The organism is Methanocella sp. (assembly GCF_035506375.1).
In the GTDB taxonomy this organism is placed as follows: Archaea; Halobacteriota; Methanocellia; order Methanocellales; family Methanocellaceae; genus Methanocella.
The window spans coordinates 1-45,497 of the sequence record NZ_DATJPM010000060.1; the positions used below are offsets into that span (position 1 = coordinate 1).

The window sequence follows — 45,497 nt, forward strand, 5'->3', positions numbered from 1 at the left end:
GATGGGTACGGAGGCACCACAGAGGACACCGGTTTAATATTAACCACGGAGGACACAGAGGGCACGGAGGACTTTTAATTCCTAAAGGGGGCTGACGCCGCGCGGAGCGCTCTTGCTTACCCCTCGGAGACCCCCTGCTTAATAATATTATCAGGAAACCGTGTCGCCGTGCATCCGCCATGCCGATCATAAAAAAGCGCCGTGTTCGCCGTGTCGCCGTGGTGAATAATAAGCCGTGTCCTCCGTGATGCCTCCGTGTCGCCGTGGTCAGTATCCCAGCTCATCCAGAATGGCATCCACGTTAAGTAAAAAGTCGTTGAGCCTGTCGATGGAGACGAAGATGCAACCGTTCTCGACCATGAGGCTGTCGTCCAGCCAGGATACTATGAGCGGTATGGACTTGATGCCGATCTTTTCCTCGTAGGCTAGCGTGCGCTCATAGTGGAGCTTGGCCTGCTCCTTTAAAGAGGAAGACCTGGGCCGGCTGCGGCCGTATTTCTTGCCGTCGATGCACAGGCACAGGTCTTTACGTATCGCTACTGCGTCGATCTGGTAGCCCCTTTCGGGAGTCCTGAAGACCTTACGGAACTGCACCTCGAAGTCGTGATGCTCCAGCAAGTCCCGTATGTATTCCTCGAACTCCTGCCAGGTCAGCTCTTCCAGGTCTTCGGTGCTTCGTACCATCAGCCGTAGAATCGCATTCAGAATATATCTAGTTTATCGGCGAAGGCCGCGTCCGGATAGCGGCGCTCCTCGCGCATCTCCTTATCGTTGAGCACCTGACGCTCCAGGGTCGACATGGCCAGGTGGAATGCGCCGTCGGCGCCCCAGCCTTCGCCCTTGGCGTTGTAATAGTGGCGGTCGGTCTTGAGGCGCACGCGGCAAAGCACTAAAGGCGTACCCCGGAACGTCTCCTTGTGCTGCTTGAAATAGACGTTAATGGTGCCCCGGCCCAGGAATTTCTCCGACTTCTTGATGAAGCCCTTGATGGACGTCGTCACGTAGTCCTGGTCGAAATCGACGAGACTGCCATTGGTCAGCTGCAGCGTGAAGTTCGGGTTGCTCACCTTCTTCTTTTCCAGGGCCGCCAGGGCGAGCAGCACGTCCGTGCGGGTAAGGACACCTTTTACCGCCCTGCCGTCCACCACGACCAGGCCCTGGATATCCCGGTCTAGCATGAGGTCGACGGCCTCTCGTATGGTCGAGTCCGGCTCCACGGTAACGACGCTCTCCGTCATGATGTCCTTGACCTTGATGTTCCTCATGGGGGAGTTGTTGGCGCCCCTGCTGTCCTTGCCTGCGCCGATCTTCTTCGGCAGGATGAGCTCGAGCAGATCATGCATGGTCACGATGCCCACCAGCTTGCCGTTCTTCAGGACGGGCGTCCGAGAGATGCCCTCTTCCCGGAAAATGTTGATAAGCTTTCCCACGTGGTCGTCGGCGTCCAGCCAGATGGTGTCCTCGCTCATGATGCTGGCGACGGACATCTCGCCGAAGTCCATATTCATGGCCTCCTTCATGAGGTTCTCGTTGGTGACTACGCCGATGATCTTCTTGTCGAATACGGGAAGCTGCTTCAGCTGGTTCTCCACCATGAGCCTGGCAGCCTCACAAATAGTAGTATTCGGGGTAATCTTCGGCGTCTTTTTAACCAGCCCGCCGATTCCCGTCTTGAGGTCATGGATGGACCGTACGATGGACTTCTCGGTCACCATGCCCGCGTACTGCTTTCCGTCGAAAACGAGCACTGCCGGGTTGTTGGTGTTCTTGAATAAAGGCAGCACTTCCTGAAGCTTCGCCTTTATGTCTACACTTTCGAAGTTGTCCGTTGTTATCTCAGAGACGTACATGTGTTTTACCCCTGTATTTTTCATACATCCCGGGTATGAATTTACATATCCAGAAAGGTATAATAAACAATATGACCCTAAGGGTGATAATCATTTCGGAATCGGCAGATAGCGGAAAGCTTTTTAACATGCAGGCTATATATATTAATTTCAGATAATCGATTCATCATTTTAAAGAAAATATATACGCTATTAGCGTACACTAGATATCTGGTGGCTCAACTATGGCTAACGACAACCTCCCGGCGGTCCCGGCAGGGGATAAGCCCGCGCCGTCGGGCGAGCTTGAAATGAACGACTGGCTGAAAAAACTGAGAGATAACCAGGACCGTCAAAAAGAGGAAAAGCTGCGCAGGTACAACGACATCGTCTCCAAGCTGATCATCGTCCTGGTCGGCGTATGCATCATCTGCTTCGTGGCGATCACGGCGCTGGCCGTCGAGAATAACAACCTCTACCGGCAGAACGACCAGCTCAAGGTGCAGTACGCCCAGAACCTGACGGAGCTTAATGGCACGATCACGAAGCTGACGGCCGATAACAACGACCTGCGGCAGTTCATCTTCAGCAACCGCACGTTCAATAACGCCGACTACACGGTCAATTTGGACCCTGCCCTGCCCAAGGTCAGCCAGATCACGTTCAACAATAACAAGGTACACCTGCTGTTCGTCGACGGGACGAACAAGGACGTCTACTTCATCGATAATAACCTGTACGTGACGAGCTAAAGAGAAAATGCCAGCGAGCCCTGGCATTTTATATTTCTTTCATCTTTTGGAGGTGCTCGACCGCTGCCTTCGTGGCGACTCTTCCCCGGGGCGTGCGGTTGATGAACCCGATCTGGATCAGGTAGGGCTCATAAACGTCCTCGATGGTCTCCACCTCTTCGCTCACCGTAACGGCGAGCGTTTCCGCGCCCACGGGGCCGCCGTCGAAGTCCTTCACGATCTTCTTAAGGATCCGCCGGTCCATGCCATCCAGCCCTAAATAATCCACGTCAAGGCGGTTCAGCGAGTCGTTGACGATATCCAGGTCGATGAGATCCCGGTTTCCGACGGCCGCGAAGTCGCGGACCCGTCTTAATAATCGGTTCGCGATACGTGGGGTGCCCCGGGAGCGCTTCGCGATCTCCATGGCGCCCTCATCGCTGATATCGATATCCAGGATCTTTGCCGAGCGGTCAATGATGGTCTTCAGGTCCCTCGGCTCGTAAAAGTCGAACCGCATGGACATGCCAAACCGGTCTCGAAGCGGGGACGTCAGAAGGCCCGCCCGGGTCGTCGCGCCTACCAGGGTGAACTTCGGTAGCTCAAGGCGTATGGAACGTGCGCTGGGGCCCTTGCCGATTATGATGTCGATCTCGAAGTCCTCCATGGCCGGGTACATGACCTCCTCGACCACGTGGCTCAGGCGGTGGATCTCGTCGATGAATATGACGTCGCCTTCCTTGATGTTCGTCAGGATGGCCGCCAGGTCGCCGGGCCTCTCGATGGCGGGGCCCGACGTGACGCGGATGTTGGCGCTCATCTCCTTTGCGATAATATGCGCCAGCGTAGTCTTTCCCAGGCCCGGAGGGCCGTATAACAATACGTGGTCCAGAGGCTCGTGCCGCTGGCGGGCGGCCTCGATGAATACTTTCAGGTTTTCCTTAATCTTACGCTGCCCGATGAACTCGTCCAGTGACTTTGGCCTCAGGCCTTCGAAGGCAGACGCCATCCGCTCTTCCTCGGTCTCCTCGGGAGTCACGATCCTCTCTTTGTTTTCCTCTTTTTCGTTTTCAGATACGTTTATCATAGATACCTGAGCGATGTCTTGATCAGTTCTTCAACTCTCGACGGGCCGGGCGCGGCCTCCCGCGCCTTCGTCACGGCGGCGGTCGCCGCCTGCCGGCTGTAGCCCAGCGCCACCAGGGCTGACGCCGCGTCCTCCGAGACCGTGTCAGCAGGGGGTTTCTTAGCATGGCTCTCGATGGCCATTTCCGCCACCTTGTCCTTAAGCTCCAGGATAAGGCGCTGCGCCATCTTCTTGCCCACCCCGTTGACCTGCGTTAACGCCTTCGCGTCCTCGGCCACGATGGCCTCAGCCAAATCCGAGGCCGTTATGCTCGACATGATGCCCAGCGCCACTTTCGGCCCTATGCCCGAGACGGTCATCAGCAGCTTAAAGAACTCCCGGTCCTGCCAGGTCGTGAAGCCGTACAGCGACGTGCCGTCCTCCTCCCTGAAATAGGTGTGGATGAACACCTTGCATCGCTCCCCCTCGCCGGGGAGCAGGTCATAGAGGTGCGTAGGCACCCGAACGTCATAGCCCACGCCGCCGACGTCGATGACGATCCTGTCCTGTCCCTTATACTCGAGACTTCCTTCCAGATGTGCGATCATTACGATTTCCTGTCCAGTTGTTTCATGATATCCACTGAGTTGGCGTGGCATATTGCGATGGCCAGCGCGTCCGCCGTGTCGTCCGGCTTCGGTATCTCCTTCAGGCACAGCAATTCCTTGACCATGAACTGCACCTGCTGCTTGCTCGCCCTCCCGTAGCCGATGACGGCCTGCTTAACCTGCAGAGGCGTGTACTCGACGACCTTGACATCGTTGTTCACCGCCGAGAGGATGATGACCCCCCTTGCCTGGGCGGCGATGATGGCAGTCTTGGCGTTCTTGTTGAAGAACAGCTCCTCGACTGCCATGACGTCGGGCCTGTATTCCTGTACGATATTGGCCATATCGTCATATAAGATCTTTAGCCGGTCCGGGACTGGCGTATGGCTCTCAGTTGAAATGTGGCCGTAGCTGCCCGCTTTGATGCGTACGCCCTCCTTGTCGATGACCCCGAAACCGGTGAGCGCGATGCCCGGGTCGATGCCGAGTATCCTCATCTACTCTTCTCCAGACGATAAGTAAGCTTTATCATTATTCAGCCATATAAATTAGTCATTAGGTGGGCAGGCCCGCATATAAAAGCTTTCGTAGCGGGCATTGAAAGTAAAGCCAGGAGAGATATAATATGCCATTATTCGGGTCCAGGCCGCAGACGAACAATGTCGAGGGCATTCTTCAGATCATCAGCATCGGCGAATGCGACGACCATACGCTCGACCAGCTCTATAGCATTGTCGAGAAGATGAGCGACGACGACGTGAAGAGCCTGGCCGACGCTCTGATGACCAACCTGGTCAAGTACCCTGATAATATCAGCGTCCTCACCGGCTCGGTTAAGGCGCTCGAGCTCCTGCCTTTCCTGCCCCAGGCCAAGAACGAGTTCATCATCACCCTGCTCCTGTCGCTCCTCAAGGCTCCCGTCAATAAAAAAGACGCCCTTCAGCGTAAGGAACTGAAGATCGAGATCGTGCGGTTCCTGGTCTACTTCGTCAAGGCGGACGACTACTACGCGACGCTCATGATGCCGGAACTGATCGCCGCCATGGACGATACGCATGCCGGTATCTCCACGACCATTTTTCATACTCTCCAGATGCTCGCGGCCCAAAAGCCCGAGTACTTCGAGTACCACTCGGCCGCCCTCATCAAGCAGCTTGGCAGCATCAACAAATTGACCAGGGCCCAGTCGGCGAAGCTAATAGGGATCATCGCGCGCACGCACCCGGAATACGTGAGCAAAGCCTTGCCATTTCTCCAGTCGCTGGCGTCGTTTTACCCGGACGCCCAGGTGAAGCGGAACGCGAACGAGGCGTACCAGATCATCTGGCGGAGCGTGAAGAAGGAGGAGGAGAAAGCGCCGGCGAGCGTCCGGGATTCGGAGAATGGGCATAAGAGCTTCGTGGACCTGGTGAAGCTGCAGGCCGGCCCCTCGGGCAGCGAGACCCAGTTCACGGACGAGGAATTAAAGGAGATCATCGAGCTCACACGTAAAGAGTTCAAGAGCGACGCCGAGGCCATCCTCGACTCGCTGGGCGTCGGCCACCTGGCGGTAAAAGCCAAGCCTAAAGCAAAGGCGGCGCCGCCCGCTCCAGAGCCTCCAAAGATAAGGAAGCCGGAAACATCATTGGTCACGGCCCGGCCAGGCATGGACACACGCCGCGATGCAAAGGAGCCGACCAGGCTCCAGCAGTCCCGCCAGGCGGGCCCGAGATGCCCGAAATGCGGGGGCATCACCTGGGCGACGGGGCAGCTTTGCGACGACTGCGCGGGCGCCGAGTTCGACCGCAAGGCCGCAAAGAGCGCGGGAAAATAACCTTTTACGGGCTTTTAGTTTTCCCCGCATAACTCAAATAATTGAAAAAGATAATGAATGGAAAAAGGAATTATTTTTGTATAACGTACATGCCCGAAGGCAGGCCCTGCGCCTCTTCCTCGGTGAGCTTCGTGACTTCCACGCCATCGCCGATGACAGCGCTGTTGCCCTGAGGGTCCTCGATGACTATGGTGAAGTCCGGCTTGCCATCCCGGGCTTCCTGCATGGTGCACAGGAGGGCGTCCGCCTTTTCACGTTCCTCATCGGTCTCCGACCACCGTCTGGCCATGCCCACGACTCCCTGGATGCGCTCGATGACGCCCTCGACATTGGTTATATAGGCTTCGGAGGCCGGGCCGGGCTCGATCTCGACGCCCCACTCGGGAATGCGAATGGTGCCCGACGTGGACCGTATGACCCGGGTCCAGAGGTCGCCCTCGCTGCAGACCCGCTTCATATGGCGCAGCGGCTCTTTCTGGCTCAGGATGATGGTATCGACGAACTTGAATCCGCAATGGCAGAAGATACTGACTTCCAGGATGTCGCCAAAATAAGGAATGTTGTCCTGGTTGCTGTACATATGGACTGAGCTACCGCAGACAGGACACTTATTTTCCGAGCTGACTAACGTAGATGAGAAGTTTTCCTGACCCGAATCTATCATCGAACCTATGAGGAGCGTTACTTGCTTGAAAACTTTGTCCTGTCGATCTTGATAGACATCGGAGTAACGACTATCTGGCTGTCGTTGATCATGGCAATGTCGCCGCTAACGTCCAGGGCGACCTGCTTGAGGTCCTTCAGGGCCCGGTCCCTGGTCAGGCTGTCGCCCTTGATCGGCGTGATGTCCGCGATGACGATGTTTCCGTTATAGATCTCCCTCTTCAGCTCGGGTATCTGGCCGAGGCCGGAGAGCTCTCCGACGCGCACGTACGTCTCCGCGGGGCCGCTGCCCTTGGCTTCTTCGATCTCCTCGAGGTTGATCTCCGTGTAATCATCCAATCCGTCTGCCGGCTTTGAGCCGAATAATTTTCCCATAATGCCTTTATTGGCCATTTTATCCCCGTAAAATGTAATGCAGCCACCAGTATAATTACTTTATCGTTTAGGGCCCGATGACTAGACTTCCATCTTCCAGATGCGGTCGCCTATGTAGTGGAGCGATTTGACCGCTTTTCCGCGGTTGCCCATCATGGCGTCTGCGTTCACCAGCGCCCGGCCGATAGCCAGCGGCTTGCCGTGCACCTCGTCGCAGATGATGACCAGGTCGTTCCGGCGTATATCCGTGTCGACGTCCACGATCCCCGGGCTCATGATGTCCGCGCCCTTGGCCACGAACTTTACCGCGCCCATATCGACCACCACGCGCTTCTTCTTAGGCTTCATCTTAAGGGCACCGCGTATCGTCGGGAAGTACGTGTCGTCCACCGCAAAAAGCAGCGGCTCCCCGTTGACCAGGACGAAGTCCTGCTCCTCGTCGGACTCGGCGATCTCGAGCTTTTTCCCGATAAGATCTGCCTCGGCCGATTCCCCAAAATTCGCCTTCAGGTTTTCAAGGATATTTTTTACGGCATCCTCTCTTAAATGATGTCTGGCCTTGATTCTCAAAGGTCCTTCCTCGCTTGGTATTTCAAAAAGTTTGAGCTAAAAACTCTATATCATTTTAATCTATAATACTTTTGCTGATTACCCGAATGCACGAGAGCCATCCGTTCCAGCCTTCGGCCGTTCCCGCCTTTTCCTGCGCTACTGGCTGCGCATCCATGCGATAGGTTTAAATAGACTATACGAGATTAACACAATGCCAGCATTATATTTTAGCTGGGGGAATTTTATGAGCCAGAGACCATTGGACGTCTTGAACGATGCCCTGAACTCTCCCGTGATCGTACGCCTTAAGGGCGGCCGGGAGTTCAGAGGCGAATTACAGGGTTACGACATGCACATGAACCTCGTCCTCGATAACGCGGAAGAGCTCAAGGAGAACGAGGAATCGAAGAAGCTCGGAACGATCATCGTCCGTGGGGACACAGTCGTATACGTGTCGCCCTGACGTATCATCAACCATAACGCATTTAAACAATAAGTGACATTTCGAGGGTGAATCATTATGACCAAGGGAACTCCATCACAGGGTAAGCGCCAGAAGAGGGTGCACGTTGTCTGCAGAAGGTGCGGCAAGGTGTCCTTCAACTACGCCAAGAAAGTCTGCGCCTCGTGCGGTTTCGGCCGCTCGTCCAAGATGAACAAGTGGAGCTGGCACAGCCATATGGCCAGACACACGTGGTAATACTGTTAACAAGCGCTTTTGTATGAAAGACAAGTGCGGCGTCGTCGGAGTAAGGTTCGATGGGGAAAAGAACAGTGATGCCGCCGCGCTGTACATTTATTACGCTCTTCAGGCCCTCCAGCACCGCGGCCAGGAGTCGTCAGGCATATCGATAACGAACGGCACTTCCGTTATTTCTGATAAGGGCATGGGCCTGGTCACCGACTATTTTACCCGGGAGCGGCTGCAGAAGCTTGCCGGCTATGCCGGTATTGGCCATGTCCGCTATTCGACGACGGGCGGCTCGCGCCTGGAGAATAGCCAGCCGTTCACAGTCACCTACAAGAACGGCACAATTGCCATAGCCCATAACGGCAATCTGGTGAACTATCGCGAATTAAAAAAGGAGCTGGAAGCGCAGGGGCGCATCTTCACTTCGGATTCGGATACCGAGGTAATCGCCCAGATGCTGGCCCGCGAGCTCATCCGGAACGACATAGTGGAGGCCGTAAGGGAGACAATGAAGCGGCTGGTAGGCTCCTATTCTTTAGTCATTCTCATCGGCGACCGGGTCATCGGCGTCCGGGACCCTCTGGGCTTTAAGCCCTTATGCATCGGCCGCGTAGATAGCGGATTCGTCCTGGCGTCCGAAAGCGCCGCTATCGACACGCTCAACGGCGAGCTCGTCAGAGACGTGGCACCCGGCGAGATGGTCGTACTGGGCGAAAAGATCGAGAGCCATAAGCTGATCAGGTGCCGAAATCACGCGCACTGCATGTTCGAGTACGTCTACTTCGCCAGGCCGGACTCCATAATCGACGGCAAGCTAGTCTACAAGGTCCGGCACACGATCGGCCAGACGCTGGCCGCCGAGTGCCCGACGAAGGCGGATATCGTGTCGCCAGTCCCCGACTCCGGGATCACGTCGGCCATCGGGTACTCTACCGGTTCACAGATACCATACGCCGAGGCGCTCATTAAGAACCGTTATGTGAACCGCACGTTCATCATGCCGGGCCAGCAGATGCGGGAGACCGCGGTCCGGCTGAAGCTCAACACGGTGCGGTCGAACATCGACGGCAAGAACATCATTCTCATCGACGACAGCATCGTGCGGGGCACGACCTCCCGCCGCATCATCGATCTTCTGCGCAGGGGCGGTGCCCGGGAGATCCACGCCAGGATCGGCAGCCCGCCCATCATTTCTCCCTGTTATCTGGGCATCGACATGGCCACCCGGGACGAGCTCATCGCCGCCCACAAGACGGTCAAAGGCGTGGAATTCCTGATCGGCGCCAACTCGCTTTACTACATTTCGCTGGATGGCCTCGTGAACTCCATCGGCATCCCGCAGGAAGACCTCTGCACCGGCTGCCTGACAGGCGTCTATCCTATCGAGATACCCGGCGAAAAGTGCGAGGACAAGCAGCTAAAGCTCAACCAGTTCGTCCCCGAATAAATTTTAGGCCGCTATTCTCCGTTTAGGCCATCAAGTTTTTCCCTCTTATTATCGGTCGCCTTTATCCGCCAGCGAAAAAATATCCTTTAAGGTGGGAAAGGATGGAGATGGCAGGAGAGAGTACGGGCCAGGAAGTCTACCGGCTGCCGGCCATGTCGAAACAGGAGATGGAAAGGCTCCTGCAACGATGCCGCATATGCCGGATGGCGTTCAACGACCGGCCCCAGCCTTACATCATACCGCTCGACTATGTATGCTTGCGGGGAAAGATGTATTTTCATTTTGCGAACTATGGAATAAAAGTGGAACTATTTAAAAAGGACCCTCATGTCAGCGTCGAGGTAGACCGGTTCAACGACGACATCACCGAGTACGAAAGCGCCACGCTCCTGGGCATTCTCGTCGAGGTGTCCGACTCGGCGGAGAAGAAAATGGTCTCTGAAGCCCTTCTAGAGTCGATCGGCTCGCGGGGCGGGAAGCGCAACGTGGCCGCCAGGCACGGCTACAAAGACCTGGACATCGATACACTCTCGTCAAAGGGCTCGCTGGTACTAAGGCTTGATATCACTGACTATGTCGCACTGAGATCGCCATGAGATGTTTTAACGAAAATCATATTATGATGCCCGACCTATTAGTGATGTCTTAATCATGAAAAGCCAGAGGTATTCAACGTGAAAGCCGATACGAGCAAATACAATAACAGCCACCTCGACACGGCCATTTATGAACATATAGCAGATTACATAATCCATGTGCTCATCAAGGAGGACGTGAACGCTTTCAACGAGTCGAAGCTGCTCAGCGAGCTCCTCGTTTACAAGCTGCCCTCCGTCGTGCACGAGCTCATGTACCGGACGATATGCGCCGAGGCGGGTAAGCTGAAGGGCGGCGAGGACATCAACCTTATAAAGGAGATCGGGGGCATCAACACGCAGAAGCGCCTGCACTTCAGGTCCCAGGACCAGTATAACTCGTTCGTCGCCCTGTTCTTCGACGCCCTCGAGCAGCACCCAGGCCTGCTGGAGAAAGTGGACGACGAGGAGAAGTTCGAGAAGTTCATGATCTACTGTATCCACGAGTTCCGGCAAAAGCTCGAGGGCTTCGCTATCGAGATCGTCAAGGAGCACTCGAAGCTCGAGCAGGAGAACCGGCTGTATATCCACCGAAGGAATTCGCCTGAAAATGTTGATATACCTACGTATGCCGATTTTATTGCCGGGCGCATCGATGGGCTGGTGGAATAAATTTTTTTATAATGATTATTTTCACCATGGGGTAACTAAGCAAATATATACTACTATGTGCCTACGATACTTTATCTGCCAGGCAGCACAAAAAACTGGCATGATAGAGGCCCTAAAATGAACAAAATGCTCCCGGGGAGCGACACGCTCCCTGTCGCGGACATCATCGACGAACGGTTCCGGGAGATGTTCCCCTACGGAAACTTCAACCGCATGCAGTCGAAGGCAGTGCCCACCATCCTCGCATCGGACGATAACGCGGTGGTCTCGGCCCCCACGGCCAGCGGCAAGACCGTGCTGGCGGAAGCGGCCATGGTGCGGGAACTGGGCAAGGCGGAGCGGGGCAAGATTCTCTTCATCGCCCCGCTGAGGGCCCTGACGAACGAAAAAGAAGCGGAGTGGAAACGGGTACTTTCCAAGCTAGGGTTCAAGGTCTACGTGGTCACGGGCGAGAGGGAGCTCTACCCGTCCGAGGCCCGGTCGGCCAACGTGATCATCACGACGCCCGAGAAGTGGGATTCGGCGACCCGAAAGTACCAGCAGGAGCGCTACGCCTTCGTCCAGGACGTAGCCCTGGTAATCGTGGACGAAGTCCACCTGCTCGACTCCGATAGCAGGGGCGGCACCCTGGAGGCAGTGATCAGCCGCATGCGGCGTATCAGCGCCCAGAACCATAAAATGCTGAGGACCGTCGCATTGAGCGCCACGATGCCCAACATCGGCGACGTGGCCCGCTGGATCGGCGCGCCACCGGGGAACGTCCTCGAGTTCGACGGGTCCTACCGGCCGGTGGACCTGGAAACGAGCGTCCTGCCCTACTATCCCAAGCCTAACGACTTCCTGAACAAGTATGTCCGGCTCTACAAGGCCTTCGACCTGGTGAAAGACGAGCTCGGCGACGGCCACCAGGCCCTGATCTTCGTCTCGACCCGACAGGATACCCAGCAGGCCGCCGAGAAATTATGCGAGATCGTGCGGAAAAACTACCCGTACATGCTCCCGCCGTTCGAGGCCATCAGGCTTCAGGAGATAAGAAATAAGGCATCGAACGCAAAGCTTAAGGCATGCCTGCCCTGCGCCATCGCCTTCCACCACGCGGGCCTTTCCGCGGAGGATAAGGCCCTCATCGAGGGGGCATTCCGGGAAGGCCTCATCCGCATCCTGGTGTCCACGTCGACGCTGGCCTGGGGAGTGAACCTGCCCGCCCGGGTCGTCGTGATCCGGGACGTCGAGATGTACGACCCCATTCAGGGGAACAAGGATATAAGCCCCATCGACCTGCTCCAGATGCTGGGCCGGGCAGGGAGGCCTGGATACGATACTCTCGGCAAGGGCTACGTAATAGTGCCATCAGGCCGCGCTGAAGAATACCGGGCTCTGCTGAGGGATGGCAAGCCCATCGAGTCCGTACTGGAACACAGCCTGGCCGAGCACCTGAACGCCGAAATAGCCGTGGGCATGGTGAAGAGCGCCGGGGACGCTGCCGACTGGATAAGGACCACTTTCTACTACGTCCGGTCGCAGGGCCGCATCGACGTGGAACCCCTCGCGGGCACGAAGGTCAAATATCTGATAAGGAACGGCTTTGTCAGGGAGGATACCGGCGTGCTTTCGCCTACGCCCCTGGGCACGATCACCTCGGACTTCTACCTGAGGCTGGAGACGGCCTTACTATTCCGGGAACAGGCCATGAGGGGCGCCTTAAGCACGAACGACGTGCTGGACATCGTGGCGAGAGCGGCCGAGTTCAGCGACGTGGCCGCCCGGCCGGGAGAGATGGCCTCGCTTAAATCGCTGGGTATCGATGCGGGCCCGGGCGGCATGGCAAAAGTCCGGGCCATCCTTGCCGGCCTCATCGGGCGCACCCTTCCCGACGAGCTCAAGTCGGACGCGTGGGCCATCAAGCAGAACGCCTCCCGGCTTTTAAGCGCGTTCTCCAGGTTCTGCGAGGAGTTCTCGGGCGAGGCGCTCTCGAAAAAAGTGAGAATGGTCTCCCTTCAGATCGACAAGGGCATCCCGGAAGAGGCCGTAGAGCTCGCGTCCATCGAGGGCGTGGGCGAAAGGAGCATGGAACTACTCGTCAACGGGGGCATTCGTTCCCTCCGGGACGCGGCCGATAAGAAGCCCGAAGACTTGATCCGGATGGGCATACGGGGGCCGGTAGCCATAGATATCGTCGAGGCTGCCAGGAAAATGCCGAAAGCCGAAGTGGACCTTACAGGAGTCCCCGGTAAAGCTCCATCTGGCGCCCTCAACACTTCGATAACCCTGCGTAATGTCGGCGCCGACGGCAAGCTCGCCGTTAAGATAAAGGCGAGCGGCATGGTCGTTAAAAGCGACCGGCTATACCTGGGAAGGGATAGCTCCCGCACGATACCCGTGGAGCTTCAAATATCGGGCGAAACGCCAGTCGAGATCACAATAGATTACGTGGATACGATGCTGCCTGCGGATACGTGGAAAACGACCATAAAGCTTGAAAGGCCCGCCATCGACAACGGGCCGGTAAAAACGGCCAAAAACGTCACCAGGGAGGTAATCGAATTGACACCAGGAAAATACTATGTCATTGCAGGCGAGGCCGGAGTTGAGTACGAGGGAAAGACAAAGGACTCCTACGACGGCAGCGTCGTCTTGTTGATCAAGCCCGACTCCTCGGTGGTAGTACACGCCGATAAAGGCGTCTACCCGAGGAATTACATGGGCAGGGCGCACATCATCCAGGTCAACGAAGAGAACGGCATGAAGATAAGCGCTGAAAGCAACGGAGAACGGCTCTCTGTATCCTTCAGAAATATCGAGATGTGCCAGGCGCCGTTCGATAAGGGCACACCGGCATCGCCGGTGAAGAACGCTCCGACGGCGGCAGGGCCTGCGGTCTCGGATGAGGACCGGGCGCTGGAAAAAGCGCTGAGGGACGCCAGAAGGGCTAAGGCCTCGGAGCTGAAGGTCCCGCCCTACACGATATTTCAGGATAAGACCATATACGACCTCATAGCGAAGAAGCCAAAAACAAAGGGGGAGCTGCAGGGCGTCTACGGCATAGGCCAGGCCAAGGCCGATAAGTACGGCGACCTCATACTAAAAGTGCTATCCGGCCAAACATGATCCAGACTGACTTTTCTATTTTTACCGGATGTGATAGAAACCCTATATACAAGCGTTTATTAATTTGCATGATTAAATAGGATTATTAAAGTCGACCATCGATGTGAGGGCAGTCGATGAGTATACGGGGTTATGTATATGAGCGGAATCATGAGAACGACGATTATAACGTGTACGGTCATCCTGATCCTGACCGCGGGCCTTTGTGCCATGGCCTCTAAGCCGGCATATACGGGCATGAAAATGCCTCCAGCGCTGGATGGTAAGACGGGCGCAGTCACGGGGCGCGTGACGGCTTCGACAAATACGACCGGCCTGGCGGGCGCCTATATCGCGGTCGTTAACGCCTCGAACGCCAGCGAGGAGTACTTCAACACGACGTCCGGCGCCGACGGGTATTATCAGATCCTCGGCGTTAATGCGAGCTATAACGCGACGAATGCCTCTGACGTCGGGCCCAATGGCCCCACGCCATATCGTATCTATGCCTATGACCCCATTCTCGGCGAAGGCTATTCCTCTGCATTCGGCATTGACTCTTCCAGCCCCGGAACGGGCGGGGGCGGCATACCTCCTGTAGCCGTATCCGCGCCTACGGCGGTGCCGACTATAACGCCGACCTCTGCGCCTACCGCTACTCCGACGGCTGCTCCTGCGACCGCGACGCCGGTCGTTACGGCAACTGTGCCGGCATCAACGGCGACGCCGCAGCCGACGCCTTACCTGATCCCGCCGGTATTATCGCTACTAATTGCGGGATGCCTGGCGACGTTGATTGTCTTAAAGTGCAGGAAAAATTAACTTTAACTTTTACCTCCTGCTATTATAAGCAGGAGATATGATTCATTTTTACCTTCCTATGTTATGATTAAAATTATTGGTCCTGGCTTACACGTTATGCTGTCGGAGAATGTCCGAGAATCAGTTACAGCTCAAGCAATTTGCCAATATTCTCCGAACATATGATTTAAATGATAGACGGCAGCGGCAGCGAGGGCAGGAAGCCCATGAAAGACAGGTAATAAACCCCTACAAAAAGCAGGATGACGCCCGCGACCTTGCGGATGCCCATAGAATATTTTGAGATATCCCGGAGCTTATCGGAAACCAGATTGGACGAGTATGCGACGATGAGCATGGGTATCGCCAGGCCCAGCGAGTACGTGAGCAATAGAGCGCCACCGTAGATGATAGTGCCATGCTGGGCGACTATAGTGAGGATCGATGCAAGCATCGGGCCGATGCAGGGCATCCACACGATGCCGAGGCTCACCCCGAGAAGCGCGCCGCCTAAAAAGCCTTCACTATCCACGTCAGGCCTCGCGATCCGCGAGAATGGCAGGCGCTGCCAGATCACCAGCAAAAAGTCTTCGACAGTCTGGGAAAGGATATACAAGCCCATGAAAATGATAAGAACGCCGGAGGCTATCTTGAGGTAGTCCATATAGTCCATGAGGAACGCACCGAACACGGAGGAGATGACGCCCATGGCCGTGAAGGACGCCGCGAGCCCGAAAACGATGGCCAGCGGTGTAAGTTTGCTCTTCTCCGTTGAATAGGCCATGACGCCCGGCAATAGCGGCAACACACAGGGCGATGCGATGCTCACGACGCCGGCAAGCAGTGCCCCCGCAAAGGTTACGATCTCCAAATTCCATCCTCGCTATACTATGTTTATCAGGTCACCAATCACTCTACCATTTTTAATTTAAATGCTTTCTGTAAATTAATATATATAGTTTCATGCTATAGGTAAAAAGTTTTTAAATTTTACCCTGATCTTAAAATTATATATGCCATGCAGATAGCCCAGTCAGCAGCTATATATTACAAAATATAGCTCTGACTGCAGGTATTAATAACTGCCTTTAGGAAATATCGCAAAACAAATCCCCGGATAAAAAGAAGAGAGGATATCGGATCAGAAAAAATGATAAATGGCATGCTAAAGAAGCATTTCTGGCCTGCAGGCCCGGCATAGCGTCTGTGTTTAAGTACGCTTCTGCAGTGCCGCATCCAGTGCGGGCTTCAGGCGGTCCTTCTCCGTATACCCGACGAACCTGGACGCCGTTATGCTGTCCGATGTCCCGCCGTTCTGGTCGATATAGGTATACTTACTATCCGATTTCGATACGACGATGTCCATCTGCGGGACGCCGTTCACCTGGAACGTCCTCGCAAGGTCGTGGTTCTCCATTGCGTCCACGAAGAAGAACGTGATCTTCCCGGCATAGTCTCTCGCCAGCCCCTGCGATACGGGCTTCTGCTGCTGGCAGTAGTGGCAGGATGCCGTCTCGAACTCGATGAATACGGGCCCTCTGGCAAGCGCACTGTCGATGTCGCTCATGGATACTTTCGCCTGCGTCACGGGCTGCTGCATCTGCTGCGCGATGCAGTGCGTGCCGCCCAGCGCGGCCGCACAGGCTATGAAAGCCACGATGGCCATTATTAATATTCTATTCGCTGTCATCATGCGGATTTTGGCTGTCGGTTTAAAATCTCTTTGTACAAGAAAATAAGGTAATTGGTCGTTATAACGGCTGATTTTTGTTTTAAAGCCATGTATTGAAGCTGTTATTTAAATTAAGCTTTAAATAATCCGGCATATGCCATTTAAGCCTCTGAAATACCTCTATAATGGCCTGGTCGTCACCACATGTTTAAAATATCGCGAAAATCCCTGAGAGGCGGGAACTCGAGCACTTCGTCGCCGGCCGTGATGATGGGCTTGAAACTGCCGATATCACTTTCCCGGATGAATGGCGACATGAAGTCCCACGAGTCCATGCCGTTGATCGTAGTGCCGGCGCACAGCGGGTTGAATGCGGGAAGCACCAGGACGTCCTTGCCGTTCCAGACCTTTTCGCCGTACAGGAAGCACGGCTCTTTCTTTAGCTCGATGTCCAGGGTAGGGTGGTCATGGCCGATTACGATGAGCTTTACGTCGTTTTCTTTAGCCTTTTTCGGAATGCCGTCGCCGTGCGTGAACAGGACGCCCTCTTTAAAGTAAAAGTCCGAGGAGGCGACGTCCGTGCCTTCGAGCGCCGTATCCACCATCTTATCGTGGGAGCCGGTGAGGACGACGACCTCGTCGACTGATGAGAAAAGTTCGAGGGTGATACGGTCGAAGGATTTTTTCGTGTTGCGCCGGAGGCGCCCGAACTCGTGGAGCACGTCGCCGTCCAGCACGAGCGTCTTCGGCTCGAACTTTTTGATAACGTCCCTGAAGCGCTCCAGCAGCTCGCGCTCCTCTTCCAGGGGCATGGCAAAGCCCTCCGCCTGAATGGCATCCTCAATGCCGATATGAACGTCGGCACAGGCGCAGGTGCCGATATCGGGGAAATAGGCGGCATTACGGTAATAGTCGACTTTCATTTTGTTTTCCCTATTTTCGCGAGCACACGCTTGTGGAACTCCTTGAGGAGCGAGTTCTTATCCTCTGCCAGCACCACGTCCGAAGCCGACAGCGAGGCGATGCCGAATGCCAGAGGGCTCGGCGATTCCACGCCGATGAGGTCGACCTCGATCTCGCCGCTCTTGATCCCCCGCACGATCTCCTGGATGTGGTCGATCTCCAGCTTATCCTCGATTATTTCCCGGTACGACTCTTCCAGTACCGAGAAGTTTTCCAGCTTGTGGGCGTACGAGAGCATCATGTCGGCCGATACCTGCTGGCGCCTTGCGCTCTTCTGGTGGCCCTTATAGTTCCTCAGTATCATCAGCGAGCGTGTGGCATTGATACGGAACATCCGCTTGAGAAGCTGACTTTCCTCCAGCGAATAGCGGAGGATCTCCTTCGCGCTGCTCTCGTCCAGGGACTTGAGATATTCTTCGATGTCCAGCTTCTTCGAGAGCGGTACCGAGAGGAAGAACCCGTGGTCGCTCACCGAGAGCGTCACGTTGCTGGTACGCTCACGGGACACTATGTATGCCATGATGCGGCTGAGGCCGTCGTTGAACGGCCTGCCGTAGAGCGAGTGGAAATAGTAGTAGCGCCGGTAGTGCTCCTTGTCCAGGTGCTCCTCGATGACGAGCCTGTGCCTTGTCGAGATCGATTCTGCCTTAGAGTAGCGCACCTGCTCGTCGAAGATCTGGTAGATGCTCGCCGCCGAGTTCTCGTCGATGGGATAATTTTCTAAAAGCCACTTGTATGTACTCCGGTCGCCGGTACGCTTCGCCATGTTCTCCTTGAAGTCCAGGATGTGGAGCGCCAGGTCGAAGGAAAGAGGCAGCCTTTCGGAGAACCATGATGGAACTGTGGGGCGGCTACTGGACGGGTCAACGTAGACCTTGCTGCCACGGCGGTATAAGAATTCATAAAATTTGCCGCCCAGGACAAACACGTCGCCCTTCTGTAATTTTTCTAAATATTGCTCGTCCAGGCTGCCCACCCAGCCGTGGTCGGCGCGGGTGATGACGTCGCACTTGAACTCGTCCGGTATGACGCCGATATTCGTGTAATATATCATCCTGGCCAGCTTGCCGCGGCGGCCGATCTTGTTCGTTTCCGGGTCATACCATATCTTGCCGTAGATGTTCTTCTCTTCCATGCCCGGGAGGGCTCCGGCGAGATAGCTTATGACACTCATGAAGTCCGAGTCGGTTAAATTACGATAGCAGTAGCAGCGCTTGATGATCTTTTTTACCCTTTCGATGTCCATGGGCTCGTTGATGGCCATGCCGAAGATATGCTGTGTCAGAACGTCCAGGCAGTTCTCGGGAACGTGGACGCCGTCGATGAACCCCTCCTGCGCCTTCTTCAGCATCACGGCGCACTCGATGAGCTCGTCGCGGTCGAGGGCTATAACCCGGCCTTTCACTGTCTGGCCCAGCCGGTGGCCGGCACGGCCGATGCGCTGCAGGAGCGCCGACACTGACTTGGGGGAGCCCACCTGGATGACCATGTCCAGATACGGCATGTCGATGCCTAATTCTAACGACGTCGATGATGTAACGACCTTTACTTTGCCCGTTTTCAGCTTTTCTTCGATGTCCAGGCGGCCGTCCTTGCCCAGCGAGCCGTGGTGGCAGCCGGAATTTTCCTCGGTATAGCACTCGGGGTACGTTTTGCGTAGATGGTAGAGTATTCGCTCTGCGCCGCTTCTCGTGTTGGTGAATATGAGGGTATTCTGGTGTTCCTGCACCAGCCCATGGATCATCGAATACAGTTCGCGATTAACGGTCTGCGAGGGCGCGTTGATGAGGTCTGGTACGGGGCAGAGTAATTTGAGCTCGTAGTCACGGACGAACCTCGTGTCAACGATGCTGACCTCGCGGTCGACGCCGTCCACGTTGCCGGCCAGGAACCGGGCTATGGTATCGAGCGGCTCCACGGTGGCGCTGCAGCCGATGCGGACGAACGGCGCCTTAACGATCTCTTCCAGCCTTTCCAGGCTTAGTGAAAGGAAAACGCCCCTCTTGGTGTCGGCCATGGAGTGGATCTCGTCCACGATGACCCAGCGCACCGTGCGCAGCTTTTCCGCGAACTTGGGCGAGTTCAGCAGGATGGCCAGCGTCTCCGGGGTCGTGTTCAGGATGTGCGGTGTCTTCCTGAGCATTGAAGCGCGCTCGTCCGTAGCCGTGTCGCCGTGCCGGATGGCGTGGCGAATGAGGATCTCTTCGCCGTATTCCTTGCTGATGGCCGTAAGCGGCTCCTCTAAGTTCTTATGGATATCGTTCGCCAGCGACTTCAGCGGCGAGATGTAAATGCAATAAACGCTATTCTCCAGGCCCTCTTCCGTCTTGGCCAGTAAGAACAGCTCGTTGATGATGGCTGTAAAGGCCGATAAAGTCTTGCCCGAGCCCGTCGGGCTGCAGATGAGGACGTTCCTGCCCTCGTGGATGAGCGGTATGGCCAGCCGCTGCGGCGGCGTAAAATAGCCTCCGTTGACGTCCTTGAGGCCGCCGAACTTGTCCTTCCACCACTTCCGGACGGAGGGCTTAAAAAGACTGAGGATCTCTTCGTCCGTGTGCCTCAGGGTGGCATAGCTGATGGAGGATGGCGGAGCGTAAGAGGGTTTGTTTTTCCTTTTCGCTGTCATTCAAAAATTCCCGTTTCTAATCGGCTGTCTAATTCGGATGTACGTTTAAAAGCTTTCTCTATGCGGCCCGAATGTAATAATTAATTTCACGCTGCTCAATCGATAGGCATTTGTTATTATAAAATAATCCATTACTCATTATGCCCACGTATTCGCATTCCCGCCTGTCGGCCTATGAGAACTGCCCTTTAAAGTACAGGTTTGCCTATGTCGACCGGGTAAAGCTTGAGCGGATGCCCGAGTCTATCGAGGCGTTCATGGGGAAGCGGGTGCACGAGACGCTGGAAAAGCTCTACTCCGACCGCATGCTGTCCAAAGATAATACGCTGGACGAGCTTCTTGATTTCTATGACGGGTTATGGGGCAAGAACTGGAGCGATGACGTACAGATCGTCCGTAAGGACCTGACGGCGGATAATTATCACGAGACAGGCCGGCGATGCATCGCCGACTATTTTAAGCGCTATACTCCTTTTAGCCAGGGCCGGACGCTCAAGCTGGAGGCGCCCGTCTACATCGACATAGACGGCTACCGGCTGATGGGCTATATCGACCGTCTCGACTTTTTAGGCGCCGGCCGCTACGAGATCCATGACTATAAGACGTCGAGGAGCCTGCCGGCGCAGAGCTATTTCGATGACGACAGGCAGCTCGCGCTGTACCAGATCGGCGTCCATAAGATGTGGAAGGATGCCGAGAATGTGGACCTGGTTTGGCATTACCTGGTCTACGACCGGGAGATGCGGTCGTGCCGGTCGCCGGAGTGCCTGGAAAGGCTGAAGGAGAGCGTCGTCGGCGTGATACTGCAGATCGAGGCTGCGGAGAAGGAGTACGATTTCCCGGCCAACGAGAGCGGTTTATGTGATTGGTGCGAGTACCGGTCGCTCTGCCCGACATGCAAGCACGAGGCTGCTGTCGAGAATCTACCTGCGAATGAGTTCCTGAATGATGATGGAGTGAAGCTGGTCAACCATTATGCGAAGCTCTTTGAGGAGAAAAAGGAACTAAACGAGCGCATGGATGCCCGGCTGGAGCTGCTGCGGGACGCGATCATCGAATATGCGAAGCGCGAGGGCGTCGACGTTATCAGGGGAAGCGACCGCAAGCTGAAGGTCAAGTTCGAGACGAAGCCAAAATTCCCGGCGAAGGGGGACGACGAGCGGGAAGCGCTGGAGCTATTGCTTAAAAGTGCCGGCGCATGGGATGAGCTGAGCACGCTGGATACTTTCGCCCTTGCCAGGGCCCTAAAAAATGAAAAGCTCGATCCGGCTTTGATAAGCAATCTGCGGCAATTCATGATGACCGAGGAGTCTTATCGGATTACGCTGTCATATTTGAAGGGCGATGAAGAATAACAATACCTTGCATTATTTTACCTTTCATGCTTTCGTGTTGAAAAAACCAAACAATCCGGCCTGAGTCAAAAACCCGGCGCGCATCCAAATTATCGAAAATCATTAGATACAATAGAGCATAAAAGAAGGTGTCATGATAGAGCCGGCTCTGGAACGTAAGCTGTTCGACCTCAGGCGCATTCTCAAGGACATGGGCAGCATGCTCGTTGCTTTCAGCGGCGGCGTGGACTCGACCTTCCTGCTCAAGTGCGCCGTCGATACTCTCGGCACAGAAAAAGTGGCGGCAGCCACGGCCATCTCCGAAATACTTTCGCCGGAAGACCTGGGCCAGGCAACATCTATCGCAAAAGACCTCGGCGTCAGGCACATCACCCTGATGTCCTCCGAAATGGAGAACTCCGAGTTCATCGCCAACACGCCCGAGCGCTGTTACGTATGCAAAAAGGGCCGATTCTCAAGGCTAATCGTAGAAAAAGAAAAGCTCGGCCTGGCATATATCGCAGACGGCTCAAACAAGGACGACGAGGCTGACTACCGCCCCGGCGAGCGGGCAATGAAAGAGCTTAACATCCACAGCCCGCTGAGGGAAGCCGGCCTATACAAGTCGGAGATCAGGGAGCTGTCCAGAGAAATGGGACTGCCCACGTGGGATAAGCCCTCCATAGCGTGCCTCGCCACGCGCATACCATATGGCCAGGCAATTACGAAGGATAAGATACATATGGTCAGGGATGCCGAGCAGGCACTGCACTGCTTCGGCTTTACCCAGCTCAGGGTAAGGTACCATGGAGACCTGGCCAGGATCGAGGTACCCGAAAAGGAGCTTGCAGACGCTATAAAATACAGGGCAGAGATCGTGGAGAAGGTAAAAAAGGCCGGATTCACGTATGTAGCCCTCGACCTGCAGGGTTTCAGAAGCGGCAGCATGAACGAAGTACTGAAGGGGCGCTAACATGAAGATCATCTACTTAGACTGCTTTTCGGGCATCAGCGGCGACATGTTCCTGGGCGCCATGGTCGACATGGGGATCCCGATCGGCACGCTAGCATCCGGGCTTTACGGGCTGGGACTGGACATAAGGCTCGACGTGAAAAAGGTACGAAAGCACGGCATCGCGGGCACGAAGCTCGACGTCATCGCCCCCGATACCGCGCATGAAAGGCATCTCTCCGACATCCTCGAGATCATCGACGCCAGCGCTCTTGAAAGCGATATCAAAGCCGCCTCAGGCAATATATTCCGGCGGCTCGCGGAGGCGGAGGCAAAGGTGCACGGCATTTCCGCCGAAGAGGTCCACTTCCACGAGGTCGGCGCGCTCGATACTATCGCGGACGTCGTCGGGGCGGCCATCTGCTACAAAGCGTCGGGCGCCGAAGCCCTGTTCTCATCGCCCGTGAACGTCGGCAGCGGCTTCGTGAAAACGTCCCACGGGCTCCTGCCGGTCCCGGCGCCGGCGACGCTGGAACTATTAAAAGGCGCATCCATCTATTCGACCGGCATCCAGTCCGAGCTCGTAACGCCGACGGGCGCCGCCATCCTTGCCGGCCTCTGCGGAGGCTATGGGCCCATGCCCTACATGACAGCAGAAAAAACGGGCTACGGCGCGGGAACAAAGGACCTCGAGGCGCCCAACCTGCTGAGAGCCGTCCTCGGGGAAAAGATACAAAAAAAGGCCTGATCCTAAGATTCCTTTTCTTGTTCCGGCTCAGACTGTTTAGACCGGATACGGGCCAACTCGTTTTCCATATAGCTCGTGATATAGGGGGTGGCCAGTGCTACGGCCTCCGAAAGTAGCTTCGAGCTAAAAGACTTGACTTCCCGCTCCTTTACTTCAACCTGGGGCTGCACGATGACTTCCCGCTTAATGACCTTCGTCTTAGGGATAAGCAGGCTCAGCAGGCTGTAGAGCGCGAACCCCGCGCCGGCGGCCGTTCCAACGGTAGCGTACGGGTGAGCCTTAACGGTATCCGTGACCGGCTTCGTGGCCTCCTCCGGTATCGCCGTGATCGACTTTTTCAGGCTCTCGAACGATTCGGCCAGCCGGGCCTCCGTTGCCTTGACATCCTCCTCGGTCACGGCCTTCCGCGGCATCGGCAGCATCAGGGCGCCTCCTCGGCCTTAGGCGTCTTCAATATCAGCTTGCGGGCGAACATAAAATAGGTGAGCACGATAGCCAGCAGCATCGCAACAACGCCGCAGATGAGCAGCGCGGCCCAGAGGGGTATCAGCGACGAGATGAAGAGTATGGCGCCGACGCTCAAGGCGACCGTTCCCACGACCAGGAGCGACGCGACCACTGCGATATAGACGATCTGCTCCAGGACGAACTCTAGCGGGTCGAGCAGGTAGTGCTGTATATAGAGGTCCGTCTTCTGCCGCAGGTACAGGTCCAGGTTCCTGGCCAGGGCGGCGAACTCGGCCTCCAGGGAGGGCTTTGCCGGCCCTGCAGCGGCCTCATCGGGCAATTTTACACCTCTAGTCGCGCCGTATGAGCAGCGCGCCGATCAGTATGCCTGCGCCGGCCGCAATGGCGATCGACATGAACGGGTGCTCGGTAATAAAGTCCTCGACGGGCTCGACCTTCCGGCCCATGTCTCCCTTGAGCGTATCGATCCTGGCCCCGGTTTCATTGAGAACGGCCTTGATATCTTCCCCCGTCGCCGTAATGCTCATTTCCCTGAGCTTTCTCGCAGCCTCTTCAAGGGTGTCGGCAGCCTGGACTTTTAACTTTTCCGCCCCTCCGAACGTCTTATCGACGGCGTGTTCCACATATTGCTCCATATTTAATCACCTTAAAATAATATACACTATAATGTAATAATATTTCGCAATTGCTTATATGGAGATGACCGGTTAATAAAAGGAATTATACGATACTCTTACCTGTCCAGCGCTTTTACGTTATCCATCATCTCCTCGAGCGCCCACTCCAGCGCTTCCTCGTTATGGTACTCTTCCAGGTATTTTTCCAGCGTCGAAGGCTGCATACTTTTCATTTCCCGCGCCAGCGCGGCCATGCCTGGCACTGCCCGGACAATGTTATCGACGATGGTGACCGTCGCCTTCCTGGCCGACCTCGACATCGGGTTGAGGTCTACGACGATGACCTTCTTGCCCATCTTTACAAGGGCTTCGCACCTGTCCCCGTCCTCCAGCGGCACTAGCACTACGTCCGCCGCATAAATGCCTTCGGAGGCGGCCTTCGCCCTTTCATGGGAAAGCCCCGGTATGAGCCTGTCCGGCTTATCGCCATAAACCCTGGCGGCTCCTTTCGACTTCAATAAAGAGATGATCTTCGCCGCCCTTTCCTCGGTGCGGTGGAACAGGTTGACTTCCAGCGGGGCATCCAGAGCTTTCGAGAGTTCCACGAGCTCTCCGGATACGAGAGCGGCCGCATTGCCGTTGACCGAAATGACGGGCCTCTTCGCCAGCAGCATCATGGCGACCGCCGCTTTTTCAGCCCGTTCTGCCGACGCGGTCGTGCGCTCCCCGAGAAGATAGTCGAACGCTTCGCCGCGGCCCTGCGCGATGAGGCCCTGCATGCTCGCGATGCCATCCTTCACGCCCTTAACCAGCAGCTCCCTCGTCAATAGCGACTTATAACGGGGGTGATCTTCGGGAATGTCGGTCATGGTATCAAAATACCGGGGATATATACTTAAGAGTTTCGAAATATGACGGCTATTGCCGCTCCTTTAATTTGTGTTTCACGAGCTCGGCGGCCATCGTCCCGGATATCAGCATGCCGCCGAAGACCGGCCCCATGCGGTGCCCCCCGGAAACGGCGTTCGCCGCCATGCCCGTGACGACGAGCCCCGGGTATACTTCCCGCGTGGTGGCGGCGAGCATTTTTTCACCGGCCTCCGCCCACATGGATTTTTCGCCGACGACGCCTTTTCCCTCGTTGAATCCGGCACCCGCCACCTTCCTCTCGACGATACGGCAGACGCTGGCATCATGGCCCGTGGCGTCGACGACCATTTTTGCCTTTATGGATAGCGGGTCGACGTGCAGCCCCGCCATCTCCACCGCCGTCCAGTTGACGACGAGGCCGGCCACCGCGTCGTCCTCGCGTATCATCACGTCCTCGACGCTCATGAGATTAAAGATCTCCGCTCCGCTCGATACGGCCCCGGCCGCGAGCTTCGCCACGGCCTCCACGGAGTTCGCCAGGTAGTAGCCGGGCGCGTACGCCTTATACCGTATGCCAAAATCGTCCAATATATCCAGGGCGCTCTCCTGGACGACGATGCGGGGGAACATCATGCCTCCGCCCCACATGCCTCCGCCGACGGAAAGCTTTCTCTCGAAGACGGCGATCCTAAAGCCGGCCTGCGCCAGGTATGCGGCGCAGACGAGCCCCGATGGCCCGGCCCCGACGATCCCGGCGTCAATATCCGTATATTCGAGGAACGCCCGGTAAAAATCTTCGATAATAGCCTTTGAGATCGTTACTTCATCCAGGCCCATACAGCTGCCTCACGTACATGTACGTTACTCTTCCCGATGCCGTGATCTAATCTGTTCATCTCCCGTATATACCCATTAGCACGCCCTGCGCCAGTACGTGGCCGTCCATGGCCTTCAGCAGCCCCTCCTTTGTGGCACCTGGCCCCAGGCTGAGCCGGTTATCTAGCGCGTAGACGTTAAACCGGTAATGATGGGGCTTCCCCGGAGGAGGGCACGGCCCGCCGTAGCCTATCCGGCCGAAATGGTTCTTGCCCTGTGTCGTGCCGTCGTCGAGCCGGTCCAGGGCTGTCACGTATTGCTCAAAACGGGTGACGTTGTATGGAATGTTGTAGATGACCCAGTGTGTGAATACGCCGCCGGGCGCATCCGGGTCGTCCATGATGAGAGCATATGACTCCGTTGCCGTCGGCCCTCTGGACCATTCTATAGGCGGCGATACGTCCTCGCCGTCGCACGTATATTTCGCCGGTATCCGGTCCCCGCTCGCGAATACCGGGCTTCTGACGTCTAGCTTTACCTCCTGTGCAGTCCCGCTAAAACGAACGAGCATAACCATGAAAAGTAACGCCGCGGCCGCTTCCAGTAACTTTCTATCCATCGCCATACCTTCACGGGAAATAACACTGGTTAAAAATAGAAGATTTTGCATTTGAAATAGCGGGGGCAAAGGCCCCCATAACGCTTTTAGAAGAACTGGAGCGTGAACTCCTGCGGCGCATTGCCGGAGATGCACGCGTTACACAGACCACCAAAAGGGCTCGTTCCGGCAGTGTAGAAGCTGGTAGCGAACGTGTTGTCCTCCAGCGCCTGGTTACCCCACTCCTGGTTCACGGCCTGGTCGGCGGATGCCGGATAGGCGCTAAAGACCGACGGCAGCCAGGAGCCAATGCCATACGGAAGCCCGTTATCGCATCCTGGTATAGGCGGACAGGCCGGCCCCACGGGCGGGACCCATCCGGCGCCATATCCATAGGACGGTGCTGAGTATGCGTTGGCGGCCGCGCTCGCGGCGGCGCCCGAGCCGAGCGTGGTCAGGTCGTGCGAATACGTGTTGAACACGGTCGGCCCGGACCCCAGGCCAGGGCCGGCGGTTATGCTGATTCCCGGATTACTGAACGAGAATGCGGCGTTCGTTGTACATGCAAGGATGGGCAGCATGAGAGCCACAAAGATCAGAAAGTATGCCTTACTAAGCTTTATAATACAACTCCCCCTCAATCACATGAGTTACTAAAACAATTAATTTTAAATATATTAGTAATTGTTCGAGCGAAAAGAGGGAAAATCCATAAACAATAGCGCAGTAGGCTTGTTTTCTAAACTATGGGGCAATTACTGCTAGTTATAAGCCTCATTCGTCCGCCCTCTTTTTGTATCGTTCGAAGACGGTCTTACCCCGGTAGGTTATTTTGTAAACTCTGTGGTAGGGAATGCACGCGCCCGTGCCGAGCTCGAAGCAGAACCCTTCGAGGGCGGCGATATCGGCTCCCGATACGGCTTTCGAGTCTCCTGGCGCTCCCCGGTGTATGTAAAAGATAAGGGCTTCGTCGATGCTCTCGCCCTCTTTCCACTTTAGACGATTGAGGACGTCCCGGGGAGTGACCATGATAATAAGAAAAACGGGTATGATAAAAATATTATCGTTATTAAAAAAATGAATGTTTTACTCGCCCGCGAACTCCATCGGGTCCATTTCGCCCTTCAGGAAGGCGATGGTCCTTCTGGCCGCCGACAGGCACGGGGCCCCGCCCACGAGCATGGCGACGAAGAGGGCTTCCATGACCTCGTACTTGGACGCGCCGTGGAACATAGCGGCCTTCGCGTGGACGTCGACGCACTTTTCACACTGCATCTGGGCGGACATGCACATCGCTATCAGGCGCTTATTCTTCTCCGACACTGCGCCATCCTTGAGGATGACCTCGTCGAGCTTGGAGATCGTCTCGAACATCTCCGGGTCCGTATCCTTGATAAGCTCCAGAAGCTGTGGTACGTATCCTGTCCTCTTTGTAAATACTTCAAACTCCTTGTATGGCATGTTCTCTCCTCTTACCGCATGAGCTCCACTTGCACAGTGAGCTACTCGCTTAATTCAAAAATATGTAATAAACGTTTAAATGCTTACTGGTTGAAGCGGAAAACAGGCTTAATCGACACCCCTCATTCGGAACGGCTCGTCGAGCTCCTCGCTGTGGTATTTATAGTCGTCCGGCGATGGCCTGATCTCGACTACTTCGCCGCCGGGCGTTTTCTCGATGTAACGCCGTTTTTTTCGCGGAGGAAATGTCATGATAAGGACATTTCTGCGTACGGTAAAATCGTTTTGCGATAACTTTAACGAAATTTGCTGTGTTGAATAATAGCTGTTGTCTATTTGGATGACCCCTTTTAAGCCCGCAAAGCTTGCTAAGCCCGCGAAGACTATTCGAGCGCGAAGACCGCAAAGCTAACGCGAAGGCCACGAAGACTCTATTAAAGAAATTAATTATGCCCGCTGTGTTGAATTACTCTCGTCTTTTAAGCTTTTTAAGGGCACTGAGGGCCTTCATACACTCTGAGACTTAAAAGGGCATATTCGACACAGCAATTTCTTTAATAAGGTCTTCGCGGTCTTAAGCCGGAGAAGTGCACGACAAACAAGACTTATTCAATACAGCAACGAAATTTAAAGTAATTCTAAAGGGGAGGTATCTTAGAGAGGTTAGTATCCTTACATAGGATAAAAATCTTTCATGGTTTCGTGATACCAACCGGATAGATCCAGTGGCTACGGGGGATACGGCAAAGGACAAGGAGAGTATTGCTAAAAGAAAATCGATATCATCGTAGAGCCGCTACCATGTTCGTATTAGCTTTTTTCGGCCGCTCGTGGAGCCCGAGCCAGTACATGATCTCTTCCTTCTCGAGCGGGCCCACCCGGAAGTTCAGCTCCAGCTGTCGTATAAGCAGCCCGAGCTCCTCCGGCTCCCCTATCTCGATGCCATGAGCCACCTTCGAAGCGTCGAACCGGAAGCCCAGCACTTTGAGGGGCGCTAAGAATTTTTCATGGAAATCCCGGTTATCCATGCGGTCGTTCAGCTTGACATAGAGCTTGAACCCATCGCTGTCAAGCCATATGGATATGCTTGCCGTGGCGCTCATGATCAATAGTCTGCCCGGCCAGTATAAATGGCTAAAGCTAAAGTGCCGTGAAAGTAAAGCTGATTTTAAAATGAAATGCGAGGGGGCAGCCGGAGGATACTTCCACACCCTTAGAGGCTCATTGCATCACACCATGGGGGACATAGTTGACGGAATGCTAGCGCCCGGAGGTTATCATGAATATTTAACTCCGGCTACCACCTGATTAAATCGTTTTGATGGCGGTCAATTGTTGCCAATCGATAGTTTATCAAAGGGTAATATAAATTTTTCGATGACCCATAAAAAATTGGCGATTTGCCTTCCAAATTTATGATATATTTACATGGTTCAGCCTAAAACTGGAACATAATTTTTCAATTTATTCTACTCGCGTGCGACTTTCGATTGATTCTCCGGCCCGGGAAAGATATTAGCGGACATTAAGATGGCCCAGGCCCACCAGGACCCGATTGAGAATTCCCCGGACAGTCAGGTCGAATGGTATATCGACTGATCCGAGAAGTGCGAATAGCACTGCAAAATGCAATAGCGGTATGATGAACAGGATGTGCTACGCCGCCACTAAGCACCGGACATTGTGAGGTCTTCCTTTCCAGGCATTATATGTGTCCCAGGGCTTATACCCTGAATGGACGCGATCAATTATCAGCGCAAAATAGATCGCGAAGAATAGTGCCAAGAGTTTTTGTCTTGTTAAGGTCCATGTCCTGGCGAATTTTTATTCTTTATGAACTTAGAGCTTATTTACAAAAATAGCGTCTGTCATCACCGCTTTCGGTTAGTACCGTTGTTTTATTCTTAATGTCGGCCGGTCGCATCGTCAGGCCTTCCAGGGTGAAATGAATCGTAAGTTATAAATACGATTATTGTATAGATACTAAACAATAATGTATATCTACTAAACAATAACATGGTGAGCCAATGGCGAAAGAGGAATTCTTAAAGCTCATGGAGATCTGGGTCAGGATCCTCAACAAGATGGACGAGGCCGATACGCGAAAAAGAGATTACGGTACTGGCGGCGTCCTTTCTCCCGCGGAGATACATCTGGTCCAGGCCATTGGCATGAATCCGGGGATGAATGTCACCGATATGGCGAAAAATATGGGCGTGACAAAAGGAGCCGTCTCGCAGATGGTGAAAAAGCTGGAATCAAAAGGCCTGGCCGTTAAATATAGCAGCGCCGGTAACGAAAAAGAAGTCCTGTTAAAGCTAACCGCATCCGGCAAGGTCGCTCAAAACGGGCATGACCGATACCATGCGATGCTCGTTAATAGCGTGGAAAATTCGCTCGGCAACCTGGCCGAAGACGAGTTCCTGCTCCTCGAAAAGTTCCTCCTGGCCATGGAGAAATGCGCCGATGAATTTGATTGCGCAAGGTAATTTTTTTGAAATTATTGTTTAGCCGGTATACGAAATACATCAAAATAAGATGATAAGGTGATGAAACAATGGAACGATACGAACATGTATGCCCCGTCGAACACGCTGGGGGCCTCGATAGCCGTGCCCGAAAATGGCTTCAAAACCCGGAAAAGATATTAAAAGGCCGCATCAAGGAAGGCATGGTTGTCCTGGACCTGGGCTGCGGCTCGGGATATTTCACGACGGAGATCGCCCGCCAGGTAGGAAGATCCGGTAAGGTAATTGCCGCAGACCTGCAGCAGGGAATGCTTGACATTTTAAGGGACAAGGTCAAGGGAACGGACATCGAAGACCGGATCGTGCTTCGCAAATGCGAAGCGGATAAAATCGGTGTCACGGAAAAAGTCGACCTGGTAGTCGCTTTCTTCATGGTCCACGAAGTGCCGGATAAAAGGAAACTGCTGCAAGAGCTCAAGTCGATACTAAAGCCGAACGGAAGTATCTACATCGTCGAATTCAGAATGCATCCGCCGATGAAAGCCTTCAATGAGATGGTCAGCACCGCCAGCGAAGTCGGGCTCGTCGAAAAGGAAAGGAGCAGCTCGCTGATTAGCAGGGCTATAGTCTTTCAATAATTATCAGGGCATATTAACAGAGCAGGGGCAATACTCTAACTTTTTTGAAAATTCTCACGTTCAGCGGAGGATTTTTTAAAATCGACCATCTTTAAAGTTAATTTTATTACTCGGGGAACATTACTTGTTAAATTATGTTCAGCCGTGTCGTCGGGCAAGGGCTTGAGCTCAGGCTTCTCGAGGATCGATATGCAGAGGAATTATTCGGGCTGTCAGACCGCAGCAGGGAACACCTGAGGCCCTGGATGCCGTGGATAGATCGGACAAGATGCGTGGAGGATACGAGAGCGTTCATCCGGGGCTCGCTCGAAGAGTATTCCCGGGGAGAAGCTCTCGTTACGGGCATTTTTTATAACGGTAACGTCGCCGGCGTTCTCAGCTTCCATAACATCGACCGCGTGAACCGCTCGGCCACGATCGACTACTGGATCGGCGTGGAATACCAGCGAAAAGGGCTATCGCGTTCGGCGGAGGCTTTTCGGGCATCAGTCGGCCATCAGGCCGTCGTCGAACCGCGAAGATTAAGATTTAAAAATAGCAGGTGCGGGGGAAGGGATTCGAACCCTTGAACTCCTTCGAGATAGGATCTTAAGTCCTACGCCTTTGGCCTGGCTTGACTACCCCCGCATACGCTGATAGTAACACGTAAGGCGGTTTTATAATGAAGTTCAAGCTTTATAAAGTTAATCGTCTTTAAAATAGAAAAGGTGCCTCGCGCCTATTACACGAGGCCGATTTTTTAATTAGAAACTCTCGAGGACTTCGTTGAGCCCGGCGGCCTTCGCCCGGACGGAGTCGGCGGCCCGGGTGATGATCTCCTGGGCGCTGAACGAGCCGTCCGTCTCGACGGTGAAAATAAAAGCCGAGTTGTCGGTCGACAGTTTGATGGCGCCCAGGTCGCATGCTTCCAGGCACAGCTCGCACATGGAGCAGTTCAGGGGGTTATCCACGACGACCTTGCCCTTGTCCACGGCGAAGACGCCGCGGGGGCACTGTTCGACGCACTGCTTGCACGAGTCGCACTTATCGTTGATCTCCACGACGGGCACGTACTTATAGCCGGGCGGGCACACGGGCTGGAACTTGGCGTGCTCCTTGCCCCTTCCGAGCCGCGCCACGGCCGTGAGCACGAGCTTCTGGCCGTCCTTAAGCTCGATGATGGGTATGTTGTCGTCGGCCGGAACGGTCTCCGGGTCCGAGGACTTCATGTCCCGGGAGTGGACCATGCAGGGGCCTTCCGCGGACAGCGTGTAGGTCACCTGGCACAGGGCACAGCCTTCGCCTTTACAATCGCACTCCTCGCGGAGCCTGTACATTTCCAGGTTTGTCCGGATCGGTATGAGCCCCATGCGGTGGGCGAGCATCTCGTCGAACATGACGGACGTGTTATCGTAGATATCGACGTAGTCGATGGCCATCTTGGGCACGTCCGCGAGCATCGAGCGCCGGATGGCGTTCGCGAACGCGGGGGTGGTCTCGGAAATGATGAACTTTGCCTTGCGGTTGCCGAGCTCCAGTATTTCCAGCTTCATACTTATACGCGCCTACCTCTCTTTCCGCCCGGGGCTCTCGTGCCGTCGTGTGGAATGGGGGTAACGTCCTCGATCCTTCCGATCCTCAGGCCTGCCCGGGCGAGCGACCTTATGGCCGCCTGGGCGCCGGGGCCAGGGCTCCTCTGGCGGTTTCCGCCGGGTGCACGCACCTTGATGTGTACTCCCTGGATGCCCTTCGCCTTGATCTGCTCGGCGACGTTAGCGGCCATCTGCATGGCTGCATATGGCGAGCTCTCGTTGCGGGCCTGCTTGACCACCATGCCGCCCGACGTCTTGGCGAGCGTCTCGGCGCCCGTCAGGTCGGTGACGGTGATGATGGTGTTGTTGAACGATGAGAATATGTGAGCGACTGCCCACTTCATCTGGTCTGCCATTCTCTTAAGCCTCCTTTGGCGGCTGCGGGGTCTCGGCTACGACCTCGGACGTGGGCACTGCTGCCGGGGCTGCCGCCGGTGCCGGCGCCCTGGGGGCGGAGGCCTTCACGACGGGCTTCGCGGTCAGCGCGTCCTTGGTGATGGGCGAGCCGACGTAGTACGCTATGGTGTCTTCCTCGGCCTTGAGCACCATGTAGCTGGGCACGGTGATCTTTCTGCCGTTCAGGGAGATGTGACCGTGGACGATGAACTGCCGGGCCTGCTTCATGGAGTTCGCATAGCCCTTCCGGAAGACGATGGTCTGAAGCTGCCTTTCCAGCAGGTCCTCGATCTTGAGGGCGAGGATGTCTTCGAGCTTCGAGTCTTCCTTGAGCACGCCGAGCTTCTGTAGCTTGGCCTGGACCTGGCCGGCTTCCCGCGCATAGTGCGAGTCCTCGGCCGCGAGACCGGTGCCCAGAACGCCTAAGAGCGTCCTGGCCTGGCCCCTGTACTTGCGGAGCATCGAGGCGAACTTCCACACGCTCTTTTTATTTCGCAGGCCGTATTTCTTGACCAGCGCGGTCTCCTCGTCGATCCTGGTCTTCTGCCACGGGTGGTGAGGAGTGTTGTAGAGCTTCTTTGCCTTACCTGGGTATCCCATCTAAATCACCTCACTTCTTCTCCGGCGCTGCCGGTGCGGCTGCCGCTCCGCCGGCTGCGGCGACTTCCTTCTTCCTGACGACGCCTACGGTGGCCCCGGTCCTGCCGGTCGACCTGGTCCTCTGGCCGCGGACCTTCTGGCCGCGCTCGTGCCGGATGCCCTTATAGGACCGGATCTTCTTCATCAGGTTGATGTCTTCCTTGTTGCTGAGAATGAGGTCGGTACCCGTAAGGTGCCGGTTCTCGCCGGTGTAAGTGTCATTGCGCCTGTTCAGCATCCAGACAGGCATTATGGTGTCGATGTTATCGAGGGCGTTCCTGAGCCTGTCGACCTGCTCCGGGGATAAGTATCCCATGGTCGCGTTCGGGTCGACTTCCGCCTTCCGGGCGAGGATCTTGGACACGCGGATGCCGATGCCGTCGATGCCCGTGAGGGCGTACAGCACTTTAGCGGTGCCGTCCAGGTCGGTGTTCGCGATGCGCACGAGGTACTTGATCTCGTCCTTGGGCTTTTCCTCGGCTTTCTTCGCCTTCGGCTGCTTCTTGCCGTGGGCTTCGGCGCCTTCGGCGGGCTTTGCGGCCTTCTCCTTCTTTCCGCCCTTCTTAGGGGCGGCGGGAGCGGCTGCAGAAGCGGATTCTGCCGCGGGGGCCTCCTGCTTCTGGTCTTTCTTTGCCTTTTCAGGCTTATCGGATTTCTCTGCCATTATGTTGTCTCCTTTTTCATCCGTTGTGCCTCTTGCAGATACCATGTGAAGGTAGTTCCTGCCGATAGCGGGAACAGCACACACTGTCTCGAAAACACAGATGAACGAAATAAACGAGTGTATTCCACTGCTTGATGGTATATAAGCTTTTTCTCCGGCCCGCACGGGCCCGGCACGGGCATGAAAGAAGCAGGGGCCAGCTGGATACCGCCCTCATGCGGCGAATCGCCGGAGACTGCCGCGAAGCGCGTCGGTTGACTGATCGTTAGAGAAAGTTAATATATGGCCGGTAAAAATTATATAAATTGGGGAACGGGGGTTATGTAGCTTATCTTCTGCTATATCGCCCTTACGGGAACCTATTCTCCAATAGAATCTACACCGCAACATCCCGCCTTACGGCAATAAGTAAGGCGGGATGACATCGATGCTTATACAATTATCTTTTGTGCCACCATGTCGTAAGTGCCGTCCATAACGGCCGACGTGACCTTTCCTTCCTGGACGATGATCCGGCAATCGTGGGGCGTCAGCGCTTCAGTCACCATCATGCCGTTTCTGTCACCATAGCCGCCGTGCGCGCAGGTGAAGTCTCCCGTCACCTCGTACATGCCAGGATCGGGGTAAGTGCCGGTGACGTTGACCCTGAGCGTATCCATCATGCCGTCGAACTTGAAGGTCGGCTCGTTCAGTATGAAGCTCTTTGCCACGTAGGCGGCCCCATCTGGCCCCGTAGTCGCCTGCTGGCCCGCCGTCGATGTGAGCATAGCCGCCGTGGCGACCACAAGGACGAGCGCGGATAAGCTGAAGATCCCTAGTGTCCTGTCCATGGTCTCAAGGATAATCTAAACGTTTAATATGTTGTCGATAGCGGGTAACGGCTCTTTATTATACGGCGACCGGTTCTGTAAAATTACGTGTTAATCATTTATCCATGCGGGCTTCCCTGCTATTTTCCATGACGACAACATTTATGGCCGCCGGCGCTCACATAATATCATGCCTGCAGCCATACAAACGGACGCGAAAAGCCCGCTAAGCCAGTGCGTCGAGCTTCTCTTAGACGTCGTCGGGGGCTCGTCGCAGCCCTTCGTCATCGCGGATTCTTCGGGCCTTATCATCGGGTGTAATGGAGCTTTTTGCCGGCTCGTGGGCTACTCGAAGGACGAGCTTCGCTCTAAGCGTGTGGTGGAACTAACGCCGCCCGAGTGGCGCAAGCAGGAGTCGGGCATCATCGCCGGCCAGGTCAGGTCAAAAATGCCGGCCATCTATCGTAAGGAATATATGCGAAGGGACGGCTCCCGGGTGCCCGTCGAGCTCTACGACCACGTCATCTTCGATAAGGCCGGCCATCCGCTTTACTTTTATGCCTTTGTTACAGATGTGACCGAGCGCAAGGATAGATAAAAATTTTAGCTCTTCTCCGATTTTTATATACTTAGACTAAAATTAATAATCCTGAAAAGGCGCAGGTCATGGATTATAGCTGACCTGCGTTTCGTACATGAACCAGATGACGATGATGAGCCCTACGCCGATGGCCAGGATGCCATAGATGAGGGGGTCCGTATTTATGAGCGACAGGGGCCCGTTAGTCTGTTCGTTCAATACGGTCAGGCCCATGATCAGGATCAATATTGACATCGACCTGAAAGGCCAGTAGGACAATTCTACGTGCTTCATCCGGTTAACCTCCTTACAATATTCTATTTAGGAGTATTATGATAAATAGTTGTTGTAATTTTTAAATGAATAATCGTTATAATTATTTTCTAAGGCTTACTATTTTATGAGATAATATCTCTAATATCGGGTAATATTAAGGTTGGATCCGCTTGAGGCCCGCCGACAGGGACATACTAAAAAATTATTATGGCGAGAAGCTGAAGTCTTATGGCCACGACACCCGGAGCCTGGGCTGGATCCCCGGGGCCAGGAAAGTACGCTTCGATGCGCTTACGTCCATCGGCGATCTTCAGGGCAGTTCCGTCCTGGACGTCGGATGTGGGTTCGGCGACCTTTACGGCTACCTCGCAGGCCGGGGAATAAAAGTCGATTATACGGGAGTCGATATTAATCCGGACTTTATCAGTATCGCCCGGGAAGCTTATCCAGACGCCCGGTTCGTGGTAGCGGATTTTGAGGATGACGATGCCGGCAGCGAATTCAACTGGGCCTTTGCCGCAGGCATTTTTACTCTTAAGATATCCGATAACCGCCGATTCATCCGGGATACGCTGAAAAAGATGTTCGATGTCTGCAATAAAGGGGTGGCCGCCGATTTCCTGGGCCCGACCTCCGCCGGCAATGACGCATACTGGCAGTGCCCGCCCGAAGAGGTGCTGAAGTTCTGTAGAGGCCTGACGAAAAGAGTCGTGGTCCGGGCGGATTACATGTCCACCGAGTACTGCGTCTATCTATATAAAGACGAGATGGCAGACGAGAGGAATGTCTTCGAAAAAGCTTAAAAGTTAGCGCCGAGGAAGGGACTCGAACCCTTGCGGAAGTTTCCCCCCACAAGCTGACTGGTTTCCATTATAGAATTCCAGGCTTGCGCCTTACCACTAGACTACCTCGGCATTACACAAAACGCAACCCTAATTCGTGGTTCTATCATTTAAATGTTTTCTTCCACTCTTTGGGGTATACTCCCGGCTCCATGACGACGCGCACAGTATCCATCGCCTGTCCCTCTTTTACCGCCATGATCTCCTCGGTGGTCATCTTCGCCGTACCTATGGAGACAACCTCGCCGATCAGCGTGAATACGGCCACCATATCACCCTTCTGAATTCCAGTGTCGACCTTACTGATCCCCTGGACATATAGCTGGGCGCCCTCGGCGAGCGCGTCGACCGCCGAGTCTTTTACCACGATACGTGGCATATTCCTCAAGGCATGCTCCATGGGCAGGATAATATTTTTTAGCGGCGCCTCATCGCCCTGCGTATAATAAAAGTAGGCGTCCGTCAGGTCCTGGAGCGTGATGAGTGTATCGTCCTCCTTGAACGGGCCCGACCTGGTCCGTCGGAGCTCGTACATGTGGGCTCCGACGCCCAGCGCCTCGCCCATGTCGTGGCACAGCTTCCGGATGTAGGTGCCCGCCTCGCAGCCGACTTTGAAGAGCACGTCCCGGCCGTCCATCTCTAAAAAATCGATATAGTAGATGGTCCGCTTGCGCAGCTGTCGCTTTACCGCGCTGACCAGGGGAGGCCGCTGGTAGATGACGCCGGTGAACTCGCCCAGGATGGCTTTAACCCGGGCTTCCGGGACGTCTGCGTGCAGCCGCATGACACAGACGTATTCCTTACCGGATAAAAGTAAATTGCGCACGAGACGCGTGGCGTCGCCCAGCATTGTGGGAAGAACACCCGTCACGTGGGGGTCCAGCGTGCCGCTGTGGCCGGCACGCTTGATGTGCAGAATATTTTTGACCCAAGCCGTGACCTCGTGGCTCGTCGGGCCATAGGGCTTGTCTAAATTGATGACGCCCTTCTCCAAAAGCTCCACAACGCTCCGGGCGTAAGGGTCCTTGCCGTAGCCCTGAGGCCGGCATTCTTCCTTTATTAAAAGCTCTCGTGGCCGCTCGCCCGGCAGCATATCAGGCGCCATTATTCTTCAACCCGTCAATTGCCATAGAGATGATATCCGCCACGCCCTTCGCATCCCACAATCGCGTGTCGATGATCAGGTCGTAGCAGGACCAGTCGTGCTGGTCGATATTGTAGAACTTCTTATAGCGCGTCGACTCGACGAGCTCCCGGGCCTCGTTATCCGCAAGCGCCTTCTCGATGGATATGCCCTCGCGCTTCGCGACCCTCCGCGCACGTACCTGGGGCGTAGTCTTCAGCCATATCTTGAGGTCAGCTTCGATGGTATGGCCGGCCAGGCGGCCCTCCACGAGGGCCATGTCGCATTTCTGCGCCAGCTCTTTCTGCCTCCGGTCGATGGCTATGTCGATGGAAGATTCCTTCTGGGCCAGGGCGCCGAACTCCTCCAGCGTCATGCCCCGCTCCTGGGCGAGTCTTCTGAACTGCTCGCCCGCGGATATCATGGTGAAACCATACCTGTCGATGAGCTCTCGTGCGACAGACGTCTTCCCGGAGCCGGGAAGACCGCTAAGCGTAACGATCATGATGGGGCCACGGTACCTGTGTTAAGGGCTTTCCTGACCATGGAGCTAATGGCCATCGAGCAGATCAGCGACCACCAGACCCAGTACGGGAAGAGCAGGAACCCGTCCGTCAGCTTGACCGCGCCGAAGAGCGGGAAGATCATCGTCATGCCGATGTTAGCCGGCTGCTGTAAATACCAGTAAGCCCACCAGAACAGGGGGATGGAGACGAACACGATGAAGCCCATAGGCTTCATCTGCTGCTTGGTCATCTCCGTCTGGTCCGACATCATGCTAAGCTGTTCCTGCTCGAGCTGCTTGAGCTTTTTCTTATTCCCCGAAAGCTGGGCTTCCTTGTACTCCTTCTGGTACGACTGGTTCCTCTGCATGACACGCCGGTAAAGGTCCCAGTCCATGGTGTACTTTTGTATGATCGTGGAAGCGACCGAGACGATAAGAGCTATGATAAGCACGGCCATGTAGAACGGCATGGTAGCGTTGATAGGCGATACGATAATGTTCACGTAATAGGACATCGTATTCCTGAACCAGGCAGGCAAAAAGATAGAGCCGATGAAAATGCCGAACCCGAGCACCAGGATGATATTCTGGATAGTGTTTACGATGCCGCCTTTTTTCTTGGCCTTCGTTTCAGTAGTATTATTGTCGCTCATCACGACTCCTCATGAAAATAGAAGATTTGTACATATAACGTTACTGCAATCTTTCGAGGGCCTTCAGGATGTCCGAGCGCACCTCGTCGATCTCCCGCTCGCCGTCTATGTCTATGAGCAGGCCCTTCTTCCGGTAATAGTCGATGAGGGGCTGAGTCTGCTTCTGATAGACCTCTATGCGGTGCTTGATAGCTGCCTCGGTGTCGTCGGCCCTCTGGTAGAGCTCGCCGCCGCACTGGTCGCAGACGCCGGGGACCTTAGGCGGGTTAGACTTGATGTTGTAAGTCGCCCCGCAGGAACGGCATGTCCTGCGCCCTGACAGCCGACTTATCAATTCATTCGCGCCGACGTCGACGTTCACGACGGCGTCCAGATTCTTATTGATGTCGTCCAGGATCGGGTCCAGTGCCTCCGCCTGCGCGATCGTCCTGGGAAAGCCGTCGAGCAGGAAGCCCTTTTTCGTGTCGGGCTTCTGCAGGCGGTCCCTGATCAGGTCGATCAGCAGCTCGTCGGGGACGAGGGCGCCATTATCCATAAAGACCTTTGCCTTTTTTCCCAGCGCAGTGCCTTCACGGACATTCTCCCTGAGGATATCGCCCGTGGAGATGTGCGGAACATTGAACTTTTCGGAAATAAACTTTGCCTGGGTGCCTTTACCGGCACCCGGGGGCCCGAATAGGACGATCTGCATACTATTCTTCTCCGAGGAATCTTCGTATGAGCGGGTGCATCTCCATGAGCTGTTCGCTCGCCACCTTCTCGTAGAGCTGGTATATGATGCTCACGGCCAGCAGCATGCCCGTACCGCCTACGCCTCCGATCAGGCCGAACATGCTGGCGATCAGCGTCAGCACGCCGATGAAGGCGCCGCCGATCACTGTGACCTTTGGGATATAGCGGGAGACGACTTTCTCGATGACCTGCTCGTTCCTGCGGAAACCTGGTATCTGCATGCCGCTCTTTTGTATTTGCTTGGCGACCTTGGTCGAGCCCATGCCCGTGGTCTCCACCCAGAAGATGGCGAACACGATGCCGCCCGCGATGAGAATGAACGCGTCCACCAGGAAGTGCAGGGCGATCATCCAGGACTGGATGCCCGGATAGTACGAGTATACGTATGGCGGCAGCCAGTCGTTATAACTGCCGATCGGGTTCAGGAAGTACCAGAGGCCCGGCGGCTGCGGGACGCCCGCGGAATTGTACGTACCCAGCGCGGTAAAGTTATACCGGCTATAGGCCAGGCTTCCGATGAGCTTGACGTTGGCCTGGAGAGCCCTGACGAGGATCATCGGCAGGACCGACGCGTAGATGAGCTTCACGGGGAACTTGCCCCGGGCGCCCCTTACGGCCGCGTGGGACAGCGGTATCTCGATCCTCGTCGATTCCACGTATACTACCATCAGGAAAATCGCGATGGTCGCGATCAGCGCCAGTACGTCGCCGCGGGTGAGCAGCATCAGTAAGCCGTCCGTGGACAATAGCTGGCTCTGCGTGTATGTCGAAAGGAGATAGTTCCACTTAAAAATGATGCCGATCGGGTCGTTATAGCCGACCCCGGAAATCTGGACACCCAGAGGCTGGCTGATCACGGGCGGGTTCCAGTTGAATATGCCGCCCATCAGGGCCTGCGCGACGCCCGCCACGATGAACAGCGAAACGCCGCTGCCGATGCCCCACTTGGAGACGATCTCATCCATGTATAAGATGAGAACGCCGCCGAAGGCGACCTCAATGAAAATGATGAGAGAGAGGATGCCCGTGCTGATCCCAAGCTGAGCAGCTATGGTGGGATCAGGTATCAGGTATCCTCCATACATCTGCGGAAGGATCTCCAGGACAATCATAACGAACACCAGCAGCTTTTGTAAGCCCTGGAAGATCGCCTGGTCCTTCGGGTCCGTCGTATCCAGCGGCAGGATCTCCGCGCCGACCAGTAGCTGCAGCACGATGGAGGCCGTGACGATCGGGCCGATGCCCAGAAGGATGATCGACCCCGTCGAGCCGGCCAGGATGGCACGGTAAGCCGCCAGCACGTCCTGCGAGCTGCTGCTCAGCCCGAAGACTGAGATGTTGGATAGGACGAAGTACAGTATCAGTACTGCCACCGTCCACATCAGCTTTCGCTGGAAGTGGACGTGCTTCTCAGGCCGCTTCACGGCCGGGAGACGCCGAAGGAAAGGTTCTACGCGATCTTTTAACCCCATTTCCGCCATTATGACACCTTTATGGTATGCTTGTCTGTAGTCTATGCAGTCTCTGTCTCAGATATGATTTGTCCGCCTTGCTCTTCAACTTTTGCCTTGGCGGATGCGGACGCAGTGCTTACGTTGATGACGTATTTCCTGCTTACGCGGCCGTTCCCGAGGAGCTTGCCAAAGCCCAGCTCGCCCAGGTTAATGCTGATGGCTCCGTCCTTATCGGACGCGACGCCCGCCTCCACGAGGTAGGGTGCCATCTCGTCGAGCTCGCCCACGTTGAGCGAGCTTACGGTGGTCCGGCATGCCGGCGGCTGGTGGAAGCCGTGCTTGCCGAACATCCAGCCCTGCTGCATTGCCCTGAAGGTGTTGTGCTTGCAGGCGCCGGCGTGTCCGCGGCCTCCACGGCTTCCTCCGCCACGGCGGTTCTTGTGGGTGCCACCGCCGCAGGTGCGCGAGCCGCGATAGGAGTGACTCTTTTGCTTCGTCATAGTTATCACCTCATCTTCTCTACGAGCCGGGAGATCTCCTCCCCGTAGTTCCCGAGCGCTCCGCCCTGCTGGAACGTCCTCTTCAGGCCCGCATGGCCCTTGCGGGGCGGGTGCATCCGGAAGACGGGGTTCAGGCCAGGCAGGTCCTTGATCGTCGCATTGCCACTCTCAAGGGCCTCGGCGAACTCCTTAATGGACTTGTAGCTCGAGTTCTTCGCCACGTAGTCGTCGGTCAGCCTCTCGCCTCCGACGGTCCTTCCACGGTTCTCCAGGATCAGCGTCAGCGTAGCCGCGTCCACAGGGCCGAAGGCCACGTAGTCCTTCACCTTCTGGATCATGCCCCTATAGTTGGGCGTGTCCGGGACGACGACGCAGTGGTTGATCTGGTTGAGCCGGAGCATCTTCAGCGTATCCTTGATCTCGGGCTTCGTATTCACGGAGCCCCTGAGCCTAATGATCGCGTACATTACTGGGCGCCTCCCTTATACCGCATGGTAGTGGTCTGCAGGAGCGCGTTGTACGTCGCCAGCGCGAAGTTGATGGTCGACCGGGTCTCGCCCTCGGTCCTGGTCCAGACATCCTTGATGCCCGCCATTTCCATCACTTTCTTCGCCGGCCCGCCGGCCGCGATGCCCAGGCCTCTGGGCGCCGGCATCAGCTCTATTGTAATAGAGCCGGCCTTGCCCTCGACCAGGCAGGGGACGGTGTGCTCAAGGCCGCAGCCGCATTCCCATGAGCCGCAGCCGCGCTTGATCTTGACGATGTTCATCTTCGCCATCTCGATGGCTTTTCTTATAGCCGGGCCGACCTGGACGTCCTTGCCCTCGGCGATGCCGACGTAGCCGTTCCCGTTCCCGACGACTACGGTGGCCCTGAACTTTACACGGCGGCCGGAGTCGGTCATCCTCTGCACCATGCTGATATCCAGCACCTCGTCAACGAGGTCCGGGATAAGGGCGTCGATGATCTCGGGCTCCTTGATGGGCAGCCCCGTATCAAAGGCATCCTCGACGGTCTTGATCTGTCCGGATGAGACCATCTTGCCGAGCCTCGTCTTCGGGACCCATACCTCTTCACGTTCGTAGGCCATTTTACTTACCCTCGTATGATTTCATGATCTTCTCTTTCACTTCGTCGAAGTGCGCCGGCAGGTCGGTCGCCTTAAGCCCACGCTTCTCGTACTGGGCGAAGGTGCTCTTCGTGTTACCGGCGACGTGCTCGCCGCGGATTCGGTCGTCCGACGGGAAGACGTCCTCGCTGCACGGGATGTCGAGGCCCGCGTCGATCGCGCCCTTGAGGGCAGCGTAGACCTTCGAGCCTTTTCTGTTCGTGGCAAGGCCGATGTCGAGGATCGCCTCGTCGACGCCCGCCTCCTTCGCCTTTAAGCCGGCCAGCATGCCGGTGAGGTATGCCGCGCTCGTGTTCTTCGGGGCGCCCTTGTATCCGAACGCCTTCGCGAGCTCCTTCGCCGACGCGGCCGCCAGTACCTGGTCGCCCTCCGGCTTCGTCACGACGATCTGCGCGACGTAGTCGCCGAGCGAGCCGCGGACTACCAGTCTCGGCTTGCGCGAAACGATGAGCCTGAGCCTCTGGTGGTAGTCGGTCTTACCTTCCCGACGCCGCCTGAAGGCTACTCTATATCTTGGTCCTGTTGCCATAGTGATCACTTCTTCTGGTATGCGATGTACGACTTCAGGTGTGCTACGTTCCTGAACTCTCCGCCCTTCGCCTTCATGTACAGAATGCGGTAGTTGTGGGCGTCTATCGTCTTCTCATCTCTCATCTGCTTAAGCACTTTTCTCTGTGCCCTGATCTTGCGCATCCACTGCTCCTTCTTAGGAGCGCGGGCGCCCGCGGCGCCTCTGCGGCTGCCCTGGCCCTTCCTGTGGCCCTTCGCGCGCTTGATGTCGCGTGCGCGTGCCCGGCCGCGGCTGATCCCGACCTTGGGCCTGCGCTTGACGACGCCTTCCTCGATGAGGCCCCGGAGGTCCTCACGGGTGATGGCGGTCGCGATGTCCTCGAGCCTCTCGGGGTCCATCCAGACACGCGTGACGCCGACCTTTAATAAGTCGGCCGCAAGCCTCTTCTGGTTCGCTAAGTCGGCCATGTCCTATACCTCCTCGAACGTGTTGAGCGGGTTGAGAACCTTGATGTTCAGCTCCTTCGCCGCCTTCTCGATCTCGGCCTGCTTCTTCCGGCCCACGCCGCCGGCGACGCGAATCGCCTGCGTCTTCGTGATGCCCTGGATGTCCTGCGGGCGGTGGACCAGCACTTCCTCATAGCCTGAGGAATGCAGTCCGCGCACGGCCGCGGGGGACCCGAAGCCGACCTTTACCAGCGAGCCCTTCGCCTTGCGCTGCCTGCGCAACTGGCTGTGGTGGCCCTTGGGCTTTCTCCAGCTTAGCTTGAGGCTCTTGTTCTTGTGAGAGTCGATGCGGTTGAACTCGGGCAGGGATGCCTTGTTCGTCTTCCGGGCGCCGAGCAGCCTCCGGGTCTCCTCGTCCAGGTCCAGCGTCGATTTCTCGACGGGGCGGGGCAGGGGCCGGGGCTTCGTCATCGTGAAGGTCTTTTTGGGCTTCTCTTCTTCGGCCACGGGCTCTTCCTTTTTCTCGACGGGCTTTTCCTCGGCTTTTGGCTCGGCCTTCTTCTTAGGCTTCTCATGTTTTGCCGGGGCCTTTGCCTTTGGCTCAGCCTTCTTAGCGGGCGCTTTGGCCGCCTTCTTCGGAGCCGGCTGCTTCTTCTCGGCCTTTGCTTCCTTTACGGGGGCCTCTACGTCTTCTACTTTCTTCTTCGGTGCCATGATGATCACGCCTTGTTGATGATGTATACGCCGTCCTGGAAGACCCTGGGGTCGCGGTTCCTGATCTTGCAGGCCTGCTCGATGTTCGCCGCGGTCTGGCCGACGTGCTCCTTATTATTTCCGGTGACGGATACCCTGTCGCCGGCCACGCTGACCTTGGTCTCTCCCATGATGGACGCGTACCTCGGCTTTCTTTCGCCAAGGAAGTTCCCGATCGATACTTTGTCCTTGCCCTCGACCTTCAACTGGATGGGGAAGTGGGCGTAGACGATCTTCATATGGTACTCGTACCCTTCGGTAACGCCGGTGATCATGTTCCGGATGTGCGAAGCGAAGGTACCCACCGTGGCCCGGGTCTGCTTGTCAAACCTGGACGCCTCGACGACGACCTTGCCGTCGGCCGAGGTCAGCTTTATGCCGGGGAACCGGAATTCCCGGGATACCTGCCCCTTTTGACCTTTCACGGTCAAAGTTGCACCGCTTAATGTCACGGTTACACCCTGGGGGACGTTTACCTCAATGAGCGTTTCTGCTGCCATTGTTCCACCTTAATATACGTACGCTAAAAGCTCGCCGCCGATGCCCTTTGCGGCCGCGTCGCTGTGGGACATGACGCCCTGCGACGTGGTCAGGATGAGCATGCCGAAGTTCCTGGCGGGGAGGTATCTCTTCTCCCACTTCTCGAACTCCGCCTTGCCCACGGCGAACCGCGGCTTGATGATGCCGCACTTGTTGATCTTGCCTATAAGCTTTACATTTAACATTCCGGCCTTGCCGTTGTCGATGAACTCGTACTCGCCGACATAGCCCTG

Annotated in this window: 59 protein-coding genes and 2 tRNA genes; 17 read left to right on the forward strand and 44 right to left on the reverse strand. The window is 55.8% G+C overall.

The genetic code is table 11. The features are described 5' to 3' along the window. Positions 1–267: 267 nt before the first annotated feature. Both VMC84_RS07835 and VMC84_RS07840 read right to left on the reverse strand, forming a co-directional pair. On the reverse strand, positions 268–684 hold the full coding sequence (locus VMC84_RS07835) for a restriction endonuclease (RefSeq protein WP_325379424.1): 417 nt from the start codon (positions 682–684) through the stop codon (positions 268–270). 17 nt (positions 685–701) lie between these two features. Continuing rightward, positions 702–1,850 carry a CBS domain-containing protein gene (locus VMC84_RS07840; RefSeq protein ID WP_325379425.1) on the reverse strand — a complete coding sequence of 383 codons (1,149 nt, stop codon included), beginning with the start codon at positions 1,848–1,850 and terminating at the stop codon, positions 702–704. Between the two features lie 224 nt (positions 1,851–2,074). Here VMC84_RS07840 and VMC84_RS07845 point away from each other — a divergent pair, with 224 nt between their 5' ends. Beyond that, positions 2,075–2,581, forward strand: coding sequence for a hypothetical protein (locus VMC84_RS07845; RefSeq protein WP_325379426.1), 507 nt, complete (start codon positions 2,075–2,077; stop codon positions 2,579–2,581). Between the two features lie 28 nt (positions 2,582–2,609). Here VMC84_RS07845 and ruvB read toward each other — a convergent pair whose 3' ends face one another. Genes ruvB through ruvC form a run of 3 tightly spaced genes read right to left on the reverse strand, consistent with a single transcriptional unit; the run spans position 2,610 to position 4,731 of the window. Continuing rightward, positions 2,610–3,647, reverse strand: coding sequence for a Holliday junction branch migration DNA helicase RuvB (gene ruvB, locus VMC84_RS07850; protein WP_325379427.1), 1,038 nt, complete (start codon positions 3,645–3,647; stop codon positions 2,610–2,612). Beyond that, positions 3,644–4,234 carry a Holliday junction branch migration protein RuvA gene (gene ruvA, locus VMC84_RS07855; RefSeq protein WP_325379428.1) on the reverse strand — a complete coding sequence of 197 codons (591 nt, stop codon included), beginning with the start codon at positions 4,232–4,234 and terminating at the stop codon, positions 3,644–3,646. The genes ruvB and ruvA overlap by 4 nt, the downstream gene beginning before the upstream one ends. After that, positions 4,234–4,731: a crossover junction endodeoxyribonuclease RuvC gene (gene ruvC, locus VMC84_RS07860; RefSeq protein WP_325379429.1), complete on the reverse strand. Its 498-nt coding sequence runs from the start codon at positions 4,729–4,731 to the stop codon at positions 4,234–4,236. Before ruvC ends, ruvA begins: the two co-directional genes overlap by 1 nt. Before the next feature lie 128 nt (positions 4,732–4,859). Here ruvC and VMC84_RS07865 point away from each other — a divergent pair, with 128 nt between their 5' ends. Beyond that, positions 4,860–6,047 carry a hypothetical protein gene (locus tag VMC84_RS07865; protein WP_325379430.1) on the forward strand — a complete coding sequence of 396 codons (1,188 nt, stop codon included), beginning with the start codon at positions 4,860–4,862 and terminating at the stop codon, positions 6,045–6,047. A 70-nt stretch (positions 6,048–6,117) separates the two neighbouring features. Here VMC84_RS07865 and VMC84_RS07870 read toward each other — a convergent pair whose 3' ends face one another. The 3 genes from VMC84_RS07870 to VMC84_RS07880 form a co-directional block, all read right to left on the reverse strand. Further along, positions 6,118–6,711, reverse strand: coding sequence for a ZPR1 zinc finger domain-containing protein (locus VMC84_RS07870; RefSeq protein ID WP_325379431.1), 594 nt, complete (start codon positions 6,709–6,711; stop codon positions 6,118–6,120). 17 nt (positions 6,712–6,728) lie between these two features. Next, on the reverse strand, positions 6,729–7,103 hold the full coding sequence (locus tag VMC84_RS07875; protein WP_349256760.1) for a cell division protein SepF: 375 nt from the start codon (positions 7,101–7,103) through the stop codon (positions 6,729–6,731). A gap of 63 nt (positions 7,104–7,166) precedes the next feature. Continuing rightward, complete coding sequence (locus VMC84_RS07880; RefSeq protein ID WP_325379433.1) at positions 7,167–7,655, reverse strand: RNA-binding protein; 489 nt, start codon at positions 7,653–7,655, stop codon at positions 7,167–7,169. Between the two features lie 226 nt (positions 7,656–7,881). Here VMC84_RS07880 and VMC84_RS07885 point away from each other — a divergent pair, with 226 nt between their 5' ends. The 7 genes from VMC84_RS07885 to VMC84_RS07915 all read left to right on the forward strand — a co-directional run bounded on the left by VMC84_RS07885 (position 7,882) and on the right by VMC84_RS07915 (position 14,931). Beyond that, complete coding sequence (locus VMC84_RS07885) at positions 7,882–8,100, forward strand: LSm family protein (RefSeq protein ID WP_012901030.1); 219 nt, start codon at positions 7,882–7,884, stop codon at positions 8,098–8,100. Positions 8,101–8,157: 57 nt separating this feature from the next. After that, positions 8,158–8,337: a 50S ribosomal protein L37e gene (locus tag VMC84_RS07890; protein ID WP_012901029.1), complete on the forward strand. Its 180-nt coding sequence runs from the start codon at positions 8,158–8,160 to the stop codon at positions 8,335–8,337. Between the two features lie 22 nt (positions 8,338–8,359). Next, the gene (purF, locus tag VMC84_RS07895) at positions 8,360–9,775 is read left to right on the forward strand and encodes an amidophosphoribosyltransferase (RefSeq protein ID WP_325379434.1); all 1,416 of its coding nucleotides are present in this window, start codon (positions 8,360–8,362) and stop codon (positions 9,773–9,775) included. A 101-nt stretch (positions 9,776–9,876) separates the two neighbouring features. Next, positions 9,877–10,371, forward strand: a complete 495-nt coding sequence (locus tag VMC84_RS07900) for a pyridoxamine 5'-phosphate oxidase family protein (protein WP_325379435.1) — start codon at positions 9,877–9,879, stop codon at positions 10,369–10,371. A gap of 78 nt (positions 10,372–10,449) precedes the next feature. Further along, positions 10,450–11,022 (forward strand): hypothetical protein, encoded by a 573-nt coding sequence (locus tag VMC84_RS07905; protein ID WP_325379436.1) that lies wholly within the window; start codon positions 10,450–10,452, stop codon positions 11,020–11,022. A gap of 117 nt (positions 11,023–11,139) precedes the next feature. Further along, positions 11,140–14,130: a DEAD/DEAH box helicase gene (locus tag VMC84_RS07910; protein ID WP_325379437.1), complete on the forward strand. Its 2,991-nt coding sequence runs from the start codon at positions 11,140–11,142 to the stop codon at positions 14,128–14,130. Positions 14,131–14,268: 138 nt separating this feature from the next. Beyond that, positions 14,269–14,931, forward strand: a complete 663-nt coding sequence (locus VMC84_RS07915; RefSeq protein WP_325379438.1) for a hypothetical protein — start codon at positions 14,269–14,271, stop codon at positions 14,929–14,931. Between the two features lie 166 nt (positions 14,932–15,097). Here VMC84_RS07915 and VMC84_RS07920 read toward each other — a convergent pair whose 3' ends face one another. From VMC84_RS07920 to VMC84_RS07935, 4 genes are all read right to left on the reverse strand, one after another. Next, on the reverse strand, positions 15,098–15,781 hold the full coding sequence (locus VMC84_RS07920; RefSeq protein ID WP_325379439.1) for a cytochrome c biogenesis CcdA family protein: 684 nt from the start codon (positions 15,779–15,781) through the stop codon (positions 15,098–15,100). Positions 15,782–16,120: 339 nt separating this feature from the next. Then, complete coding sequence (locus tag VMC84_RS07925) at positions 16,121–16,603, reverse strand: thioredoxin family protein (protein ID WP_325379440.1); 483 nt, start codon at positions 16,601–16,603, stop codon at positions 16,121–16,123. A gap of 176 nt (positions 16,604–16,779) precedes the next feature. Continuing rightward, positions 16,780–17,505 (reverse strand): metallophosphoesterase, encoded by a 726-nt coding sequence (locus VMC84_RS07930; protein ID WP_325379441.1) that lies wholly within the window; start codon positions 17,503–17,505, stop codon positions 16,780–16,782. Next, positions 17,502–20,171 carry an ATP-dependent helicase gene (locus tag VMC84_RS07935; protein WP_325379442.1) on the reverse strand — a complete coding sequence of 890 codons (2,670 nt, stop codon included), beginning with the start codon at positions 20,169–20,171 and terminating at the stop codon, positions 17,502–17,504. Before VMC84_RS07935 ends, VMC84_RS07930 begins: the two co-directional genes overlap by 4 nt. 140 nt (positions 20,172–20,311) lie before the next feature. On the opposite strand from VMC84_RS07935, the gene VMC84_RS07940 reads away from it, so the two are divergent. From VMC84_RS07940 to larC, 3 genes are all read left to right on the forward strand, one after another. Continuing rightward, complete coding sequence (locus VMC84_RS07940) at positions 20,312–21,526, forward strand: PD-(D/E)XK nuclease family protein (RefSeq protein ID WP_325379443.1); 1,215 nt, start codon at positions 20,312–20,314, stop codon at positions 21,524–21,526. Between the two features lie 133 nt (positions 21,527–21,659). Then, complete coding sequence (gene larE / locus VMC84_RS07945; RefSeq protein WP_325379444.1) at positions 21,660–22,478, forward strand: ATP-dependent sacrificial sulfur transferase LarE; 819 nt, start codon at positions 21,660–21,662, stop codon at positions 22,476–22,478. A gap of 1 nt (position 22,479) precedes the next feature. After that, positions 22,480–23,205, forward strand: coding sequence for a nickel pincer cofactor biosynthesis protein LarC (larC, locus tag VMC84_RS07950; protein ID WP_325379445.1), 726 nt, complete (start codon positions 22,480–22,482; stop codon positions 23,203–23,205). A 2-nt stretch (positions 23,206–23,207) separates the two neighbouring features. Here the strand turns inward: larC and VMC84_RS07955 are convergent, their stop codons facing one another. The 11 genes from VMC84_RS07955 to VMC84_RS08005 form a co-directional block, all read right to left on the reverse strand. Continuing rightward, positions 23,208–23,627 (reverse strand): DUF883 C-terminal domain-containing protein, encoded by a 420-nt coding sequence (locus tag VMC84_RS07955; protein WP_325379446.1) that lies wholly within the window; start codon positions 23,625–23,627, stop codon positions 23,208–23,210. Further along, positions 23,627–23,992 carry a hypothetical protein gene (locus VMC84_RS07960; protein WP_325379447.1) on the reverse strand — a complete coding sequence of 122 codons (366 nt, stop codon included), beginning with the start codon at positions 23,990–23,992 and terminating at the stop codon, positions 23,627–23,629. Before VMC84_RS07960 ends, VMC84_RS07955 begins: the two co-directional genes overlap by 1 nt. A gap of 10 nt (positions 23,993–24,002) precedes the next feature. Then, positions 24,003–24,308, reverse strand: a complete 306-nt coding sequence (locus VMC84_RS07965) for a DUF883 family protein (protein WP_325379448.1) — start codon at positions 24,306–24,308, stop codon at positions 24,003–24,005. Between the two features lie 98 nt (positions 24,309–24,406). Continuing rightward, complete coding sequence (locus tag VMC84_RS07970) at positions 24,407–25,159, reverse strand: 4-phosphopantoate--beta-alanine ligase (RefSeq protein ID WP_325379449.1); 753 nt, start codon at positions 25,157–25,159, stop codon at positions 24,407–24,409. Positions 25,160–25,208: 49 nt separating this feature from the next. Next, entirely contained in the window at positions 25,209–25,997 is a 789-nt protein-coding gene (locus tag VMC84_RS07975; protein ID WP_325379450.1) for a sulfide-dependent adenosine diphosphate thiazole synthase, read from the reverse strand. A 55-nt stretch (positions 25,998–26,052) separates the two neighbouring features. Next, on the reverse strand, positions 26,053–26,595 hold the full coding sequence (locus VMC84_RS07980) for a YbhB/YbcL family Raf kinase inhibitor-like protein (RefSeq protein ID WP_325379451.1): 543 nt from the start codon (positions 26,593–26,595) through the stop codon (positions 26,053–26,055). Between the two features lie 86 nt (positions 26,596–26,681). Beyond that, entirely contained in the window at positions 26,682–27,155 is a 474-nt protein-coding gene (locus VMC84_RS07985; RefSeq protein WP_325379452.1) for a hypothetical protein, read from the reverse strand. 193 nt (positions 27,156–27,348) lie between these two features. Continuing rightward, the gene (locus tag VMC84_RS07990; RefSeq protein ID WP_325379453.1) at positions 27,349–27,603 is read right to left on the reverse strand and encodes a DUF504 domain-containing protein; all 255 of its coding nucleotides are present in this window, start codon (positions 27,601–27,603) and stop codon (positions 27,349–27,351) included. A 57-nt stretch (positions 27,604–27,660) separates the two neighbouring features. Beyond that, on the reverse strand, positions 27,661–28,035 hold the full coding sequence (locus tag VMC84_RS07995) for a carboxymuconolactone decarboxylase family protein (protein ID WP_325379454.1): 375 nt from the start codon (positions 28,033–28,035) through the stop codon (positions 27,661–27,663). Positions 28,036–28,143: 108 nt separating this feature from the next. Further along, a complete protein-coding gene (locus VMC84_RS08000) occupies positions 28,144–28,287 on the reverse strand; it encodes a hypothetical protein (protein WP_325379455.1) in 144 nt (47 codons plus the stop codon). Between the two features lie 530 nt (positions 28,288–28,817). Further along, the gene (locus tag VMC84_RS08005; protein ID WP_325379456.1) at positions 28,818–29,138 is read right to left on the reverse strand and encodes a hypothetical protein; all 321 of its coding nucleotides are present in this window, start codon (positions 29,136–29,138) and stop codon (positions 28,818–28,820) included. 924 nt (positions 29,139–30,062) lie between these two features. Here VMC84_RS08005 and VMC84_RS08010 point away from each other — a divergent pair. The 3 genes from VMC84_RS08010 to VMC84_RS08020 all read left to right on the forward strand — a co-directional run bounded on the left by VMC84_RS08010 (position 30,063) and on the right by VMC84_RS08020 (position 31,710). After that, a complete protein-coding gene (locus VMC84_RS08010; protein ID WP_325379457.1) occupies positions 30,063–30,524 on the forward strand; it encodes a MarR family transcriptional regulator in 462 nt (153 codons plus the stop codon). Between the two features lie 68 nt (positions 30,525–30,592). Then, the gene (locus VMC84_RS08015) at positions 30,593–31,141 is read left to right on the forward strand and encodes a class I SAM-dependent methyltransferase (RefSeq protein WP_325379458.1); all 549 of its coding nucleotides are present in this window, start codon (positions 30,593–30,595) and stop codon (positions 31,139–31,141) included. Between the two features lie 134 nt (positions 31,142–31,275). Continuing rightward, entirely contained in the window at positions 31,276–31,710 is a 435-nt protein-coding gene (locus VMC84_RS08020) for a GNAT family N-acetyltransferase (RefSeq protein ID WP_325379459.1), read from the forward strand. Here the strand turns inward: VMC84_RS08020 and VMC84_RS08025 are convergent. From VMC84_RS08025 to VMC84_RS08050, 6 genes are all read right to left on the reverse strand, one after another. Continuing rightward, positions 31,684–31,768: transfer RNA gene (locus tag VMC84_RS08025), tRNA-Leu, on the reverse strand. The genes VMC84_RS08020 and VMC84_RS08025 overlap by 27 nt on opposite strands. Positions 31,769–31,884: 116 nt before the next feature. Further along, a complete protein-coding gene (locus VMC84_RS08030; RefSeq protein WP_325379460.1) occupies positions 31,885–32,673 on the reverse strand; it encodes a DNA-directed RNA polymerase subunit D in 789 nt (262 codons plus the stop codon). Positions 32,674–32,675: 2 nt separating this feature from the next. After that, complete coding sequence (locus tag VMC84_RS08035) at positions 32,676–33,068, reverse strand: 30S ribosomal protein S11 (protein ID WP_325379461.1); 393 nt, start codon at positions 33,066–33,068, stop codon at positions 32,676–32,678. A 4-nt stretch (positions 33,069–33,072) separates the two neighbouring features. Then, entirely contained in the window at positions 33,073–33,708 is a 636-nt protein-coding gene (locus VMC84_RS08040; protein WP_325379462.1) for a 30S ribosomal protein S4, read from the reverse strand. A gap of 10 nt (positions 33,709–33,718) precedes the next feature. After that, positions 33,719–34,411 (reverse strand): 30S ribosomal protein S13, encoded by a 693-nt coding sequence (locus tag VMC84_RS08045; protein ID WP_325379463.1) that lies wholly within the window; start codon positions 34,409–34,411, stop codon positions 33,719–33,721. 431 nt (positions 34,412–34,842) lie between these two features. Next, positions 34,843–35,241 (reverse strand): hypothetical protein, encoded by a 399-nt coding sequence (locus VMC84_RS08050; RefSeq protein WP_325379464.1) that lies wholly within the window; start codon positions 35,239–35,241, stop codon positions 34,843–34,845. Between the two features lie 169 nt (positions 35,242–35,410). On the opposite strand from VMC84_RS08050, the gene VMC84_RS08055 reads away from it, so the two are divergent. Continuing rightward, positions 35,411–35,818 carry a PAS domain S-box protein gene (locus VMC84_RS08055; RefSeq protein WP_325379465.1) on the forward strand — a complete coding sequence of 136 codons (408 nt, stop codon included), beginning with the start codon at positions 35,411–35,413 and terminating at the stop codon, positions 35,816–35,818. A 66-nt stretch (positions 35,819–35,884) separates the two neighbouring features. Here VMC84_RS08055 and VMC84_RS08060 read toward each other — a convergent pair whose 3' ends face one another. Then, the gene (locus VMC84_RS08060) at positions 35,885–36,094 is read right to left on the reverse strand and encodes a hypothetical protein (protein ID WP_325379466.1); all 210 of its coding nucleotides are present in this window, start codon (positions 36,092–36,094) and stop codon (positions 35,885–35,887) included. Between the two features lie 152 nt (positions 36,095–36,246). Here VMC84_RS08060 and VMC84_RS08065 point away from each other — a divergent pair, with 152 nt between their 5' ends. Further along, a complete protein-coding gene (locus VMC84_RS08065) occupies positions 36,247–36,879 on the forward strand; it encodes a class I SAM-dependent methyltransferase (RefSeq protein WP_325379467.1) in 633 nt (210 codons plus the stop codon). Positions 36,880–36,886: 7 nt separating this feature from the next. On the opposite strand, the gene VMC84_RS08070 is transcribed toward VMC84_RS08065, so the two are convergent. The 14 genes from VMC84_RS08070 to VMC84_RS08135 form a co-directional block, all read right to left on the reverse strand. Then, positions 36,887–36,990, reverse strand: a tRNA-Ser gene (locus VMC84_RS08070). A gap of 34 nt (positions 36,991–37,024) precedes the next feature. Continuing rightward, positions 37,025–38,023: an RNA-guided pseudouridylation complex pseudouridine synthase subunit Cbf5 gene (locus VMC84_RS08075; protein WP_325379468.1), complete on the reverse strand. Its 999-nt coding sequence runs from the start codon at positions 38,021–38,023 to the stop codon at positions 37,025–37,027. After that, positions 38,013–38,546 (reverse strand): (d)CMP kinase, encoded by a 534-nt coding sequence (gene cmk, locus VMC84_RS08080; RefSeq protein ID WP_325379469.1) that lies wholly within the window; start codon positions 38,544–38,546, stop codon positions 38,013–38,015. Before cmk ends, VMC84_RS08075 begins: the two co-directional genes overlap by 11 nt. Beyond that, entirely contained in the window at positions 38,543–39,199 is a 657-nt protein-coding gene (locus VMC84_RS08085; protein WP_325379470.1) for a DUF106 domain-containing protein, read from the reverse strand. The genes cmk and VMC84_RS08085 overlap by 4 nt, the downstream gene beginning before the upstream one ends. Before the next feature lie 40 nt (positions 39,200–39,239). Beyond that, positions 39,240–39,890: an adenylate kinase gene (locus VMC84_RS08090; RefSeq protein WP_325379471.1), complete on the reverse strand. Its 651-nt coding sequence runs from the start codon at positions 39,888–39,890 to the stop codon at positions 39,240–39,242. 1 nt (position 39,891) lies between these two features. Then, positions 39,892–41,412: a preprotein translocase subunit SecY gene (secY, locus tag VMC84_RS08095; RefSeq protein ID WP_325379472.1), complete on the reverse strand. Its 1,521-nt coding sequence runs from the start codon at positions 41,410–41,412 to the stop codon at positions 39,892–39,894. Between the two features lie 32 nt (positions 41,413–41,444). After that, positions 41,445–41,885: an uL15m family ribosomal protein gene (locus tag VMC84_RS08100; RefSeq protein WP_325379473.1), complete on the reverse strand. Its 441-nt coding sequence runs from the start codon at positions 41,883–41,885 to the stop codon at positions 41,445–41,447. A gap of 5 nt (positions 41,886–41,890) precedes the next feature. Beyond that, positions 41,891–42,352, reverse strand: coding sequence for a 50S ribosomal protein L30 (locus VMC84_RS08105; RefSeq protein ID WP_325379474.1), 462 nt, complete (start codon positions 42,350–42,352; stop codon positions 41,891–41,893). Continuing rightward, positions 42,352–42,975 carry a 30S ribosomal protein S5 gene (locus tag VMC84_RS08110; RefSeq protein ID WP_325379475.1) on the reverse strand — a complete coding sequence of 208 codons (624 nt, stop codon included), beginning with the start codon at positions 42,973–42,975 and terminating at the stop codon, positions 42,352–42,354. Before VMC84_RS08110 ends, VMC84_RS08105 begins: the two co-directional genes overlap by 1 nt. Before the next feature lies 1 nt (position 42,976). Beyond that, positions 42,977–43,543 carry a 50S ribosomal protein L18 gene (locus VMC84_RS08115; RefSeq protein ID WP_325379476.1) on the reverse strand — a complete coding sequence of 189 codons (567 nt, stop codon included), beginning with the start codon at positions 43,541–43,543 and terminating at the stop codon, positions 42,977–42,979. 5 nt (positions 43,544–43,548) lie between these two features. Further along, positions 43,549–43,992 carry a 50S ribosomal protein L19e gene (locus VMC84_RS08120; RefSeq protein ID WP_325379477.1) on the reverse strand — a complete coding sequence of 148 codons (444 nt, stop codon included), beginning with the start codon at positions 43,990–43,992 and terminating at the stop codon, positions 43,549–43,551. Positions 43,993–43,995: 3 nt separating this feature from the next. Next, positions 43,996–44,685: a 50S ribosomal protein L32e gene (locus tag VMC84_RS08125; protein ID WP_325379478.1), complete on the reverse strand. Its 690-nt coding sequence runs from the start codon at positions 44,683–44,685 to the stop codon at positions 43,996–43,998. Between the two features lie 5 nt (positions 44,686–44,690). Beyond that, the gene (locus VMC84_RS08130; RefSeq protein ID WP_325379479.1) at positions 44,691–45,224 is read right to left on the reverse strand and encodes a 50S ribosomal protein L6; all 534 of its coding nucleotides are present in this window, start codon (positions 45,222–45,224) and stop codon (positions 44,691–44,693) included. Between the two features lie 9 nt (positions 45,225–45,233). Then, positions 45,234–45,497: 30S ribosomal protein S8 (locus VMC84_RS08135; RefSeq protein WP_325379480.1), on the reverse strand; the 264-nt coding region annotated here is incomplete at its 5' end.

Coding starts and splice junctions, on each gene's coding strand:
- VMC84_RS07955 (WP_325379446.1), bottom strand. CDS start 23,627: ATGCTGCCGATGCCGCGGAAGGCCGTGACCGAGGAGGATGTCAAGGCA.
- larC (WP_325379445.1), top strand. CDS start 22,480: ATGAAGATCATCTACTTAGACTGCTTTTCGGGCATCAGCGGCGACATG.
- VMC84_RS08110 (WP_325379475.1), bottom strand. CDS start 42,975: ATGGCCTACGAACGTGAAGAGGTATGGGTCCCGAAGACGAGGCTCGGC.
- VMC84_RS07870 (WP_325379431.1), bottom strand. CDS start 6,711: ATGATAGATTCGGGTCAGGAAAACTTCTCATCTACGTTAGTCAGCTCG.
- VMC84_RS08120 (WP_325379477.1), bottom strand. CDS start 43,992: ATGGCCGACTTAGCGAACCAGAAGAGGCTTGCGGCCGACTTATTAAAG.
- VMC84_RS07985 (WP_325379452.1), bottom strand. CDS start 27,155: ATGCTGCCCATCCTTGCATGTACAACGAACGCCGCATTCTCGTTCAGT.
- cmk (WP_325379469.1), bottom strand. CDS start 38,546: ATGATCGTTACGCTTAGCGGTCTTCCCGGCTCCGGGAAGACGTCTGTC.
- VMC84_RS08005 (WP_325379456.1), bottom strand. CDS start 29,138: ATGAGCGCCACGGCAAGCATATCCATATGGCTTGACAGCGATGGGTTC.
- VMC84_RS08125 (WP_325379478.1), bottom strand. CDS start 44,685: ATGGCACCGAAGAAGAAAGTAGAAGACGTAGAGGCCCCCGTAAAGGAA.
- VMC84_RS07940 (WP_325379443.1), top strand. CDS start 20,312: ATGCCCACGTATTCGCATTCCCGCCTGTCGGCCTATGAGAACTGCCCT.
- VMC84_RS08015 (WP_325379458.1), top strand. CDS start 30,593: ATGGAACGATACGAACATGTATGCCCCGTCGAACACGCTGGGGGCCTC.
- VMC84_RS07900 (WP_325379435.1), top strand. CDS start 9,877: ATGGAGATGGCAGGAGAGAGTACGGGCCAGGAAGTCTACCGGCTGCCG.
- VMC84_RS08085 (WP_325379470.1), bottom strand. CDS start 39,199: ATGAGCGACAATAATACTACTGAAACGAAGGCCAAGAAAAAAGGCGGC.
- VMC84_RS07845 (WP_325379426.1), top strand. CDS start 2,075: ATGGCTAACGACAACCTCCCGGCGGTCCCGGCAGGGGATAAGCCCGCG.
- VMC84_RS08010 (WP_325379457.1), top strand. CDS start 30,063: ATGGCGAAAGAGGAATTCTTAAAGCTCATGGAGATCTGGGTCAGGATC.
- VMC84_RS08045 (WP_325379463.1), bottom strand. CDS start 34,411: ATGGCAGAGAAATCCGATAAGCCTGAAAAGGCAAAGAAAGACCAGAAG.
- VMC84_RS07995 (WP_325379454.1), bottom strand. CDS start 28,035: ATGCCATACAAGGAGTTTGAAGTATTTACAAAGAGGACAGGATACGTA.
- VMC84_RS08090 (WP_325379471.1), bottom strand. CDS start 39,890: ATGCAGATCGTCCTATTCGGGCCCCCGGGTGCCGGTAAAGGCACCCAG.
- VMC84_RS08075 (WP_325379468.1), bottom strand. CDS start 38,023: ATGGCGCCTGATATGCTGCCGGGCGAGCGGCCACGAGAGCTTTTAATA.
- VMC84_RS07910 (WP_325379437.1), top strand. CDS start 11,140: ATGAACAAAATGCTCCCGGGGAGCGACACGCTCCCTGTCGCGGACATC.
- ruvB (WP_325379427.1), bottom strand. CDS start 3,647: ATGATAAACGTATCTGAAAACGAAAAAGAGGAAAACAAAGAGAGGATC.
- VMC84_RS07835 (WP_325379424.1), bottom strand. CDS start 684: ATGGTACGAAGCACCGAAGACCTGGAAGAGCTGACCTGGCAGGAGTTC.
- ruvA (WP_325379428.1), bottom strand. CDS start 4,234: ATGATCGCACATCTGGAAGGAAGTCTCGAGTATAAGGGACAGGACAGG.
- ruvC (WP_325379429.1), bottom strand. CDS start 4,731: ATGAGGATACTCGGCATCGACCCGGGCATCGCGCTCACCGGTTTCGGG.
- VMC84_RS07890 (WP_012901029.1), top strand. CDS start 8,158: ATGACCAAGGGAACTCCATCACAGGGTAAGCGCCAGAAGAGGGTGCAC.
- VMC84_RS07990 (WP_325379453.1), bottom strand. CDS start 27,603: ATGGTCACTCCCCGGGACGTCCTCAATCGTCTAAAGTGGAAAGAGGGC.
- VMC84_RS07935 (WP_325379442.1), bottom strand. CDS start 20,171: ATGACAGCGAAAAGGAAAAACAAACCCTCTTACGCTCCGCCATCCTCC.
- VMC84_RS07875 (WP_349256760.1), bottom strand. CDS start 7,103: ATGGCCAATAAAGGCATTATGGGAAAATTATTCGGCTCAAAGCCGGCA.
- VMC84_RS08100 (WP_325379473.1), bottom strand. CDS start 41,885: ATGACGAAGCAAAAGAGTCACTCCTATCGCGGCTCGCGCACCTGCGGC.
- VMC84_RS07925 (WP_325379440.1), bottom strand. CDS start 16,603: ATGATGACAGCGAATAGAATATTAATAATGGCCATCGTGGCTTTCATA.
- VMC84_RS07840 (WP_325379425.1), bottom strand. CDS start 1,850: ATGTACGTCTCTGAGATAACAACGGACAACTTCGAAAGTGTAGACATA.
- VMC84_RS07975 (WP_325379450.1), bottom strand. CDS start 25,997: ATGGGCCTGGATGAAGTAACGATCTCAAAGGCTATTATCGAAGATTTT.
- larE (WP_325379444.1), top strand. CDS start 21,660: ATGATAGAGCCGGCTCTGGAACGTAAGCTGTTCGACCTCAGGCGCATT.
- VMC84_RS08130 (WP_325379479.1), bottom strand. CDS start 45,224: ATGGCAGCAGAAACGCTCATTGAGGTAAACGTCCCCCAGGGTGTAACC.
- VMC84_RS08060 (WP_325379466.1), bottom strand. CDS start 36,094: ATGAAGCACGTAGAATTGTCCTACTGGCCTTTCAGGTCGATGTCAATA.
- VMC84_RS08035 (WP_325379461.1), bottom strand. CDS start 33,068: ATGGCAGACCAGATGAAGTGGGCAGTCGCTCACATATTCTCATCGTTC.
- VMC84_RS08030 (WP_325379460.1), bottom strand. CDS start 32,673: ATGAAGCTGGAAATACTGGAGCTCGGCAACCGCAAGGCAAAGTTCATC.
- VMC84_RS08055 (WP_325379465.1), top strand. CDS start 35,411: ATGCCTGCAGCCATACAAACGGACGCGAAAAGCCCGCTAAGCCAGTGC.
- VMC84_RS07865 (WP_325379430.1), top strand. CDS start 4,860: ATGCCATTATTCGGGTCCAGGCCGCAGACGAACAATGTCGAGGGCATT.
- VMC84_RS08115 (WP_325379476.1), bottom strand. CDS start 43,543: ATGGCAACAGGACCAAGATATAGAGTAGCCTTCAGGCGGCGTCGGGAA.
- VMC84_RS07965 (WP_325379448.1), bottom strand. CDS start 24,308: ATGGAGCAATATGTGGAACACGCCGTCGATAAGACGTTCGGAGGGGCG.
- VMC84_RS07885 (WP_012901030.1), top strand. CDS start 7,882: ATGAGCCAGAGACCATTGGACGTCTTGAACGATGCCCTGAACTCTCCC.
- VMC84_RS07980 (WP_325379451.1), bottom strand. CDS start 26,595: ATGGATAGAAAGTTACTGGAAGCGGCCGCGGCGTTACTTTTCATGGTT.
- secY (WP_325379472.1), bottom strand. CDS start 41,412: ATGGCGGAAATGGGGTTAAAAGATCGCGTAGAACCTTTCCTTCGGCGT.
- VMC84_RS08000 (WP_325379455.1), bottom strand. CDS start 28,287: ATGACATTTCCTCCGCGAAAAAAACGGCGTTACATCGAGAAAACGCCC.
- VMC84_RS08105 (WP_325379474.1), bottom strand. CDS start 42,352: ATGTACGCGATCATTAGGCTCAGGGGCTCCGTGAATACGAAGCCCGAG.
- purF (WP_325379434.1), top strand. CDS start 8,360: ATGAAAGACAAGTGCGGCGTCGTCGGAGTAAGGTTCGATGGGGAAAAG.
- VMC84_RS07970 (WP_325379449.1), bottom strand. CDS start 25,159: ATGACCGACATTCCCGAAGATCACCCCCGTTATAAGTCGCTATTGACG.
- VMC84_RS08050 (WP_325379464.1), bottom strand. CDS start 35,241: ATGGACAGGACACTAGGGATCTTCAGCTTATCCGCGCTCGTCCTTGTG.
- VMC84_RS07930 (WP_325379441.1), bottom strand. CDS start 17,505: ATGAAAGTCGACTATTACCGTAATGCCGCCTATTTCCCCGATATCGGC.
- VMC84_RS08040 (WP_325379462.1), bottom strand. CDS start 33,708: ATGGGATACCCAGGTAAGGCAAAGAAGCTCTACAACACTCCTCACCAC.
- VMC84_RS08020 (WP_325379459.1), top strand. CDS start 31,276: ATGTTCAGCCGTGTCGTCGGGCAAGGGCTTGAGCTCAGGCTTCTCGAG.
- VMC84_RS07915 (WP_325379438.1), top strand. CDS start 14,269: ATGAGCGGAATCATGAGAACGACGATTATAACGTGTACGGTCATCCTG.